Below are 57,671 nucleotides of genomic sequence, written 5' to 3' on the forward strand. Positions count from 1 at the left end.
GGCGAGGAACGGCGGGTAGGCGCCGAGATTGCCCATCGCCAGCGCGAAACTGTCGGCGACGAAATAGGCGAAGCCCAGCGCCATGCCGATCACGGCGCGGATGAACAGCGCGCCCGAACGCGCGATCCCGAACGCCGCGACCGCGCCGAGCAGCGGCATCAGCACCGAGGACAGCGGCCCCGACAATTTGTGCCACAGCACGCCTTCCAGCGCCTTGGTCGGACGCCCGGCTTCTTCCAGATCGCCAATCGCCTCGCGCAGGCCGGCGAAAGACAAGGCATCGCCGTCGACATTGGCGAGCGTGAACTGATCCGGCGTCACGCCGCGCCCGACGATCGTGGCGCCGAGCCGCGTCACCTTGCCGGAAGCGACGTCGAAGCGGCGCGTCGGCCAGATCCGCCAGCCATCGCCGTCGCGCACACCGCGCGGCGCGTTGATGAGCCCGCGCAGCCCGCCGTCCGGGTTGCGCTCATAGACCGTGACGCCGCCGAGCTGCGCGCCGGCACCACGCCCGCCGATCGCATCGGCCTGGATCAGATCGTCGCCCGCGCGAACCCAGACGTTGCTGCGGTTGCCGCGGTCGATCGGCATCGTGCCGTAATTCACCTTCTGCCACGCGCTCAGCTCGGCGGTCGCGCGGCTGACGATACGGTCGTTGAACGCGAAGGTGACCAACGCGATGCCGACGCTGGCGATCACCAATGGCGCGAGCACCTGATGCGCCGACAGGCCGGCTGCCTTTAGGGCCACCACCTCGCTGTTGGCGTTCATGGTGATGAGCGTCAGGATCGTGCCGAGCAGCACCGAGAAGGGCAGGAAGGTCGAGATCAGCTGCGGCGCGCGCAGCGAGACGTAGCGCCACACCTCCGCATCGCCGTTGCCGGCGGTGGCGAGGATACGGCCGCTTTCGCTGAGCAGGTCGAGCGTCTGGAGCACCAGCACCAGCCCGAACAGGATGCCGAAGGTGCGCGTCAGGAACAATCGCGCCATGTAGATCGCGACAGTGCGCGACGGGAAGAGCGCGGTCATGCGCGAGCCTCCTTGCGGCGGCGACCGGGGAGGTAGCGTGCCACCATCGCCCATGCCTTGCCGAAGAACCGCTCCAGCGCGCCGATCGGCTGCCCGCCGGGCACGTTGGCGATCGTGTGATACATCCACAGGATCAACACAGCGAAGATCACGAACGGCACCCACAATGCGATGGCCGGATCGACCGAGCCGCGCTCACCCAGCGAGGCGGCATATTGGTTGATCTTGTGATAGGTGACCACCATCACGATCGACAGGAACACGCCCAGCGCCGAGGTGGAGCGTTTCGGCGGCACGCCAAGCGCGACCGCGAGCAGGGGCAACAGGAACATCGACGCGACCTCGACCAGGCGGAAGTGAAATTCGGCGCGGCTGCCGTCGCGTTGCTCCTCGCTGCGTGTCGACGCGTGGCCGAGCTTCGCCAATTCGGGAAGCGTATATTCGAGGTTCTTGCCGCCGCGCGTGCGGAAGCTTTCGAAGCGCGGCAGGTTGATCGGCAGATCGTGCGCGGTGAAGGTCAGTGTGCGAGGGGTCGTGAAATCCGGGCGGTTGTGGATCAGCGTGCCGTTGGTCAGACGGAAGATGATGACGTTGGGGTCGTCGGTCGCAAGGAACTGTCCGGTCGCAGCGGTGACGCCGACCCAATCGCCCTTGGGCGATTCGGCGTGGACGAAGATGCCCGAAAGCTTGCGGCCACGATCCTGGCTGCGCTCGATCCGGAGCGTCATACGATCGCCGAGGTGCGTGAACTCGCCGACCTTGATCGACGCGCCGAGCGCGCCGGTGCGCAGCTCGAAGCGCAGTTGCTCATAGGCGTAGCGCGCCTGCGGCTGGATATAGCCGACGATCGCGATGTTGAGCGCCGCCAGCACGATCGCGTAATAATAAGGCACGCGCAGCAATCGGCCGTAGCTCATCCCTACCGCGCGCATCACGTCCAGCTCGCTCGACGTCGCGATGCGGCGGAAGGCGAGCAGCACGCCGAGCATCAGCCCGATCGGTATGCCGAGCCCGAGATATTCGGGAAGCAGATTGGCGAGCATCTTCCACACGACGCTGACCGGCCCGCCCTGCGTGGCGACGAAGTCGAAGAGGCGCCGAATCCGGTCGAGGATCAGCAGCATCGCCGAGATCAGCAACGTCGAGAACAGCGGCAGCGCGATCAGCCGGGCCATGTAGCGGTCGATCGAGGTCATGGGCGGGACGGCGCTGCCTTAATGCGAGAAGACGGGACGACCGGCTATAGGATGGGTCGGCGGGCGCGTCAGTAGCCGATTTGGATCATTCCGCGGCGAGCGGTGCCGGATCACCGCCCTGCGCCACGGCCGCGGCGACCGCCCGGTCGAGCGCGGCGAGCGTGAACGGCTTGCGGAGCACCGGATGGTCGCCGAGCGCGATGCCGCCGCTCGCCCCGCCTGCGAAGCCGGTGACGAACAGCACCGGGACGTGCGCGAAGGCGAGCGGCAGCGTCGCGATCATCTCGGGGCCGGTCAGCGACGGCATGAGCACGTCGGACAGGATCAGGTCGACGTGCGCCATTTCGTCGAGCACCGCGCCGACCTGCGTCGCGTCATCGCAGGCGACGGGATGATGGCCGAGGTCCGTCAGCGCCTCAATCGTCGCGGAGAGGACGCGTGGATCGTCCTCGACGACGAGGATCGCGCGGCCGCTGCCAAGGCTCGGTGCGGCAGGCTGGGGCGCGACGAGCGGCAGGGGCGCAGAAACCGGGCGGGTGGCTTGCTCGCCCCGCTGGTCGCGGGGCAGCAGCAAGGTGACGGTAGTGCCTTCGCCGACGCGCGACGCGATCGTCACCTCGCCGCCGATCTGACGCGCGAAGGCGAAGGTCTGGCTGAGCCCCAGGCCGGTGCCCTTGCCGAGCGGCTTGGTGGTGAAGAACGGCTCGAACACGCGGTCGAGCACCTCGGGCGCGATCCCGCAACCGGTGTCGGTGACCGCCAGCGCGAGGAAGTCGCCGCTCAGCCCGGCCGCATCGCTACCCGGCAGCGTGGCGCGCGTCGCGCGGATCGTCAGCGTGCCGCGACCCTCCATCGCATCGCGCGCATTGACCGCGAGATTGACGAGCGTGTTCTCGAGCTGGACACGATCGACGCGCACGCACCAGCCGGCGCTGTCGTCCTCCAGCACCAGCGTCATGCCATCGCCCAGTGAGCGGCTGAGCATATCGCTCAGCCCGTCGAACAAAGCCGCCGCCGCGACCGGTTCGGGGTTGATCGCGGTTTCGCGCGCGAAGGCGAGCAGGCGTGCGGTCAGCGCCGCGGCGCGGTCCGCCCCCTCCCGCGCCCCTTCGAGATGCCGGGCCGCCTCGTCCGCCCCCGCGGGCAAATGGCGCGCGGCGAGTTCGACACCGCTCAGCACCACCGCGAGCATGTTGTTGAAGTCGTGCGCGATGCCGCCGGTCAATTGCCCGACCGCCTCCATCTTCTGCACCTGTCGCAGTCGCGCCTCCTGCGCACGCAATTCCTCGGTCGCGCGCGCAACCGCCTCGGCCAGCTCGTCGGCGCGCAGCCGTTCGCTCTCGGCCTCGTCGCGGGCGATCGCGCGGTCGGCGAGCGCTTCGACCATCACCCAGCCCATCGCGATGCCGCCACCGACCAGCAGCACGCCGAACACCGCCAGCACCTTGGCGATCGTCGTCGAGCGGCGCACAGAGGCGCGCGCCTGCGTGGTGCGCATCTCCAGCAGCAGGCGTTCGTCGGTGATGATACCGTCGAGCGAGATCGTTGATGCGGGTGAGCGCATCGCTCTGCCGCGCCTGGTAGAGGCGTGAGAGCGCCTGACTGTTCTTGCCATAATTGGTGCTGAGCGCGGTCAGGGCCAGTTCGTCGCCGCGGGTGCGGAACGCCTCCTGCAAGATCGCGACATGCGTCAACTGCACGTCATTTTCGTGGACCAGCTTGGCAAGCCGCCCGATCGCCTGTTTCGCGCGCCGCCAGTCTTCGTAATAGATCTGGCCAAGTTGTTGATCGCCGGAGATGACGTAGCGACCAAGCGACGCTTCGGCATGCGCGATCGTGCCCTGCACGGTACGCGCGAGGATCATCACGTCATAGCTGTGCCGCTGCGACGCAAGCGCGCGGTCACGCTGGCCGTTCACCTCCGCCAGCGTGATGACGAGCATCGCGAGCACGACCGCGCCAGCGATCGCCATCACGCTAAGCGTGATGGTACGCCAGGCGCCGGTCAGCTGTCCCGAGATGTCGTCGCGATCGTTCACGGCCGCGATGTTAGGTTAATGAACGTTAAGTCGGCTTAAATGATGGCTCAGTTGGTCGCACCAGCGAGGCGTCCTGCCGAAGCGAACATCGTGATGACCTGGTCGATCTGTTCCGTCGTATGTTCGGCGCAGATCGAACAGCGCAGCAGGAAGGTGCCCGACGGCGTGGCGGGCGGGCGCGCGACGTTGACGTAGAGCCCGGCCTCCAGCAGCGCCTGCCACATCACCACCGCCTGCGCCTGATCCTGCAGGATCACCGCGACGATCGCCGAATCGCACGTGTCGGTGCCGAGCGCGAAGCCGAGGTCCTTCAAGCCGGCGTGCAACTGGCGCGCATTGCTCCACAGCCGCGCCCGCTTGTCGTGCGCAGTCATCAGCTTGCGCACCGAGGTGGCGGCGGTTGCGACCACCGACGGCGGCAGCGAGGCGGTGAAGATGTACGGGCGGCACGAGAAGCGCAGCCCTTCGAACTTCGGATGGTTCGAGATGCAGAAGCCGCCGACCGTGCCGACCGACTTGGAAAAGGTGCCGATCACCAGGTCGACATCCTCGCCGAGCACCAGCCCCTGCGCCTCGTAGACGCCGCGACCATGCTCGCCGAAGAAGCCCATCGAATGCGCCTCGTCGACCAGCACCATGCAACCGTGCTTCTTCGCCACCTGCACCATCTCGCGCAGCGGCGCGATGTCGCCGAGCATCGAATAGACGCCCTCCAGCACCACCAGCTTGCCCGGCTCCTTCGGCAGGCGGCCGAGGCGCTTGTCGAGATCCTCGACCGAATTGTGGCGGAAGCGGACGACCTCGGCATCGCCCATCTTGCAGCCGTCGTAGATCGAGGCGTGACTGTCGGCGTCGAGGATGACGTACTCGCCGCGCCCGACCATCGTGGAGATCGTACCGAGATTGGCCTGGTAGCCGGTGGAAAAGACGATCGCGCCGCTCGCGCCGTAGAATTCCTTGAGCGCGTCCTCCGCCTCGACGTGATCGCGGAAGGTGCCGTTGAGCATCCGGCTGCCGTTGGTGCCGCTGCCGAACTGTTCAAGCGCGCGGGTGCCGGCGGCGATCACGTCCGGGTCGAACGTCATGCCCATGTAATTGTAGGTGCCGAGCAGGATCGTTTCCTTGCCGCGGATCACCGCGGTGGTCGGCGACGTGACCTGCTCCATGACGATCCCGAACGGATCGCGCACGCCCGAACTCATCAGCGCCTCACGCTCGGCGAGCAGCGGATCGAACTTCGCGAACAAATCGCGCGCGGGCGGCACGGCAACGGGTTCGGCGGGCAGCTTCTCGCTCTGGAGTCCGGTCTCGGTCATGCGATTCAGCCCTTCAGCTTCTCGACCGCGTCGGCGAGCTGGCCGACATTCTCGATCTCGGCCTGCATGTTCATCGTGATGATGATGTCGAATTCGTCCTCGATCGCGGCGACGAAGTCCATCACGGTCAGCGAATCCCATTCCAGGTCGCCCTGGAAGCTGGTCGCTTCGGTGATTGCGACGCCCTTCTTGTTGAAGGGTTCGATCTGCGTGCGCAGCGTGTCGAGGATGGCGGTACGGTCAGTCATGCGCGTGCTCTGGCCTTGAAATGCGGCGGTTGTCTGGCCGCGCTATAGCAAGCCGTGGGCGCGATACCATCGTGCCGTTTCGGTCAGGCCCTCGGCGGCGGCGATTTGCGGGCGCCAGAGCGTCGGCGGCGGGGCCTTGGCGGGATCGGCGGTCCAGTCGGGATGGACCATATAGGCGACGCGATCGGCGGTCAGCTTCGCCTTCGTACCGCGCAGCAGCCGGTCGGCGCGCGCGGCGGTGCGCAGCAGCGCGGCGGGGAGGGGAGCGGGACGGCGCGCCGCCCGACCGCCGCGCCGATCGCGCGCGCGAAGTCGGCATAGCTGAGCGCACTGCCGTCGCTGGGCTCGTAGGTGGCGTGGTCACCCGGCGCCTCCGCGAGCGCCAGCAGCAGGCGGGCGAGATCGGCGACGTGGATGATCGACAAACGCCCGCGCGGCGGGATCGGGACGACGCCGGTGCGGCGTGCGGCGCGGAACAGGTCGCGTTGCTCCATGTCCCTGGGGCCGTAGACGCCGGGCGGGCGGACGATCGTCCAGTCGAGCGCGCTGGCGCTCACCACGTCTTCGGCACCGGCCTTCGACCAGCCGTAGTTCGACAGCGAAGGCTCGCGCGCTGCCAGCGAGGAGACGTGGACGAAGCGGCGGATGTCCCAGGTGCGCGCGGCCTCGACGACATTGCGCGTGCCGTCGACATTCGCCGCTGCGAAAGCGGCGCGGTCGGGTGCGTTGACCGCTCCCGCGACGTGGATGACGGCGTCGGCGGTCGAGACGAGGGTGGAGATCGCCTGCGCGTCGTCGAGCGCGCCCGCGATCCACGTCACGCCATCGCGGGGCGGCTGGGGGCGACGGGCGAGCGCCCGCACCCGGTGCCCGGCGGCGAGCGCCTGTTCGATCAGCGCGCCGCCGACGAAGCCGGTGCCGCCGGTCAGCGCGAGGATCACAGCAGCGCCATATGGTTGCGATGGACGAGCGCGGCGCGCGGCGCATAGCCGAGCAGTGCGGCATGTTCGTCGCTGCGTCGCCCGAGCAGTCGCGCGGCTTCCGCGGCGTCATATTCGGACAGGCCGCGCGCGATCGGCCCGGCAGGTCCGGCGATCGCGACCAGGTCGCCGCGGGCGAAGGCGCCCTCGACGCGCGTCACCCCGGCGGCGAGCAGGCTGCGGCCCTCGGTCAGCGCGCGGGCCGCGCCGGCATCGACGTGGATCGTGCCCGCGGCGGTCAGGCCGCCCGCCAGCCACGCCTTGCGCGCGGGGGCCGTCCGCTCGGCGACGAACAGGGTGTGGCGCGCCGTGGCGGACAGCGGGCGCTCGACGCGCCCGGAGGCGATCGCGAGCGCGGCCCCCGCGGCATTGGCGATCCGCGCGGCGGCGATCTTCGACACCATCCCGCCCGACCCCATGCCCGACGCGGAACCGCGATCGGCCATCGCCTCGATCGCCGCATCGATCCGTTCGACTCGCGCGATATGCTGCGCGCCGGGTTGCGCAGGGTTGCGATCGTAGAGGCCGTCGATGTCGGAGAGCAGCACGACGCCCTGCGCGCTCGCCGCCTGCGCGATCCGCGCCGCGAGCCGGTCGTTGTCGCCGAAGCGGATTTCCTCGGTCGCGACCGAGTCGTTCTCGTTGATGATCGGGACGGTGCCGAGCTGGAGCAGGCGTCCGAGCGTCGCGGCGGCGTTGAGGTAGCGGCGGCGTTCCTCGAGATCGCCGAGCGTGACCAGCATCTGCGCGGCGGTGAGCCCCTGTGCGGCGAGCACGTCGGCCCAGACGCCCGCAAGCGCGATCTGCCCGGTGGCCGCGGCAGCCTGCGCATCCTCGAGGCTGGCGCGTCCACCCTTGGCGAGCCCGAGCCGTCGCGCGCCGAGCGCGATCGCGCCCGACGACACGACCGCGACCTGCTGCCCGGCGACGGTGCGCTCGGCGATGTCGCGCGCGATCCCCTCCAGCCACGCGCGCCGCACGCCGCCTTCTGGGTCGACGAGCAACGCCGAGCCGATCTTGACGATCAATCGCGGACAGTCGGTGGGGGAAAGAGCGACATGATGGCGGCAGCGTTAGCGCCGGGGACGACGGCGTGCCACGACGATCTTCTCGACCGCCGCGCGCACCGCGTGCATGATCCCGGCAAAGACGGGGAAGGGCGCGAATGCAGCGAAGCATCTGGACGGCGATCGGGATCGTGGCGACGATCGTCGCGCCGGTGACAGCGGCGGAACCGGTGCGCGGCACGGCGCGGATCGACGGGGTCGATAGCGCCGTCGAGCTGAAGACCGACGTGGGGGCCGGGATGTTGCGCTATCGTCCGCTTGGCGGATCGTCGCCGTGGGTCGAGCTTCCGCTCGATACGCTGGCGCCGGTGGTGGCGGTGCTGGCCGACGACCGGCTGGCGTTCCTGCACGAGCCGATCACCCGCTGGGCGGGCGACGATCTGGTGCCGTTGCGCGAGGCGATGATCGCACGCACGCGGGCGGCGTGGGAGCAGGGACGCGCCGGGACACGCGCGGGGCAACCGTCGCAAGGCGCGGTGCGGACGCGGGTGCGCGCGCTGTTGCAATATGCGGTGGCGTTGCGCGAGGCGGGCCGGTGGCCGGAGGCGATCGCCGCCTTGAAACAGGAGCGCGACACCAATCCGCTGACGAGCGACTGGGACCGTGCCGAATGGTCGAGCCTGTCGAACGCCTTGGCCGGCGCGCTGGTGGAAGACGGGCGGATCGACGAGGCGGTCGCGCTGCTCGATCAAACGGCCGCGCGGCTCGGTGCATCACCTTACGCGATTAACGTCGACCTGCAGGCAGCGTCGATGCTGGCCTTTGGCGGGCGTTATGCGGAGGCGTTGCCGCGGGTCGATCGGGCGGAGCGCGGCTTCGCGGCGATGGCGGCGCGCATGTCGGTCGTACCGGGCGCCACGGCGCAATTCGATTCGGTGCGCGCCTGCGTCCTGCACGAATTGGGGCGGACGGACGAGGCGAGGGCGTCGCTCGCGCGGATCGATCAGTCGGCCAAGCCGCAGAGCCGGCGGTATGCCCCACCAGCCAATCGCGACCTCGTCGAACGCGCAGCGCTGTGCATGAAGGATCCCGACGCTTTGGCAGCGGTTTGGCGGCGCGATCTCGACCATCTGCCGCCGGGGTCGCTGATGCTCGTCACCGCGCAGCCGGAGTATCGGCAATCGCCGTATGACGCGGCGACGCTCGACCGCGCGCGCACCGCGTTCGGCGCGCCGCCGCCGCTGCGCGTGCTGCCGCCGCGTTACGCGCCGGCGTTGCGCAGCTGGCGCTGAGCCACGGTCACACCGGCGACCATTCGACTTCCTGCTCCTCGCCGTCATCGTCGACGGGACGGTCGGGGGTGGGGATCGCCTCGAGCAGACAGTCGAGCGCCCAATCGACGCCGATGCCGCTTGCGCCCGAGATCGGGATCACCTCCGCGCCGCTCGCCTCTTCCAGCTCGGCGGAGAGCGCCGCGACCAGTTCGTCGTCGAGCGTGTCGATCTTGTTGAGCGCGACCACCACCGGCTTTTCGTCGAGCCCACCGCCATAGGCGCTCAGCTCGCCGCGGACGATGCGGTAGCTTTCGGCGACGTCCTTGTCGTTGGCGTCGATCAGGTGGAGCAGCACGCGGCAACGCTCGATATGGCCGAGGAAGCGGTCGCCGATCCCGGCGCCGTCCGCTGCGCCCTCGATCAGGCCGGGGATGTCGGCGACGACGAACTCGCGCTGTTTGTGGCGCACGACGCCCAGCTGCGGGCGGGTGGTGGTGAAGGCGTAGGCGCCGACCTTGGCCTGCGCGTTCGTCACCTGGTTGATGAAGGTCGACTTGCCGGCATTGGGCAGGCCGACCAGCCCGGCGTCGGCGAGCAGCTTGAGCCGCAGCCACACCCAGGCCTCCTCATGTGGCCAGCCGGTGCCGTGCTGGCGCGGCGCGCGGTTGGTCGAGGTCTTGTAGCTGGCGTTGCCGCGCCCGCCGTCACCGCCGCGCAGGAAGGTGATTCGCTCGCCGATGCGTGTCATGTCGGCCAGCAGGGTGCGCTCCTCGTCGTCGGCGAGGATCTGTGTGCCGACGGGGACCTTGATGACCAGATCGTCGCCGCCGCCGCCGGTACGGTTGCTGCCCGAGCCGCCCATCCCGCGCGGTGCGCGGAAATGCTGGGTGTATCGGAAGTCGATCAGCGTGTTGAGACCGGCGACCGCCTCGAAGACGATGTCACCGCCCTTGCCGCCGTTACCGCCGTCGGGGCCGCCATATTCGATATATTTTTCGCGCCGGAAGCTGACGGCGCCGGGACCGCCCGAGCCGGAACGGACGAAGATTTTCGCTTGATCGAGAAAGTGCATGGCGTGCTCCGTACCGCTTTAGCGCCGCTAAAGCGATATCAGAGCGCGCGCGGCCGGCGCGGGGCCGCCCGCAACCGGCGACGCGGCTTTGGCAAAAGCGATCGATCAGTTGCGGGTAGCGAGATCGTTATTGGGTGGTGGCGATGCGCGAGTTCGCATCAGGGTGCCATTAGGCGTTTTTACCACAAGCCAAGAGCGTGACGCGATCTTTAGTCCAGTCGTAGTAGCCATACGCGATGCGAAAACGGCGGTCGTCCATCATCGGCAATGGAGGATCGATGTAGAACTTGCGGCCTTCCTTAAATTCGAATTTCCCCGCTTCGTAATATTCAAATTTGATGACAGCTTCATCCAGGTGAAAGACGGTTCCCGTTACCCACGTCTTATAGAAGTAGCGCCGTTCCCACTTGTCCGGCGAGCCCACGCAGGGTGCGGTCGCTATTCGCCGCTCCATCTTATCCATCGTCGCCTTTAGCGGAGCCTCTCTGCCCGGCGCGGGGGTGGTAGAGGGCGTTCCAAGCAACATGACAGAAAGAGCAAGGCTAACGGAAAAGATCATATTGCGCCCCGCGATTTAGACATGGCGAGTGAAGTTGGCGTCCACGACGGTATGACTAAACACCGGTTGCAGCAAGCGCGTCCGACTTCGAGATGTACTTCACACCCGATCCCGCAACAACATCGCCCGCGCGATCGCCCGCGCCCGGTCGCGCGGCAATCCCAGCGCGCGCGCCATCGGGGCGCCCAGCAGCGCGTCGCCCAGCGCCGCCAGCACCAGGTGCAGCGTCTCATCCTTGATCGGGGCGTCGGGCCGGTTCTCGTCGTGGGAGAGGTCCTCGACCAGATCGTGGACCGCGGTGAGGATCGGGTCGAGCGCGTCCTGATTGCCGTTGAGAATCATCCACGTCGCCAGCGCGCCCGCGCCGTTTGCGCCGAATGCGTCGAAGACGACGTCGACCAGCTCCGACGGGTCCTTGCGCTCGCGCGAGCGACGGGCGGCGTCGCGGATCGGGGCCACCACCAACGCGGTCATGCGGGCGATCAGCGCGCGCTGCAATCCGTCCGCTGAGCCGAAATGGTGGAGCAGATTGGCGTGGGTGCGGCCGATACGACCCGCGACCGCCTTCAGCGTCACCGCTTGTGGCCCCTCCTCGACCAGCAACGCGCGCGCCGCCTCCAGCGCCGCGTCGCGCGATGCCTCGGGGCTCAGCCGGCGACGGGGGTTGCATTGGCGGCAAGGGACAATTAACTGACACCCGTGTAAGTTAACGGATCGTGTCCGTCCTTAGTGGAGGTTTCCGTGGCGAAAGCAACCACTCCCGCCGACCTGACCATTACCCCGCGCGACCGCCGTTTCGGGCGCGGCGCCGCGATTCGGCGCTGGTGGCTGAACGACGACCCCTATGCGACCGCCTTCTACAATGCGCTGTCGGTGACGTTTCCCAAGGGCGAGGGGTTCTTCGTCGACAGCGTTCGGAAGTTCCGCGACGGCACGCCGCCGCAGCTGGAGCGCGAGATCAACGCCTTCATCAAGCAGGAGGTGCTGCATACGCGCGAGCATGTCGCCTTCAACCGCCATGTCGCGGATCAGGGGTATGATACGACCTTGCTCGACCGCGACGTCGACGCGGCGCTGGCCTTGACGAAGGGGCGGCCGCCGATCGGCAGCCTCGCCGCGACCACCGCGCTCGAACATTTCACCGCGATGCTCGCGCATGAGCTGATCGCGAACCCGCGGCATCTGGCGGGCGGCGACGAACAGGCGCGGGCCTTGTGGCTGTGGCATGCCGCCGAGGAGATCGAGCACAAGGGCGTCGCGTACGACACCTGGCTGCACGCGACGCGCGACTGGAGGCGGTTCACGCGCTGGCGGATCAAGGCGCTGGTGATGCTCATCACGACGTGGCGGTTCGTTCATGGCCGCGCGCGGGGCATGAACGAGCTGCTGCGGCAGGACGGGCTGAAGGGACCGAAAGTATGGGCGCGGATGGCGTGGTATGCGCTCGGTTATCCGGGAATGGCGCGGAAGGTGGCGGGGGTGTGGCTGGGGTACTTCCTGCCCGGCTTCCATCCGTGGAAACATGACGATCGCGCGCTGATCGGGCTGGCCGAGAGCGATTACGAGGCAGCGGTGTTGCCGCGGGTGGCAGCCTGACGAGGCAACCGGGTGGAAGTTGGCGATGGTTGCGCGCATCGCCGGAAAACGCGTCACTGACTGTGACCATGGCGACGCGGCGAGTGCGGGCGAGGGCATGGTGACCGTATAAGGTTGCGACATTGATGTAGGACAGCGGCGCCTTCGAAGTGCCTGTGCTGGCGGCTGTTGCTTTCGTCCAAAGCGGCGTCAGGCTGCAGGCTGCAGGCTGCGCTTGGGCCGTTGCAGATACGCGCCATCAGCGAAGATGGAGCAGGGGCGGGAAGGGCGTCGGTTACGCGCCGATAAGCCTCGCCGATGTTTGCGTATGGATGCTCGCCGCATCGTTTGAAGCATTGCCGACGCCGCTCGGATCTTGCCGGCGACGCGCCCGGAGCACGATGACCTCAACCTGAGCTGTCATTGCGGCCGTAGCGAAGCAATCCGGAGTCGGATCAGGACGCCCTGGATTGCTTCGCTATGCTCGCAATGACGATTGGTTCATTCGACCTCACATCATCATGAGTTAGCCGACCCAGTCGAAGACGATCGGCGCATCGATGCCGAGTGCGTTGTGCACGGGGCACGCATGTGCCGCGGCCTCGAGTTTCCGCCGTTGGCGCTCGTCGAACGCCCCGGGAACGCGCACGATCACCGACAGATGCGTGATCCGGCGCGGGGTGCCGCCCATCTCCTTGGACACCGCGGCGGTGGCTCCACTGATATCGATGTCCATCGAGCGCGCAGCGACCGCCATGATCCCGAGGATGCAGCCGCCGAGCGACAGCGAGAGCAGGTCGCTCGGCGAGAAGCTCTCACCAGTGCCGCCCAACTCCCTGGGGCCATCCATGACGAGCACCGCACCCGGTTCTGCATGTGTCGCGCGAAAGCGGAGCGGTGGTTCATAGGCGACTGTGATGTCGGTCATCGGAAAACCTTCCTTCGTCGACGGTTCTTCGTAGGTCCGATCGACAATCAACGATCAACTGCCCTCTCCCGTCATCCCGGCGACGGGAAGCGATTGTTCGGCTCAGAACCTCGACGAGGCGGCATGAAAGTCCTGAGTGTCGATCCGGACTAGGCCGCGATCGGCATCGCCGCGTCGGTACGCATCGCGTCCGCATCGAGATCAAGCGCGAAGTCGATGGCATCGACCATTCCGCCGCGGGCCAGCGACCAGCGTTGCGACCGGCCGGTTTCGACGAAGCCGAGCTTGCGCAGGACCGCCCCCGACGCCGGATTGTCGGCGTGGTGATAGGCGGTGAGCCGGCTCAGCGGGAGTGCGTGGCGCGCGATGTCGATCACGGCGCGACCGGCCTCGGTGGCATAGCCGCGGCCCCAGGCGTCGGGAGTCAGCCAATAACCGAGTTCGTGGTCGCCATTGTCGGCGCGGTGCAGCCCGATCCCGCCGATCAGCCGGTGATCGCCGCTCCGCTCGACGATGACGAAGCGCGGCTCGGTCGCGCCGCGCGGCAGCGACAGGAAGGTCTCGGCATCCTCCAGCGTATAAGGCCAAGGCGCGCGCGCGAGGCGGTTGACCACCGCTTCGTGGCCGATCGCCTGCGCAAGCGCGGGCGCGTCCTCGAACCAGCCGGGCCGTAACGTCAAACGGGGCGTCAACGCGAACATGTGCTCCATCTCCTGCGACGGGCCCGTGCCACGCGACGATGACGAGCGCGCGACACGGGAACGGTAAGGGGAGGGAGCAGCAAGAAAAAGGGAGCCGGGGCGGACCCGTCTCCCTTATCTGGCTGGGTTCCGTCGCGGAACCCCGGGTCGCCCTGGCGGGCAACCCGTGTGGTCACCCGATGTTATTCGGCCGCAGCCGCAATCATATCGACCGAGCAGAATTTGCGGCCGAGCTTGCCGTCGTGGAACACCACGCGGCCGTCGACGAGCGCAAACAGGGTATGATCCTTGCCGATGCCGACGTTGCGGCCCGGGTAGAACTTCGTCCCGCGCTGACGCACGAGAATGTTGCCGGCGATCGCTTCCTGACCGCCGAACTTCTTTACGCCAAGGCGACGGCCGGCCGAATCACGACCGTTACGCGACGAACCGCCTGCTTTCTTATGTGCCATTGTGTCTGTTCCTTTCGCGCTTTGGGGCTCAGCCGACCGAGACGATCTTCAGGATCGTGTGGTTTTGGCGATGGCCATTGCGGCGACGATAGTTGTGGCGGCGACGCTTCTTGAAAACGATCACCTTCTCACCCTTCGCCTGGGCGATGATTTCGGCGGCGACCGTCAGGCCCGCGACGTCCTTCAGTTCCGCGCCCTCGCCAGCGAGCAGCACGTCACCCAGCGTCACCGACGCGCCGGCCTCGCCCTCGATCTTCTCGACGACGATCTTGTCTCCGGCGGCGACGCGGTACTGCTTGCCGCCCGTGCGCACGACTGCGAACATGGCTACGATGTTTCCTTCAACGGGAATTGCTTCCCAAATGTCATGGACCGCGACGGGCATGCCGCACGGTTGAAGCGTGGCGGTTAGGATAGCCCTTCCGGGATGTCAACCGATTCCCCGCCCGGACGGAGGGCCCAGGGTCTGTACTCAATCGCAACAAGGTCGTGACGGAAAAGCCGCCCGCCGCTTCGCGGTCGCCTCTGGAAGGCCGCCCAGCATCGTCGCTTGCTTGCGGGTAGCGCAGCTACCCGACTGCGCTTCGCTCCTCGTGGGCGGCCTTCCAGAGGCGATCACGATCCTTGTTGCGATTGAGTACAGACCCTAGTGGCGGTGCAGCCGCTTCAATCCATACCGCCCGTCATCCAGCCGGTCGAACAGGCCGGCGATCGCGGGATGCTCGATCGGCTCGTCGCTGTCGTCATGCTCCAGGTTCTGCTGGCTGACATAGGCGACATAGCTCGATTCGAGGTTCTCGGCGAGCAGATGGTAGAAGGGCTGGTCCTTGGCGGGGCGCAGCGTCTCCGGAATGGATTGATACCATTCCTCGCTGTTGGCGAAGACCGGATCGACGTCGAAGATCACGCCGCGGAAATCGAGCATCCGGTGGCGCACGACGTCGCCGATCGAGAATCGGGCATGGGCGATCGGCGGAGCGATCGGATCGTCGGGGAGGCGGGTATCAGCCAGCGCATCGCGGGTCATGCCAGCGTATCTAGTGCAGAAATCGTGCAGCACAACACGAGATGCGCTTGCGTCGTGTGTCGCAAGCCGTTAGGGGCCGCGCCTCGACCCACCGCCGGGCGCTTTACGGAGCCGCCGGTGACCTCGCGGAGAGGTGGCAGAGTGGTCGAATGCACCGCACTCGAAATGCGGCGTGCCCTCACGGGTACCGTGGGTTCGAATCCCACCCTCTCCGCCACTTAACCGTTCCAGCCAAGCGGGATCGATCCCAGACCCCGGTTATACGAAGCCTTCGACATGCTTCATGGCCGTGGTCCTCGATCGGTCTGCGCTCGCCGAGCAGGCATCCCAGCGGCGGTTCTGACCGTCTGGTCCACCTGCGAAGTGTTCGGGAGGTGGTGGCTCTACGATCGTGAGGAGTGCTTCAGGCGGTACTTCGAGAGGGGGTGGTCGCTCGCGGAGCAGGGTGCGGTTAAGCGACTAACTTGCGTCTAGCTTTGTGCTCGATTGCGCGAAACCGCTCCTAACCTCTCGCGTCCTGATGTATGTGAGGGCCAACAAAGGGGTGGTCAGGGGGGCAGCATCAATGCCGGCGCACGATAGCAAGCAACCGAACGGCTGATGCCAGGCCTGCTGCGACAATCCCTAGTGGCGTTCGCCTTCTGCATGATCGCCGCCCTTCTGCTGGCGGCGATCTTTGGTGTGGTCGGGATCAGTACGGAGGATTTCAGCCACTTCTGAATGTTTGTCAGAAGCCCAAGCGGCGCCGCGATGGTTGCCGCAATCGGCTGGACTATCCTGCCGAAATACGCCGGTCTTTATGTTTTGGACGCTCGGTCACTGTACGCCGAAGAAGCGCCTTGCCATTGGCCTATCAAGTCGGCGTATGCGGGTCAGGGCGCCGATGACCCGCCAAGGTCGCAAAAGCGTCGAGCGCCTCAGGAAGAAGGTCTTGGCGAGGGTTTGCGAGCGACTGTGCGCGCCCGCGTGGCCAATCCGATAAACCGCGCCTTCGAAGGGAAGCGGCTCCAAAGGTGTGCCGTTTTCCGCCAATTCACGCTCGATCGTCATGTGACTACCAAGCATTCTCTTCACGTACTCGATATCTACGTCGCCTTGTTCAGGGACATTCAACAAGCTGCGCTTTACAATGTGGGATGTTCCGCAGAAGTGATTGAACCGTGGATGCCGGTAGACGTGCTTGCCGCCATCCTCCCAGACGAAGCCACTTTTGAAGAACCAGCCATTCTTATCTTGGTTGTCGCTGACAAATTTTACGAGATTGCGATCGATGAAGTCGTCATCGTCAACGACCATAACGTATTTCGACTTGCTTGCTCGGACGCCCGCCAACACGCGGCTGCCCTTGTCGAGACGCACTGACTCGTAGAAGGCGTGCAAATCCGCGCCGGCCCGCTCGTGCATGGGATTGGGTGGCAACGTTACTCGCGCAGCAGAGAAATTCGACGGCAGCGGCGGTAGATCAGCTCCCTCGTTGGCGACGATGATGCACCGCCACAGGTCACTGCTCTGACCTGATATCGACGTGATCGTTTCGCTAAGGCGCCGCTTCAGTAAGCCCCAATCCTTGGCGTTTTCCTGGTGCCGCACTGGAATGACAAAGGTCAGTAATGCTTCTTCCATCTCGTTTTCTCAATGAAAGCGCTGATTCGACGTTTGTCACCTGTCCTTGGACAAGAATATTCGGAGACAACAGTCAGCTGGCAACGCAGCGTTGATGTGGAATATTCCCGCCGAATACGCTGGCGATCTTGCTTAGGTGGCCATGCCAAGCTTCAGCACACGAAAAATGGCAAACAGACACCAGATCCGTCGTTCCGATCTTCATCGACCTGAACGACGCAGGGTGAGTCAGATTATGTCAAGCGAAGACGCGGAGCGCACAAGGCATCAACCATCGTTGCGTCACGATACGACATGCCCAATTCCCCATGCCACCCCCGGGCGGCAGCGAGGCCTTACGTAAGTGCCTGATGTAGGGCAAGATAAACCTTCGGGGCTGTTTCACCCGTTGCTCCTTGTCAAAACGGGTAAGAGCTAGGCGTGATTAGCCTAGCGTCCCGGTGACACGCCAATTACGGCTGTCACCGCATACCCGCGGAAAATCGATTGCCCGTTTTTGGCGCTTTTTGCTCAAGGCACATCGTCAAGCACGTTCGAATAGAAGCCGGGGACGGACGCATTCTTCCAAGAGACCGAAATAATCTCTGACTGTCGCTGACGCCGATCCGAGCTAGGTAATTGATCATGCATTTGCCCGGAAGAGTCTGTCACGATGTGCTTCGGGTAAGTCGTATCGCGACGGCGGCGGCTGCGTTGAGCTGTGCGACGACGGGCGTCTGACAATCGAGCAAACCCGCGGAAGTGCCGGCAGCCGGTGCAGCCGTTCCCTCCGGGGACCTATCAGAGGCTGCTGAAGATCGTCCCGATATTGTCATCGTCGGAAAGCGTGGACAGGTCGAAACCGTGATCCAGCCGTTGGCGTCGCTCGACGCGGGGGCGATCGCTGCTTCCGGGGCGACGTCGATCGGCGAACTGCTGCGAGCGATCCGCGGGGTGACGCAGTCGGGAAGCGGGCAGGATCCGATCTTCCTGCTGAACGCGCAACGTGTCTCAGGATATCAAGAGATCGGCAATCTGCCGCCAGAGGCGATCGAGAAGGTCGAGGTGTTCCCCGAACCGGTGGCTCTTCAATACGGCTATCCACCGACCCGGCGCATCGTCAACTTCATCACCAAACGCCAGTTTCGGCAGCTGGCCTTGAAGCAGGCGGTCGGCACATCGACACGCGGCGGAGCCGACAATGGCAATGCGCATCTCGACTATACGCGCCTACAGGGTAGCGGCCGGGTAACGCTGTCGCTGGATGCTCGGCATACCGACGCGCTGCTCCAGACGCGGCGCCGCGTTCTTCCCGACCCGGACGTGCCGTTCGATGCAATCGGAAATATCACCGGAACGGTGCCCGGTGGCGAGATCGATCCCCGACTTTCGGTCCTGGCCGGGCGGTTGGTGACGATCGCGCCGGTGCCGATCACGGCGGGCCCGTTCGGGCTCGATCAATTCGTGCCGGACGCCAATCGGCCGAGGCTGTTTGACCTGTCGCCGCTGCGGACGCTGACACCGTCAAACGACACCTTCCACGGCGAGGCGGTGATCGCCGACCGCATCGGGCGACGGCTGTCGGGAGCATTGACCCTGACGGCGGATCACAGTCGTGAGCGTGCGGTGTTCGGACCTGCGAGCGCGACCTTCGTCATTCCCGGTGACAATCCCTTCTCCCCTTCGGCGAGGACGTGCTGCTGCAACGCAATCTCGTCGAGGCGCCCCCACTCAGCCAGCGCACCGACACGACCACGCTTCACGCGGGGAGCGTGGTGCGCGGCGCCTGGCGGGGGTGGCAGTGGGATTGGACCGGAGCGCTGGACACGCAGAACAAGAACGGAATCGTCGCCAAGGCGATCGACATCACGGCCGCCAACGCGGCGATCGCCGCCGGTGCGGATCCGTTCAAACCGCTCGATCCTTCGTTTCTCTCCGATCGCATCGTCGATCGTACCTTCCAGTTCACTTATGGAGCGGGCACGAAATTCGTTGCGACCAACCGCCCATGGCGCGTTCCGGCCGGCCGCATTACGCTGACCGCGACGCTCGAGGCTGAGCATATCGGCACGAGCAGCAGGACGCGCGGTCTCGATCCGTCAGCGGTCGCGTTCGACCGCAGCCGGTTCGAGGGGGCCGTCGCGCTCGATGTCCCGATTGCCTCTCGAAGCGAGGACGTGTTGCCGTGGGCTGGGGACGTGTCGGTGAATGTTTCTGCGACGGCTCGCCACGTCAGCCGGTTCGGTGACCTGTCGGATTCGACGCTCGGGGCAAACTGGGCCCCGTTCACCGGCTTGCAGTTTTTGGCGCAGATCAAGCGGTCGGCCGCGGCACCGACGCTCGATCAACTCGCCGCACCGCAGATATCCGCGCCTCAAATCCCTGTCTTCGATTTCGGGACCGGTCGGTCGACGCTGGTCACGGTTTTGGTGGGGGGCAACCCAGCGCTGACCGCCGAGCGTCGCCAGACGCGTTCGATCGGCGCAACCGTCAAGCCCTTCGCCAAGAGCGAACTGCGGATCGGCGCGACGTATGAAACGACGGACATCCGCGACGGCGTCCAGACCATCTTTGCCGTGACGCCGGCCGCTCAGGCAGCCTTGCCCGAATTGTTCGTGCGCGACGACGCTAGCGCGTTGGTGTCGGTGGCGTTCCGGCCGATCAATATCTTCCATGAGCGTCAGCGAACGCTCAACATCACGCTCGCCGTCAACGGACAACTCGGCCGCCCGAAGCCACCGGCTACGCCGGACGGCCGCTCGCCTGATCGACCCAGCTTTTATGGTGGGATCGGCCCCACGGTCCGCTTCTCCGACGAAGTGGAGCTGAAGCCAGGCGCACCGACGCTCGATCTATTAAGGGGTGATACGTTGTCGGGGGGAGCACCCAGCGCCTCACCGGTTACGGCTATGGCGGGCTAAGCTATCTGGGCAATGGCGGAACGTTCGACTTCTACTGCACCGGTGCAGCCACTATTCGCAATATTATCGCGGCATCGACATTGAGATTTGCGCCCTTGTGCAAGATCAACATCACCGCGTCCATGAGCGTTCATCATTTTCTGCGCCGGCAGGAATGGAGTCGGCATCTCGGCCTGAAGCTTGAAGTTTCGAACATCACCGGCGCTCGTCAACGCGTGCGCGATGCGACTGGTGCCATTCCCTACCGTTATCAGCCGGACCTGCTCGATGCGCTCGGACGCACTGTCGTGCTTTCCCTCCGCAAGTTGTTTTGATGATCGTGATGCCTGAGGTGTTCCGCGCCATTTAAGGGAGTGAGCATCACGAAATCGTGGCGCTTGTCGGTCTGATCGGCGAGCTTCATAGCTGGCCGATGACGAGCCCCATCCATGTTGAAGAAGTGCCGCGTCATGCGGGTATCGACATCGTCCGTGTTATCATGACGATGCTGGTGATCCTGCATCATACGGCGATCACATACGGCGGATCGGGCGGATGGTTCTGGCGGGAGCAGCCGAACGCCTCCAATCCGCTGCTGGTCATGTTCAACGCGATCAATCAATCCTATTTCATGGGCGTGTTCTTCCTGCTGGCCGGTTACTACACGCCGCGATCGTTCGATCGGAAGGGCCCGGGGCACTATCTGGCGGACCGCCTCGTCCGGCTGGGTATCCCACTGCTCACCTTCTTCTTTTTGCTTTATCCGCTCACCGTCGCACTGGCCGATTCCACAACCCCGGCGGGAGTGGTCGACGGCTGGCTGCGGGGGATTGCGGATGGCCCGCACGGACCGGGGCCGCTCTGGTTCGCGATCGCCTTGCTGATCTTCGCCTTCGTTTATGCGGCGTGGCGCAGCATGTGGCCGCGCCCGCGTCCAGTTGCGCCGACGATCATGTTGCCGCCGCGTCGGATGATCCTGGTCGCGATCGTCGCCGTCGGGGCGGCAGCGTTCGCCGTGCGCCTCGTCATCCCGGTAGGGCAGGAGATCCTGTGGTTACAGCTCGGCTATTTTCCGAGCTACATCATGCTGTTCGCGGCTGGCGCTGCGGCAGCGCCGGGTCGCTTGCTCGAGCGTGTCACGTCGCAGGACGCGCGGCCGTGGCTTGTCCTAGCCGCCGTGTCGCTGGCATCACTTCCGCTGGTGGTCGTCATGCAGGGTTCTGCGGGCGGCTTCGAGGGCGGCCTGAACTTCAACGCCCTCTATTATGCGTTCTGGGAGCCTTGCGTCGCGACCGGCGTGATCCTCGGGCTGCTGGCCTGGGCAAATCGTCGTCAGCGCACCGCCGGACCGGTGACGAAGTGGCTCGCTGCCGGCGCATTCGGCGCCTTCATCTTCCACCCGCCATTGGTGGTGGCGTTGAGCGTTCTGGCTTCACCGTGGATGGCGGCGCCGTTGATCAAGTTCCTCGCGGTGGGAATGGCTGCTTGTGGCGCATCGTTCGCGGTGGCGGGGATCGCCAGAGCCTTGCCGTTGGTGCGACGTGTGATTTGATCGCCCTTATGGCTCATGGATTGATCGCGGCTTAAGCCCGGCGATCGATTTCGCGCGCCAGCGTGCGCGTGATCGAACGCGCGGGTGCGCGGGTGAGACCAAGGTCAGCTTTCGTCCCCCACAAACCCACCATTCCAATACAAAAGTGGGTTTGCAATTGGTAGCCATTTGGAATTGAAGTGCCGCCATAGTTCCGGTGTTGTGAACGTGAGTTCGGAGAAGTCGTCGTTCCCGTCGGTTCAATCCAGCCGATGACGTGAGCGGCCCGTAACCATCTTTTAGCAGGGTGAGAGGTGCGGCGAGAGGTTGACAAAACCGCCGGATCGCTCATTAAATAAAAAAGCCTTATTAAATAAAAGATGTTTTCAGGGATGAAGGGGAGGATCAATGCGTAAGATTACCGTGCGCGGCGCCATGCTGACCGCCGTGTCGCCAGTCGTGCTCACGATGGCGATGGCTGGAGGCGCCTCGGCGCAGACCGCCACCGCGGATACCGTAGCCACCTCGGCCGATCAGGTCGCTGCCCCCACGCAGACTGACGACGCCGCAGGCGACATCGTCGTCACCGGCATCCGTGCGTCGCAGGCGCGCGCGATCGAGGTGAAGCGCAACGCCGATAGCGTCGTCGAAGCGATCAGCGCGCAGGACATCGGCAAGCTGCCCGACGTCACGATCTCCGACTCGCTCCAGCGCATCGCAGGCGTGCAGATCCGCCGCGACGCGGGCGAGGGTGCGGCGATCAACATCCGCGGCCTGCCGCAGGTGACGACGCTGCTTAATGGCGAGCAGTTCCTCGGCGCCAATTCGGTGACGACCGTCCAGCCGAACTTCACCGACATTCCGTCGCAGCTTTTCTCGGGCGCGACCGTCTTCAAGTCGCCGACCGCCTCGCTGCAACAGGCGGGCCTGTCGGGCACCGTCGACCTGCTGACGCGCCGTCCGTTCGACCTGAAGCGCGGGGTGACCTTCTCGGCCGCAGCCGAGGGTCAGTATGGCGACAAGACCAAGAAGTGGAATCCGTCTGCCAATGGCCTGATCGCCTTCCATGGCGAGCGCGTCGGCCTGCTGGTGTCCGCGGCGTACAGCGATCTCACGCTCGCCAACAGCTTCCGCGGGATCCAGGATTATGGCGTCGCGCTGAACAACGAGTACGGCCGCGATGCGACGATCGGCAGCGACGGCGTTTTGTCGCCAGCGATTGCGGGGCAGTTTGCGACCGGCAACAACGGCGTCAGCCGCGGCACGCCGATCCGCAATTCGTCGGGCGCACTGGTCGGCTATGACCTGAACGGCGACGGCGATGCGAACGACACGTACATCACGCCGCAGTCGCACACCGCGTGGAACCGTGTCACGGATCGCCAGCGGTTCGGCGCCAACGCCTCGCTGCAATTCGAGATCAACGACGCGCTGCAACTGACCGCCGACGCCTTCTATACTCGCCAGACGCAATATGATCGCACCGCCGGCTTCCAGTTCCAGAACGTCGACTGGTTGTCGTCGCCTTTCGTGCCGACCAAGTCGACCGATACCGGCGCAACCTATAACCAGACTGTCAATCTGGGCGATGCCCCCAACCCGAACGGCGGCGACCGTATTCCGATTACCGCCAGTCGACCGTTCAACGTCAACACGGTCCAGCAATATACCTACGGGCTGCCGAACTTCGACAGCTATGCGGAAACCTTCCGGACCAAGAGCGAGTCGCAGAACTACAACCTGCAGCTCGACTGGAAGCCGTCGGAGACCTTCAAGGCGACCGTCCGCGGCATCTATGGCAAGGCCTATCGTAACCGCGATCAGTCCTACACGCAGTTCAGCCTGACCAACGGCAAGCAATGGGCGTATAACGGCGTCGGCAATTACCCGGGCGGCGACGTCACCTTCAACCCGACCGGCTATCAGATCTACAGCGACACCGCGACCGTCGACTATTCGAGCGGCGCGCCGGTGTTCGGCTTCTCGCCGGGCTTCCTCGCGCAGGCATCCGATCCGTCGCGCTACGGGCTGAAGACGATCTCCTCGGAGGGCAACGTCTATCAGAAGGGCGACATCTGGGCGCTGCGTGGCGATGCCGAGTGGCAGGCCAATGATCAGCTGAAGGTGGCATTCGGTGGCCGTTACGGCGAGCGTAGCGTCAATCAGTTCACCTTCGACCGCGTCTCGCCCTTCTATGCCGGCAACCGCGACAATGCGGCCAACCCGGCGGCGGGCTGCCTCGTCAAGTGGAAGGCGTTCGACGTCAACCTCAACGACAAGTCGTGCCCGGTGCTCGACGCGCAGGGCAATGCCTATACCGCCGGTCTGACGCGGCAGGCGACCGACCCGATCTTCGCGGGGCTGATCAAGCAATATGCGCTGCCCGCGAACGGCGCGCCCAACCTCTATGTTCTCGATCCCAAGGCGATGGACAATAGTGAGGCGTGGCAGAACAAGTTCTACCCGGGCAGCCAGAACCTCGTGAACCCGGCGTTGTCGTTCGACGTGCATACGCGCCAGATCTCGGGCTATGCTCAGGTGTCGGGCGAGGGCGAGCTGCTGGGGATGCCGTTCCGCGCGAACGGTGGCCTGCAGGTGGTCAACACGAAGCTCAACGTGCGCCAGAACATCGTCGGCAACCCGCAGCCATACGGCGTGTCGGGCGTGGACGCGGGTGATCTGGTCACCAAGCGCGAGTTCACCGACTTCCTGCCGTCGATCAACATCGCCTTCGACGTGACCAGCAAGCTGCGCGCTCGCGCCGCCTTCTCGAAGACGATGACGCTGCTCGACTTCCAGCAGTGGGGCGGTGGCCTGAACGTCGGTTATGCGATCAACACCACGATCAATCCGGCGCGGTTCGAGGCGCAGACCGCCACGTCGGTCGGCAACCCGAACCTCAATCCGTGGCGCGCGACCAACGTCGAAGGCAGCTTCGAATATTATACCGGCCGGTCCAGCCTGCTGGCGATCGGTGCCTTCTACATCGCGGTCGACAGCTTCATCGCGAACACGACCGAGATCCGCAACGACATCCCCGACAATGACGGCGTGATCCGCCGTCCTGTGGTCACCAACACCCTGGCGCAGGGCGAGGGCGGAACGCTGAAGGGCATCGAGGCTTCGGCGCGGCAGTCGCTGGCCGACTACGGCGTCAACGGCTTCTTCGGCGGCTTCGGCGTCGATGCGAACTACACGCTGTCGCTGGGCGATGCCGGGCTGGTCGATCTGGCGGGCAACAATCAGCCGTTCCAGGACAATTCGAAGCACCAGGTCAACGCGGCGCTGTGGTTCGAAAAGTACGGGTTGCAGGCACGCGTTGCGTATAACTATCGCTCGAAGCGTCTGGTGTCGTCGAATTACGGCGGGATCGTCGGGCTGGCGCAATATCAGGCTCCGACCAACTATCTCGACGCGTCGATTTCGTACGACGTGACGCCGTTCATCACGCTGTATGGACAGGCGTCGAACCTGACGGCGGAGACCGAGCGTTATTACCTGACCTGGACCGATCAGGTGTTCAACGAGAACATCTACGAGCGGCGCTTCATCGCCGGCGCACGCGTGCGCTTCTGATCGTGTCGATGGCCGGGTCGTCGGTGATTGACGACCCGGCCGTTTGCTGCGTCATTGCGAGCGGGGCAAAGCAATCCTGGGCCGGGGGCCTGACGCTCCGGATTGCTTCGCGCCGCTCGTAGGGACGGGCAGGGGGCGGGGACGATAATCGACATGCATGACCCGATACGATCGATCGTGATCGTCGGCGGCGGGACGGCGGGCTGGATGGCCGCGACCTTCCTCGCGCGACGGCTGGCGCATCTGCGGGTGGCGATCACCGTCGTCGAAAGCTCGGCGATCGGGACGATCGGGGTCGGCGAAGCGACGGTGCCCGCGATCCGCGACTTCTTCGCCGCGATCGAACTCGGCGAAGCGGACGTGCTCCGCGAGACCGAGGCGACGATCAAATACGGCATCCGCTTTGCCGGGTGGAAGGAAGGCGGGCACGACTTCTTCCATCCGTTCGGCCTGTACGGGGTCGGCGCGCAGGGCGTGGCATTCCACCATTATTGGCTGAAGCTGCGGGCAGCGGGCGATCAAACCTCGCTCGGCACCTATTGTCTTGCCACCCAATTGGCGGAGCGCGGGCTGTTCCTTCCGCCGGTCGATCGGCCCGCCAACGATCTGGGCGTGTTCAATTTCGCCGTCCATTTCGACGCGTCGAAATTCGCCGCGCTGCTTCGGCGGCTCGCGCTCGCCAATGGCGTGCGGCACGTCGATGCGCGGATCACCGAGGTCGCGCACGACGGTGAGGACGGGCGTGTCACCGCGGTGACGCTCGACAGCGGGCCGGACATCGCGGGCGATCTATGGATCGATTGTTCGGGGTTTCGCAGCCTGTTGCTGGGCGATGCGCTGGAGGTGCCGTTCGTCGACTGGCGGAGGTGGCTGCCGTGCGATCGTGCGGTAGCGATCCCGTGCGAAGCGGCGCAGGTGCACCGGCCGTTCACCACCGCGACCGCGACACGCGCGGGGTGGCGGTGGCACATTCCGCTGCGTCACCGGGTCGGCAACGGCCATGTCTATTGCTCGGAGTTCATCGACGATGCGGCGGCGGAAGACGATCTGCTGGGTGCGCTGGAAGGCAAGCCGCTGGCGGAGCCGAACCGTATCCGCTTCACCGCCGGGCATCGCGCGCGCTTCTGGGAGAAGAACGTCGTCGGGCTCGGACTGGCATCGGGCTTCCTCGAACCGCTTGAGTCGACGAGCATCACGCTGATCCAATCGGGGCTGGAGCGCTTGATCCCGCTGTTCCCGACCCGCGAGATCGACCCGCGGCTGGCCGCGACCTACAACCGCCAATCGGTGCTGGAATTCGAGCGCATCCGTGACTTCATTATGCTGCATTACAGCGGCAACCGCCGGATCGGCGAACCCTTCTGGGATCATGTCCGTGCGATCGAACCGAGCGACGGATTGCAGGGCAAGCTTGATGCGTGGCGGGCGGCCGGCGAGTTCGTGCGGCGCGAGTGGGACACGTTCCAGGATGCGAGCTGGCTGAGCATGTATGCAGGATTTGATGATTTGCCCGCACGTTACGCGCCAATGGCGGACCAGATGCGGGAGGCCGATCTGCGCGAGAGCCTGACGCGGATGCGCGCGGCGATCGATGCGACGTTGCGCCATGCCGAGCCGCATGCCGACTTCCTGATGCGTGTCCACGCAGGCCGGGCATGAACGTCGCCGCGCTGCTTCGCCTGACGGGAGCGAACATCGAACATGCCGGGCTCCATAATCAACGTGTCGTGCTCCACGCGATCCGTGTCGCGGGGTCGGCGACGCGGGCGGAGGTGGCGGCGGTCACGGGGCTGACCACCGCGACGGTCACCAATATTACCAACCGCTTGCTCGACGAAGGTCTGCTCGATCGCGCCGGGCAGCGGCGTGGCGGGCGCGGGCAGCCGGCGACGCGGCTGTGCGTGAAGCCGGACGGGGCGTTCGCGATCGGGGTGAACATCGACCGCGACCATTTGACGATGGTGGTGGTGGACTTCGAGGGCCGGTCGCGTGCGCGGATCAGCCGCGAGGTCGCCTACTCCAGCCCCGAGGACGTGCGCGCCTTTTATCGTGAGCATGTCCACATGCTTTTGAAACAGGGCGGGATTTTGCCTGCTGCGCTGAGCGGCATCGGGGTGGCGCGCCCCGACGATCTCGGCGCGATCGACCTGCCCGGACGGCCGCGCGATTATGATCGCTGGTCGACGCATGACGTCGCGTCGCTGTTCGAGGGGCCGCTCGACCTGCCCGTGACGGTTGAAAACGACGCCGCGGCGGCGGCGATCGGTGAGATGCAGTTCGGGCTCGGGCAGCAATATGCGAGCTTTTTCTATCTGTTGATCACCGTCGGTCTCGGCGGGGGCGTGGTCGTCAACGCGCTCTACGATCGGGGGGCGAATGGTCGAAGCGGCGAGATCGGGTTCCTGCTGGTCGAGGATGAAAATGGACGGCGCGTGCCGTTGCAGGAAGTGCTGTCGATCGCCGGACTGACGCGCGCGCTGGAGGCCAAGGGCCTGGTCGGGCAGGCAATTCACGCGCGGGATCTCGACGATCCGGCGGTGACGGCGGTGACCGACGACTGGGTGGCGCGCGCCGCCGCAGCGCTGGCGCCACCGTTGGTGGCGGTCAGTTGTCTGCTGAACCCCGGTGCGGTGCTGGTCGGGGGGCGGTTGCCGGTCGCGCTGGTCGAGCGGTTGGGGCAGGCGACGAGCGCGTTGATGCAGCGCGACGGCGGCTATGCACCTGTTTTAGCGCCGATTCGTACTGCGGCACTGGCGGAGGATTCGCCCGCGATCGGAGCCGCGTTGCTGGCGTTCGGGCATTTGCTGCTGCCCGCCGATACGCCGGGGCGTCAGCCTAGCGCGATGACTTCACGAGACAAAGGGCGGTAGGATGATGCGCGGGACGACGATGATCGCCGGAATGTTGCTGGCCGGGAGCGCGCAGGCGCAGGAAATCGGCAACGCCGGGCCGTATAATGCGCGCTTTCTTCAGGGCGGTATCGGGATCGAGCGGCCGTTGGAACGCGCGGAGGCACTGGTCGCCGCGGGGGCGCCGTACACGATCGCGACCTGGATCGACGCGGGTGCGCCGAACGACGCGTCGGGGACGCTGATCCGCCTTGGAATACCGGCCGCCGAGCGCGCCCTGTCGCTCAAAAAGGGGCGTATGGTGCTGCGCGACGGCGCGACGGTGCTGCGCGGTGCCATGGTGCCGAAGGGATGGCATCATCTTGCCGCGGTATCGGACGGCGCGCGGGTGACATTGTATCTCGACGGCCGCCGTGTCGGTGGCGGCGCGGCGCGATCCAGCGCGGTGACGCCGCAGATCGCGATCGCGCCGGCGGAGTCGGGACAGCCGCATTTCGGCGGCGAGTTGATCGATGCGCGTGTGACCGGCGGGGCGCTCGACGCGCGGCAGGTCGCGGCGATCGCGCGGGCGAAGCCCGATGCGGCGCTGGTGCAGATGACCGAGGTCGGGGTCGGCTGGCCGTTCCAGAAGCAGGCCAATATCGGACTGACGACGCAGCAGGACGCGTGGACGCTGCCGACGTCGCGCGACGACGCCTATACCGCGCCGGTCGCCAAGCCGGTGCCGAACGTCGCGGCGATGCAGCCGCTCGCCGACAATCGCTGGCAGGTGAACGGCTGGACGCTCGCCGCCGCGCCCGAGGTGAAGGGGGATGGCGCGACGCTGTCGCGGCCCGGCAACCCCGCGGGGACGTGGCGGGCGGCGACGGTGCCGGGGACGGTGCTTCAGACCCTGGTCGATCGCGGCGTCTATCCCGATCCCTATTACGGGCTGAACAACCTCAAGATCCCCGAAAGCCTCGCGCGGCAGGATTATTGGTATCGCACGCGCTTCACCGTCCCAGCCGCAGCGGCCGGCAAGCGGCTGACACTGGTGTTCGGCGGGATCAATTATGCGTCCGAGATCTGGGCGAACGGACAACGGCTGGGCGAGACGCACGGCGCGTTCGTGCGCGGGCAGTTCGATTACGTGCCGGTGGCGGGCGAGAACGTCATCGCGGTGCGCGTCTCGCCGCCGCCGCATCCGGGCATCCCGCACGAACAGTCGGTGAGCGCGGGGGTCGGCGAGAATGGCGGGCAACTCGCGATCGACGGCCCGACCTTCGTCGCGACCGAGGGCTGGGACTGGATTCCCGGCATCCGCGACCGCAACACCGGACTGTGGCGGCCGGTCGAACTGATCGCGACCGGCGCGGTGCGGATCGGCGATCCGCATGTCGTCACCGATCTGCCGTTGCCGCGCACCGATCGCGCCGACGTCTATGTCACGGTGCCGCTCGACAATGCCGGGGCGGCGACACCGGTAACGGTGCGCGTCGCGTTCGAGGGCGTGACGGTCGAGAAGCAAGTGACGGCGCCGACCGGACATAGCGAGGTCAGGTTCACGCCCGCCGAGTTCCGCCAGCTGAGCGTCGCCAATCCGAAGCTGTGGTGGCCGAACGGGTACGGCGCGCCGCATCTGTATGACGTGAGCTATCAGGTCGCGGATGCGCGAGGCGTGTCGGACCAGCGCAAGGCGCGGTTCGGCATCCGCGAGGTCAGTTACGACCTGTCGCTGTACGACGCGGGCGGCGCGCTGCGGCGCGTCAACGTCCAGACCACCGACGGCGGGCTGGCGGGCACGCCGCTGATCGACATCCGCCATGCCGCGATCAAGCAATCGCCGACCGGCTGGGCGGAATCGCTGACCCCGGCGGGCGAGACATCGCGCGGCGTGACGCCGATCACCGAGACCTTGCCCGAGCCGCACCTGACGATCCGCGTCAACGGCGTGCGGATCGCGGCGCGCGGCGGAAACTGGGGCATGGACGATGCGATGAAGCGCGTCAGCTATGACCGGCTCGCCCCCTATTTCCGCCTCCAGCGCGAGGCGCATATGAACATGATCCGCAACTGGATGGGCAACAACAACGAAGAGGAGTTCTTCGACCTCGCCGACGAGAACGGTATGATGGTCCTCAACGACTTCTGGCAGTCGACGCAGAACTTCCAGATCGAGCCTGAGGATGCGTCGCTGTTCCTCGACAATGCGCGCGACACGATCGCGCGCTATCGCAACCATCCGTCGATCATCCTGTGGTTCGGGCGCAACGAGGGCGTGCCATATCCGGTCCTCAACGAGGGACTGGCGAAGGCGGTGTTCGAACTGGACGGGACGCGCTGGTTCACCGGCAGCTCGAACGTCGTGAACCTGCAGGGATCGGGGCCGTACAATTACCGCGCGCCGGTCGGCTATTTCACCGATCTCGCGACCGGCTTCTCGGTCGAGACGGGGACGCCGTCGTTCTCGACCGCGGAGTCGATCGCCAGCTATGTGCCCGCCGGGGACCGCTGGCCGCTGGGCGACGTGCTCGCCTATCACGATTGGCATTTCGGCGGGAACGGCGACACCAAGACGTTCATGGCCGCGCTCGACCGTATGTATGGCGCAGGCACCAGCTTCGCCGATTTCGAGCGCAAGGCGCAGATGATGAACCTCGAAACGCACAAGGCGATGTACGAGGGGTTCCTGGGGCATTTGTGGACCAAGAATTCGGGGCGCCTGCTGTGGATGACGCATCCGGCGTGGCCGTCGAACGCGTGGCAGATCTATTCGTGGGATTACGACACGCAGGCTTCGTATTACGGGGCGAAGAAGGCGGTCGAGCCGCTGCACGTCCAGCTCAACCTGCCGGGCAACGAACTGATGGTGCTCAACACCACGCAGGCCGATGCCAAGGGGCTGACCGCGCGGGTGAAGGTGGTGGGCCTCGACAATCGCGAGCTGTTCGCGCGCGATACCAGGCTGGATGCGCTCGCCAATCGCGCGACCGCGCTGGCGGCGGTACCGCTCGACAGCTTGTTCGCGGCGACCCCGATGGTGCTGGTCAAGCTGTCGCTGGTCGGTGCGGACGGCGCGTCGGTGTCGGAGAACTTCTATTGGCGCGGGCGTGACGAGAGCGCGTACCGGGCGCTGGATACGCTGGTGCCGGCGGCGTTGACCGCGCGCGCGGCGGCGGCGGTGGTCGATGGCGCGGATCGCGTCGTGCGGGTGACGCTGGCGAACGACACCGCGACCCCTGCGCTCAACGCCAAGCTGACGCTGGTCGACGCGCAGGGCAAGCGTATCCTGCCCGCGTTCTACGACGACAATTACGTCTCGCTGCTGCCCGGCGAGCGGCGCGAGATCGCGATCCGTTATCCGGCAACGGTCGAGGGTGCGCCGCGCGTGACGTTGACCGGGTGGAACGTGCCCGCGGCGACGGTGCCTGCGTCATGATTGACGACGCAGCGCAAAACGCCTTCTCTGGCGGGATGGACGACGATCAGATCCCGATGGTGACGCGGCGTGCCTGCGTCGGCGGTCTGCTGGCGCTGGGCGCGCTGCCGATGCGGACGGCGCTGGCGGCACCGGCACCGGCGCCGGCCCTGTGGGTCGGGACCTATGTCGCCGAGGGCGGGGCCGGTGTGGTGCCGCTGCGCAAGGTAGGCGACGCGTGGCAAAGCGGGACGGCAGTGCCGGGCATCCGCAATGCCTCGTTCGCGGTACGTGGCGCGCATGGGCTGCGCTACGTGCTCGACGAGCAGCAGAAGGGTGCGCTGGGCGTCTATGATCGCGGATTCCGCGATCTCGCGGCGTCGTCGACGCTGGGTGCGGACCCGTGCCATGCCGCGCTGTCGCCGGACGGCGGGATGCTGGCCGCGGCCAATTATTCGAGCGGGAGCGTCGCGCTGTGGACGCTCGATCGCGCGACCGGGCTGCCGAAGGGGCCGGTGCTCGCGCTCCAGCACAAGGGCAGCGGCCCCAACAAGGCGCGGCAGGCCGGGCCGCATGCGCATTGGGTTGGCTTCACGCGTGACGGGCGGACGCTGCACTCGGTCGATCTGGGGGCGGATGCGATCTTCGCGCATCGGCTCGGGGCAAGTGGCGCCTGGGGGACTGACATCGCCTATCGCGCGGTGCCGGGATCGGGGCCGCGGCATCTGGCGCGGCATCCGCGCTTGCCGGTCGCCTATCTGGTTGCCGAGCTGGCGAACACGGTGACGGTGCTGCGCGCGCTGCCGGACGGGCGGTTCGTCGCACGCAAGGTGCTGTCGACGGTGCCGCGCGATCATCGCGGCGAGACCTATGCCGGGCACATCGCGATGAATGCGGCGGGGACGCGGCTGTATGTCTCGAATCGCGGGCACGACAGTATCGCGACCTTCGCGATCGACGCCGCCGGCGACCTGCGGCCGATCGGTCATGTCGCGAGCGGCGGGCATTGGCCGCGCTATTTCCGGTTGCTGGAGGGATCGGGCGAGCTGCTGGTCGCCAACCAGCGATCGGGCGATGTCGCGCGGTTGGCGATCGGGCGCGACGGCGTGCCGCTGCGGCCGACGCAGGCGGTGCGAGATCCCATCGGCGGTGTTCATCGGCGTGTGACGACTATCTTCGCGCGTGGGGCTTCCGCGACGCGAAATGATTGTTATCCTGTGTTTCTGTCTCAAGATGGAGAGTGGGATGTCGATCATCGTCAATGGCTTGGCGGTGGCACCGCCCGGCGATCCGCGCGTGTCGCTGCTGGATCACCTCCGCGAGAATCTGCACCTTACGGGCACCAAGAAGGGCTGCAACCAGGGCGCGTGCGGGGCGTGCACGGTGCTGGTCGACGGCGAGCGAGATCCTGTCCTGCCTCGCGCTGGCGGTACAGTATGACGGGCGTGCGATCACGACGATCGAGGGGCTGGCGGAGGGCGATGCGCTGCATCCGTTGCAGGCCGCGTTCATCGAGCATGACGGGTTCCAGTGCGGCTATTGCACGCCGGGGCAGATCTGCTCGGCGATCGGGATGGCGGCGGAGGCGAAGCGCGGTGTGCCGAGCCATGTCAGCGCCGATCTGGGCGGCACGGTGACGCTTACGCGCGAAGAGGTGCAGGAGCGGATGAGCGGCAATCTGTGCCGCTGCGGCGCGCATAACGGCATCATCGACGCGATCCTGGAGACGGTAGCATGACGCCGTTCAGCTATGCGCGCGCCGGCGATGTCGCCGAGGCGGTGCGGATGGGGAACGCGCCGGGGGCGGCGTATCTTGGCGGCGGGACCAACCTGGTCGACCTGTTGCGCGAGACGGTGGCGCAGCCGGAGCGGCTGGTCGACGTCTCTGCGCTTTCGGATGCGATCACCGAGACCGAGGGCGGCGGGCTGCTGATCGGCGCGGGGGTGCGCAACACCGCGCTCGCGGCGCATCCGGCGGTGCGGGATCGCTATCCGATGCTGTCGCGCGCGATCCTGGCGGGGGCGTCGGCGCAGATCCGCAACATGGCGACGGTCGGCGGCAATGTGATGCAGCGGACGCGGTGTACCTATTTCTACGACACCGACGGATCGCGCTGCAACAAGCGGGCGCCCGGCAGCGGGTGCGACGCGCGCGGCGGTTTCACGCGCATCCATGCGGTGCTCGGCGCGAGCGAGGCGTGTGTCGCGACGCATCCGTCCGATATGTGCGTGGCGCTCGCCGCGCTGGATGCGGTGGTGCATGTCGAGCGGGACGGCGCGACGCGGACGGTGGCGTTCGGGGACTTCCACCGCTTGCCGGGCGAGCGGCCCGATCTCGATACCGTGCTGGAGCCGGGCGAGCTGATCACCGCGGTGGAATTGCCGGCGCTGCCGATCGCGGCCCAATCGACCTATCGCAAGGTGCGCGACCGCGCGAGCTATGCCTTCGCGCTGATCTCGGTGGCGGCGGCGCTGGAGATGGACGGCGAGCGGGTCGCGGATGTGCGCGTCGCGTTCGGCGGGGTGGCGCACAAGCCGTGGCGCGCGACGCAGATCGAGGAAGCGCTGCGTGGCGCGGTGCTGACCGACGACGCGATCCAGGAGGCGGCGGGGCGCGAGTTCGCGGGGGCGCAGCCGTTGCGCGACAATGCCTTCAAGCCGGCGCTGGCGACGCGGACATTGGTCGCGGTGCTGAACGCGCTGAAGACGGGAGAGACGGCATGAGCATCGTCGACGACGCCAAGCAGATGGCGCAGGGGCTGGCGCAGAGCGCGATGCAGAAGCTGGTGCCGCTCGCGCCCGACAGCTGGATTCCGGGCGGGGTGCCCGACCCGCTGATCGCGCGCAAGCACGGGTTGATCGGGACGCCGGTGTCGCGGCTGGACGGGGCGCTGAAGGTGAAGGGCGCGGCGGCGTTCGCGGCCGAATATCGCTTCGAGCACATGACCTATGCTGCGCTGGTCTATGCGCCGATCGCGCGCGGGCGCGTCGCGGCGATCGACTCCGCGGCGGCGGAAGGCGCGCCGGGCGTGGTGCTGGTGATGACGCACCAGAACGCCCCGCGGATGAAGGACATGCCGGTGTTCGGCTCGGCGCCGAATGCGGTCGGGCCGCACAGCCTGCCGGTGCTCCAGGACGATCGCATCCACTGGAATGGGCAGCCGGTCGCGTGCGTGCTCGCCGAGACGCAGGAGCAGGCCGATCATGCCGCCGCGCTGCTGAACGTGACCTATGACGCCGAGCCTTCGACCACGACGGTGGCGGGCGCGGTGGCGAACGGGACCGAGCAGGCGATGTTCTTCGGTCAGCCGTTGCGCAACGATGTCGGCGATGCCGAGGCGCTGCTGGGCGAGGCGCCGGTCAAGGTCGACCAGACCTATCGCACGCCGCGCCACAACCACAATCCGATCGAGCCGCACGCCGCGACGATCGCATGGGTCGACGACGGGCTGGTGATCCACGACGCCAGCCAGATGGTCTCGCAACAGGCCGAATCGATCGGCGCGGTGTTCGGGCTGGCGGCGGACAAGGTGCGGCTGACCTCGCCCTATGTCGGCGGCGGGTTCGGCAGCAAGGGGTTGTGGGACCATCAGGTGATCGGCGCGGCCGCCGCCAAGCTCGCCGGGCGGCCGGTGCGGATCACATTGTCGCGCGAGGGCGTGTACCGGACGGTCGGCGGGCGGACGCTGACCGAGCAGCGCGTCGCGATCGGCGCGCAGAAGGACGGGACGTTCGACGCGATCGTCCACACCGGTATGTCGGTGATGACGCCGCACAACAACATGCCCGAGCCGTTCATCCTCGGCACGCGCTGCACCTATGCCGCGCGCAGCTTCGCGTTGAAGGTCGAGGTGGCGCGGATGAACATGCTCGCCAACACCTTCATGCGCGCGCCGGGCGAGGCGGTCGGCACCTTCGCGCTGGAGGTAGCGGTCGACGAACTGGCGACCGAGCTGGGGATCGACCCGGTCGAGCTGCGGATCATCAACGAGCCCGACAAGGATCCGCTGAGCGGAATGCCGTTCTCGTCGCGGCATATCGTCACGGCGTGGCGGCAGGGTGCGGAACGGTTCGGCTGGGCGGAGCGCGATCCGCGCGCGGGGGTGCGGCGCGAGGGCGAGTGGCTGATCGGCACCGGCTGCGCGACCGGCACCTATCCCTATTACCGGATGCCGGGCGCGGAGGCGCGAGATCACGCTGACGCGCGACGGCGATGCGGTGAAGGCGCAGGTCGATGTCGCGGCGGCGGAGATGGGGATGGGCACCTCCACCACCACGGCGATCGTCGCCGCGGAGCGACTGGGGCTGCCGATCGGACAGGTCGAGGTCGGGTACGGCGATTCCGCCATTCCGGGCGCGATCATGGCGGGCGGGTCGCAGCAGACCGCGGCGATCGGCGCGGCGGTCATTGCGGCGCATAATGCTCTGGTCGCCGAGTTGCTGAAGCTGGCGGGCAACGACTCGCCGCTGGCCGGGCTGTCGGCGGACGAGGTCGGCAGCGTCGATGGCGGGCTGGCGAGCCGTACCGATCCGGCGCGGCGCGAAAGCTATGCGTCGATCCTGTCGCGTGCGCAGCGCGGCGCGGTGTCGGTGACCAAGGCGGGGTCGATGCCGCTGGAGCTGATGCACTGGTCGATGCATTCGCACAGCGCGCTGTTCTGCGAGGTGCGCGTCAATGCGGTGACCGGCGAACTGCGGGTCAGCCGGCTGCTGGGGGCGTTCGATTGCGGGCGCATCCTCAACCCGCGCACCGCCGCCAGCCAGTTCCGCGGCGGGATGATCATGGGGCTGGGGATGGCGTTGATGGAGGAGACGCAGTTCGACGAGCGCAACGGGCGGATCATGAACCCGAGCCTCGCCGAATATCATCTGCCCGTGCATCTGGACGTGCCGGAGATCGAGGTGATGTGGACCGACATCCCCGATCCGCACACCCCGATGGGCGCGCATGGGATCGGCGAGATCGGCATCACCGGCGTTGCCGCGGCGGTCGCCAATGCGGTGTGGCACGCGACGGGCAAGCGGGTGCGGGAGTTGCCGATTACGTTGGACAAGTTGTTGTAGTTTCGTCCGTCGTCCCGGACTTGATTCGGGACCCCGCTTCTTCGCAATGATGGGGGCGGTCGCGAAGAAGGGAGAAGCGGGGCCCCGGATCAAGTCCGGGGCGACGATAGGTTGGCACCGTAAGTCATCCTCCCGCGTTCGGCGGGGATGACACAGGATGACGAACGCTGGATGCGCGAGGCGATCAAGGTCGCGCGGTCCAAGGGGAGCGACCCTTCCACCTCGCCGCTGGGATCGGTGATCGTGCGCGATGGGCGGGTGATCGCCGCGGAGCGCAACCAGACCCACGAACTGCCCGACGCCACCGCGCACGCCGAGATGATGGCGATCCGGCGCGGCTGCAAAGCGGAGGGCGCGTTGGAGTTGCGCAATGCGACGCTCTATTCGACGCTGCAACCGTGCGGGATGTGCACGATGGCGTCGATCTGGTCGAAGGTCGGGCGCGTCGTCTATGGCGCGGGGCGCGACGACGTCCATGAGATGTATTTCGAAGACAAGCATATCGATACGCTGTCGTTCATCGCCGACGCCTATCGCGACGATATCGTGATCGAGGGCGGGTGCCTGCGCGAAGAATGCGCGGCGCTTTACTATCCGCCCGACGCCGAACTGCCGAAGGAGGAGCAGGCGAACCTTTAGGGTCGATGCTCGTCACCCCGGCGAGGGCCGGGGCCCGGTTTAGATGGCCAGAGTAATGGCGCGCAGGGCATGTCATCAGCGTCTCCCAACTGGACCCCGGCCTTCGCCGGGGTGACGGGTCAGGTGCGAGGGCTGCTCCCTCAACGCCGGTAAGCAATATAAATCAGGTTTGTCCGGGATATTTCCGATTGTTGCCGGGTTGGGCGCGCGAACGGTGCAGGAGCGCGGATCATGGCGACGGTGATTGATAGGCGCGGCGGAGCGGCGCCGTCGCATGACGGTGAGCGGAAACGCGCGACACGGCCGCTGGAGGCGCTCAACTTCTTCATGGCGGACATGCAGGCGGGGATCGGCCCGTTTCTGGGCGTGTTCCTCCAGCAGCGCGGCTGGACCGCCGGGCCGATCGGATCGGTGATGACCGCCGGCGGGGTCGCCGGGATGCTGATGACCGTCCCGGCGGGCGCGTTCATCGACCACACCGAGAAGAAGCGGTTGGTGGTGATCGTCACCGGCATCTGCACCGTGATGGCATCGTTCCTGATCCTCTTGTCACAGGCCGGCTGGGTCGTGACGATCAGCCAGGTCGCGACCGCGATCGCTGGCGCGGCGATCGGTCCGGCGGTGACGGGCATGACGCTGGGGATCGTCCGCCAGAAGGGCTTCAACGCGCAGAACGGGCGCAATCAGGCATGGAACCATGCCGGCAATATGGTCGGCGCGGGGCTGTCGGGGTATCTCGGCTGGCGGTTCGGGATGCCGGCGATCTTCTATCTCGCCGCAGCCTTCGGGGTGCTGGCGATCACCAGCGTGTTGATGATCCCGGAGAAGGCGATCGACCACCGTGCGGCGCGCGGCCTGGAAAAGGGCGACGACGATGCGGCGGAGGGCGGGCAGGCCGAGGGTTTCCGCACGCTGATCCGCAACAAGCCGATGCTGGTGCTCGCCGCCGCGCTGGCGTGCTTCCATCTGGGCAATGGCGCGATGCTGCCGCTGTACGGCCTGGCGGTGATCGGTGCGGGAAAGGGCGACGCGGCGTTGTTCACCGCGACGACGGTGGTGGTGGCGCAGGCGGTGATGATCGTGGCGTCGTTGATCGCGATGCGGATGTCGGCGGGGCGCGGCTATTGGCTGGTGTTGCTGATCTCGTTCGCGGCGCTGCCGCTCCGGGGCGCGCTGGCGGGGACCTTCATCGAACATTGGGGCGTGTGGCCGGTGCAGGCGCTCGACGGAATCGGTGCGGGGTTGCAGAGCGTCGCGGTGCCGGGGCTGGTCGCGTGCCTGTTGAATGGCACCGGACGGGTCAATGTCGGGCAGGGTGCGGTGATGACGGTGCAGGGGGTCGGCGCGTCGTTGAGCCCGGCGATCGGCGGATGGCTGGCGCAGGCGCTCGGCTATCACATTGCTTTCTATATCCTCGGCAGCTTCGCTCTGGTCAGCGTCGCATTGTGGGTCGTGTTCGCGGGCGTGGTGCGCGAGGCGTGCGCGGCGGCGCAGGCGTGACGCGGACGCTGGCGGAGCGCGGAATGTTGGGGCAGGAGCGCGGCATGTCGATGCTGTCCGGCCGCTCGCGATGATCCTTGCCACCGGTGCGACCTGGGGCATCTGCGCCGCCGCGACCGCGGGGGTGATCGCGCGGCCGTTCCGCTGGCCGGAGGCGATCTGGGCGGTGGCGGGGGCGGTGGCGCTGCTGTTGTTCGGGCTGGTGACGCCGGGCGACGCGCTGGGCGCGGTGGCGAAGGGTGGCGACGTCTATCTGTTCCTGATCGGCATGATGCTGTTGAGCGAGACCGCGCGCGAGCAGGGATTGTTCGACTGGGTTGCGGCGACCGCGGTCCGCCATGCCAAAGGTGCGCCGACGCGGCTGTTCCTGCTGGTCTATGCGACCGGCGTGGTGACGACCACCTTCCTGTCGAACGACGCGACGGCGGTGGTGCTGACCCCGGCGGTCTATGCCGCGGCGCGCAAGGCCAAGGCCGAGCCGCTGCCGTTGCTGTTCGCCTGCGCGCTGATCGCCAATGCGGCGAGCTTCGTGCTGCCGATCTCGAACCCCGCCAATCTGGTGCTGTACGGGGGCCGGATGCCGCCGCTCGGCGCGTGGTTCGCATCGTTCGCCTTACCGTCGGTGGCGGCGATCGTGGTGACGTTCTTTGCCCTGCGCTACGTCGAGCGCGCGCGGCTGCACGGCACGTGCGAGGCGGCGGTGACACGCGAACCGCTGACCGTGGCCGGCAAGGCGGCGCTGGCCGGGATCGCGGCGACGGCGGTGTTGTTGCTGATCGTCTCGGTGCTCGATCGCCCGCTGGGGTTGCCGACCTGCGTCGCCGGCGTCGCGACGATGCTGGGGGTGGCGGCGCTGGTGCGGCGATCGCCGCTCGCGACGATGCGATCGGTGTCGTGGAGCGTCCTGCCGCTGGTCGCGGGGCTGTTCGTGCTGGTCGAGGCGCTCGATCGCACCGGTGTGATCGCGTGGGTGGCCGAGGGGCTCCGCGGGATGGCGGCGGACCCGGTGCGCGGCGCGGCGTGGAGCGGGACGATCCTCGCCTTCGCGTCGAACCTGATGAACAATCTGCCCGCCGGGCTTGTCGCGAGCACCGCCGTGGCGCAGGCGCAGCCGCCGCGCGTGATCGTCGATGCGCTGCTGATCGGGGTCGATCTGGGGCCAAACCTGTCGATCACCGGGAGCCTCGCGACGATCCTGTGGTTGCAGGCGATCCGGCGCGAGGGCGAGGATGTCGGGTTCTGGCGGTTCCTGAAGGTGGGGGCGGTGACGATGCCGCCGGCGCTGGTCGCGGCGCTGGGGGTGCGGTTGTTAATCGGGTAAGCAAGCTGCCGTTCGTGCTGAGCTTGTCGAAGCACGTGCGTCCGGAACACGCCCTTCGACAAGCTCAGGGCGAACGGGGAATGAGGAACTCCCCACCCCAACCCCTCCCCCGAGGGGAGGGGCTTATTGCGTCAACGATGCGCGGTGCGCAGCTTGGCGACGCCGATGCTGTCCATCATCAGCTCGTATTGCGCAGGCGAGAAACCGGCGCGGAGGAAGCGCTTCAGCTCCTCGGTGGGTATCGTGTAGCCATAGTGCCAGCCGAGCACCGCGATGCGGCGCAGTGCCTCGAGCCGTTCGTCGGCGAGCATCCGGTTGTGCGGCGGCTTGAAGAGCACCGCCAGCGCGGTTGCGATGCGGCCGGGCCGGTCGAGCGACGACACGCGATCCTTGCGCGCCAGTGCGACGATCGACCATTCGAGGGCGCTGAGCCGCGCCGGCTCGTCGGTGGGCAGCGGATCGGCGCAGGGCGTGACGATCGTGGCGGGCAGCGGGGCGGTGGTGACAACCGAGCGATCGTCGTCGAGCATCAGATAGGCCATGGGCGAACTCCTTGGAAACGGACGGGCGCAGCCGTTCCCGACGTCGCAGACGACGGGTGGAAGCGCTGGCAGGTGGCAGTGAAAGAGCAAGCGGGTCGCGCCCGTCAGGACGCGCCGGTACGTACGAAATGACGAGAAACCATGTGGCGGCTCCTGCGGTGGGGAGGAACCTGCCGGCTCCTCATTCCATACCGTGTGGTATATAAACCGTCCGAACGCCCGTCAACGGCTTTGTGTACCGATCGGTAATTTATTTTTTCTCAGGAAGTCGGCCACATCGACAGCGCAATCGTCACCACGCCGTCGAGGTCGTCGCGCGTCGCGCCGGAGGTGGCGAGCACCGCCATCCCCTGCAGGATCGCGTAGAGGTAGAAAGCGAGCCCCTGCGGATCGAGGTCGTGGGGAAGGTCGCCGTCCTGCCGCGCCTGTTCGAAGCGCGCGACCAGCGCGGCGTTCGAGGATTGTCGGCGCTCCATGATGTGCGCCTTGATCGAATCGCCTTCCGCACCGCAGGCGGTGGCGCTGATCACGCCCATGCAGCCCTTGGGATCGCACGTGCTGGTCTGTGCCGCGACCGCGCCGCGCATGAAATGCTCCGCCACCCCGCGGGCGGTCAGCTGCTTCAGCGCTTCGCGGGTATAGGCCAGCTTTTCCGCCTCGTAGCGGTCGAGCGCCTGGTGGAAGAGCTGTTCCTTGTTGCCGAACGCGGCGTAGAGGCTGGGCTTGGTGATGCCCATCGCGGCGGTCAGATCCGCCATCGACGCGCCGTCATAGCCCTTTGCCCAGAACACGCCGAGCGCCGCGGTGAGCGCGGCGTCGGGGCAGAATTCGCGCGGACGCCCACGGGTAGGAGCAGGGGCGTCGGCGGTGATGATCGATTCCATAACGCCCGGTATATAATGATCCCGACCCGCGGCGTCGAGGGGCGCTTGACCGGCCCCCGATGCTCCCCGATACCGAGCGTGTCGATTTGGGAGAGACCGGGTGACGCCCGGCGCCGAAGGAGCAACCGCCCCGGAAACTCTCAGGCAGAAGGACCAGATCGACGACGGACATCTGGAGAGAGGCGCGGGACTTTTCCTCGCGTCCGCCGACGGGATAGCGATCTCAGGCGCAACGGACAGATGGGGCATGGCGACGTCGCTGCGGCGACCGGGGAGAGCACATGCACGTCGACACGACCCACCAGCCGCTCGATCGCTGCGCGACGCGCCCGATCAGCGTGGCCGAATTGTTCACGATCGGCATCGGGCCGTCCAGCTCGCATACCGTCGGGCCGATGCGCGCGGCGTTCGACTTCGCGCAGCGCGCGATCGGGCTGGAGCAGGACGTGGTCGGCGTCCGCTGCGACCTGTACGGCTCGCTGGCGCTGACCGGGCGCGGCCATGCAACCGACACGGCGGCGATCCTCGGACTGGCGGGGTGGGAGCCCGAGCGCGTCGATCCCGATGAAGCGCCCGCGGTGCTGGAGACGATCCGCGAGACCTCGCGATTGCGGCTGGCGGGGGAGCGCACGATCCCGTTCGCGGAGGCGGCGGACCTCGTCTTCCACCCGCGCGACTTCCTGCCCGAACATCCCAACGGCATCAGCTTCACCGCGCGGCTGGCGGACGGGACCGGCTATGCCGAGACCTATTTCTCGATCGGCGGCGGCGCGATCCTGCGCAAGGGCGCGCCGGTCGCGGCGGAGAATGTCGCGGTGCGCCACCCGTTCTCGTCGAGCGCCGAGTTGCTGGCGCTAGGCGATGCGACGGGGCTGACGATCGCGCAACTGGTGCGCGCCAACGAGGAAGCGTGGCGCAGCGGCGCGGAGGCGGACGCGTTCCTCGACGCGGTGCACGCGGCGATGAACGCCTGTATCGATCGCGGGATCGCGCAGGACGGGCTGCTGCCGGGCGGGTTGAAGGTGCGACGGCGCGCGCGTGCGCTGGAGCAGGCGCTGACCGGCAACACGCCGGGTCGAAACCCGGCGGAAGTGTTCGAATGGGTCAGCCTGTGGGCGTTGGCGGTCAACGAGGAGAATGCCGCGGGCGGACGCGTCGTTACCGCACCGACCAATGGCGCCGCGGGGGTGCTGCCGGCGGTGCTGCGCTTCTACGAGACGTTGGTCGCGCAGACCAAGCCCGCGCCGGTGCGGCAGCAGGGCGTGCGCTGCTTCCTCTACACCGCGGCGGCGATCGGGATGCTCTACAAGAAGCGTGCGTCGATCTCGGCGGCCGAGATGGGGTGTCAGGGCGAGGTCGGCGTCGCCTGTTCGATGGCCGCCGGTGCACTGGCGGCGGTGCTGGGGGGCAGCAACCGCCAGATCGAGAATGCCGCCGAGATCGGGATGGAGCATAACCTGGGGCTCACCTGCGACCCGATCGGCGGGCTGGTGCAGATCCCGTGTATCGAGCGCAATACGATGGGCGCGGTCAAGGCGATCAACGCCGCCTATCTGGCGCTGCGCGGCGACGGCAGCCATGTCGTCAGCCTCGACGCGGTGATCGAAACGATGCGCCAGACCGGCGAGGACATGCGCACGCAGTATAAGGAAACCAGCCTCGGCGGACTCGCTGTGAACGTCGTCGAATGCTGATCGGTACGGAGTCGCGCGGACGTGGTTAACTGGTCGTTTACGGGTCAGTGAGTTAGGCGAAGACGGTTGTAGTCGGGGCGACTTCATGCCTAATCCGTGTTTAAGGACCCGAATGCGATCACGACCCGTGCGCGGTCCTGTTCGGGTAAGGCCACCGAACCGGACCGGAGCTGCACGTGAATCCCGACCTGCCTGCCGCCTTGCTCGATTATCTGCGCCCGTCGCGGGTCGCGCTTGCGATCGCGTCGGCGGAGGGCGACAATCATCTGCTGGCGGTCAGCGACCGGTTCTTCGCGCTGACCGGCTACGACCCCGATGAATTGATCGGGCGGAATTGCCGCTTGCTCCAGAAAACGGCCGCCAACGAGGAGCCGCGCGCGCGGTTGCGCGAGTTCCTCGGCAATCCGGCGCAGGAGAATGTCCGCACGCTGATCGTCAACTTCCGCAAGGACGGGACGCCGTTCGTCAACCTGCTGTATATGTCGAGGCTGCGCTCGATGGGCGGCAAGCCCAGCTATATCTTCGCGTCGCAATTCGACGTCAGCCGTTCGCAGCCCGATCTGCTGAGCGATTACGATCAGGAACTCGGGCAGACGCTGCGGCGGATGACCCCGATCGCGAGCGAGGCCGGGATTGTCGTCGAGGGGACGTTGCTGACGATCGCCAACAGCGCGGCGACGGTGGCGCAGGCCAAGATGATGCTGGCCGCACTGGAGTCCGAGGAAAGTGCCTAACGACGGGGCGTCCGACCGGGCGTCTCCCGAGGCCGGACAAGGCGTGCCGGTGGTCGGAATCGGCGCGTCGGCGGGCGGGCTGGAGGCGTTGCGCGAGATGCTCGCCCCCGCGCAACGTCCGACCGGGCTGGCGTTCGTGGTAGTCCAGCACCTCGACCCCAATCACGAGAGCATGTTGGCGGAATTGCTGGACCGCGCGACCAGTTTGCGCGTGTTGCAGAGCGGCGGCGGCGAGCGGATCGAGGCCGATACCGTCTATATCATCCCGCCCGGGCGCGGGCTGGCGATCCGCAACGGCGTGCTGGAACTGACCGACTTCGCGCAACCGCGCGGGATGCGGCGGCCGATCGACGATTTCTTCCAGTCGCTGGCGGGCGACCAGCAAGCGAATGCCGCGTGCGTGATCCTGTCGGGCACCGGCGCCGACGGCACCACCGGGCTGCGCGCGATCAAGGAAAACGGTGGCGTCGGTGTCGTCCAGCAGCCGGAGAGCGCCCGCTACGACGGGATGCCGCTGTCGGCGGTCGGCACCGGGCTGATCGACTTCATCAAGGCGCCGGGCGAGATCCTGAAATGCCTGCAGGCGTTCTTCCAGCGTCGCAATATCGATCCGGGCGAGATGGAGGCCGGGGTCGTCGCGGATCATGTCGACGATCTGTGCCGCGTGCTGCGCACCGCGGTGGGTCACGATTTCTCGGGCTACAAGCGCTCGACGCTGATCCGCCGTGTCGAGCGGCGGATGCACGTGCTGGGGATCAACAACGGGCGAGACTATCTGGCGCGGGTGCGCGGCGATTCAGCCGAATGCTCGGCGCTGTTCCGCGATCTGCTCATCAACGTCACGCGCTTTTTCCGTGATGCCCATGCGTTCGAGACGCTGCGCAAGCAGGTGATCGAGCCGTTGCTGATCGGGCGCACCAACCATGACGATCTGCGCGTCTGGGTGCCCGGCTGCTCGAGCGGCGAGGAAGCCTATACGATCGCGATGCTGTTCGCGGAGGCGGCGCGCAAGGCCGACGTGCCGTTGGCGGTGCAGATCTTCGCGACCGACATCGACGAGCAGATGCTGGCGATCGCGCGCGAGGGTAGCTATCCCGCGGCGGCGTTGGCTGATCTGCCCCCCGAATTGCGGGAGCGTTACACCGTTCCCCATGCCGAGCGGTTCACGATCACGGGCCAGATCCGCGACATGATCCGCTTTTCGAGCCACAGCCTGGTCAAGGACCCGCCCTTCTCGCGCGTCGATCTGGTGTCGTGCCGCAACCTGCTGATCTATTTCGACGACCGATTGCAGCAATCGGTGATGCCGCTGTTCCATTACACGCTGCGTCCCGGTGGGTTCCTGTTCCTGGGACCGTCGGAGAGCATCGGGCGGTTCGAACATCTGTTCACCGTGGTGGACCAGCACGCGCGTCTGTTCGAACGCGCGCCGGGCGCGCCGAGCTATCCGATCGACCTGCCCGGCAGTGCGCGCGCGATCGGTCCGCGGCGGGAGCGCGAGAGCCGCGGCGACTCCGCGTCGCTGACCGCGGAGAGCGTCGCGGTCCGCCGGATCGTGGATCGCTACGCACCGGCCAGCCTGATCGTCGATCAGGACGGCGGCATCATCGCCGCCTATGGCAAGCTGAGCCGCTATCTCGAGTTTCCGGTGACGCGCACCGGCGGGAGCAGCGCGATCAATCTGGCGCGTGCCGGCTTGCGCACCGTGATCGGTCCGCTGCTCCGGCAGGCGCGCGACGAGCGGCGGCGCGTGGTGGCGCGCGATGTGGACGTCGAAACCGATTACGGCATCCAGCCGGTCGAGGTGATCTGCGACCCGCTTGGCGACGGCACTTTGTTGTTCGTGTTCCGCGACAGTGGTGCGTTCCGGCCGTCCGATCAGAATGAGCTGACCGATCTTTCCGCGGGCGGCGACCATCTGGAGGCGATCGAGGACGAGTTGCGGCTGACGCGGCATCGGCTGCGCTCGGCGATCGAGGAACTGGAGACCGCGAACGAGGAGCTGAAAAGCTCCAATGAAGAAATGATGTCGATGAACGAGGAGCTTCAATCGACGAACGAGGAATTGTCGACCGTCAACGACGAGCTGAAGAGCAAGGTCGAACAATTGACGGTCGCGCTGTCCGACCTGCGCAATTTCCACCAGTCGACTGAATTGGCGGTGGTGGTGCTCGACGCCCGGCTGAACGTGCGAACCTATACCGAGGCGGCGGTGTCGATCTTCCCGCTGCAGCCCGCCGACCGCGGACGTCCGCTGAGCGACGTCGCGAGCCGGCTGCGCGGCAGCGAATATATGGAAGATGCGCGCGCGGTGGCGGCCGGCGCCCCCGCGACGCAGCGGCGCGTGACGACCAAGGACGGCGAGCGCGTGCTGTCGCTGCGCGTGCTGCCGTATCGCACCCAGACCGGCGCGGTCGATGGCACGACGCTGGTGCTGACCGACATCACCGAGGCGCTGTCGCTCGAACGGCAGCTCGCCGCGGAACGCGAGCGGCTCGACCTCGCGATCAAGGCGGCCGGGATCGGCGTGTGGGAATATTGCCTCGAAACCGGAGAGGCGGTGCTCGACGCGGTCGAGCGGCAATTGTTCGGTGTCGCCGGCGCGGACGCGGAGCGCGTCGACCCATTGCTCGACCGGATCCACCCCGACGACCGTGGCGCGGTAGAAACCGCGCTGCGGCAAGCCGTCGAGCGCAACGGCGACTATGAGGCGACGTTCCGGCTGCGCCCGACCGATGGCGAGACGCGCTGGGTGAAGGGGTTCGGCCGCGTGATCGCGGGCAGCAACCCGCCGCGGCTGCTGGGCGTGTCGATCGACGTCACGCCGGATTACGCGCTGGCGGAAACGCGCGAGCTGATGCTGCGCGAGATGAACCATCGCGTGAAGAACCTGTTCGCGGTGATCGCGGGGATGATCACGGTCGCGGCGCGCAACCATGACGAGGTACGCTCCTTCTCGAGCGATCTTCGGCATCGCATCGCGGCGCTGGGCGCGGCGCATTCGCTCGCCTCGCCCGCCGGGCAGCCGCAGGCGATCGGGCTGCACGAACTGGTCGAGGCGACGCTCGCGCCGTATCGCGACCATTCGCACATCGTGGTCGAGGGGCCGACCGTCACCCTCAACCGCCAATGCCTGTCGTCGCTGGCGCTGATCCTCCACGAATGGGCGACCAATTCGGTGAAATATGGCGCGCTGTGCTGGCAGGGCGGTGAAGAGGGCAGCACCGGCCTCGCCGTGCGCTGGCGGCTGACCGATCCCGGACTGGCGGTCGACTGGGACGAAATGGGACGCGGCGATCAGGAAGCGAGCGGGGCCCAACGCGGGTTCGGCTCGTTACTGGTCGAGACGAGTGTGCGCCAATTGTCGGGCGAAGTATGGAGCGAGGTAATGGGACGATCGTTTCGACTGCGAATGAAACTACCGGCGAGCGTGCTGGCGCGTGACTGACTTCGCCAGCGGTTACGTCCTGCTGGTCGAGGACGAGTTGTTCATCGCGCTCGATCTTCAGGAGACGATCGAGGAGGCCGGCTTCCGCGTAGTGGGGCCGTGCGCGACCGTGCGGGACGCGGAAGCGGCGATCGAGGCGCATACGGCGGGCTTCGCGGCGGCGGTGCTCGACGTCCGGCTGGCGGACGGGCCGGTGTTCCCGGCGGCGGACCGGCTGAGTGCGGCGGGGGTGCCGCTGCTGTTCCATTCGGGCCATGCCGACGATGTCGCGCTTCGGCAGCGGTATCCCGGTTCGGTGGTGTGTCCGAAACCGAGCGCGCCGAGTGCGCTGGCGGCCGCGCTACTGGGTTGCGCGGCGGGGCGTCGGGCGGCGTAGCACCGGATGGTGCGCGTGACGAAGACCCGGGACTTCGGTGGAGGTTCTGGCAGACGGAAGGAGGGAAGCTGGCTCCCCTCCTTGCCGCGATTTACTTCCCGCGCAGCGTGTTGAGCAGCGCGAGGCCGATCACACCGCCGACGGCGGCGGCGGCGAAGGGACGCTCGTTCATGAAACGGCGCGCCTGATCGATCAGCGGGCGGACGCTGTCCTTGGCTTCACCATAGGTCTTCTGGACGGTGCCCTCGGCGCGGTCGGCCGAGCCCTCGGCGCGCAGCTTGTCGTCGCCGAATGCCTTGCCGAGGCCTTCCTTGAGCTTGCCGCCCAGATCGGTGGTCGTGCCGGTCAGCGTGTCGCTGTTCATCGAACGTCTCCTTGTTGGGTTCGCGGGGCATAACCGGGATCAAGGGCGGTTCGTTCCGTGCGCGACCTACGCCGTCGCGAGCTTTGCCTCCGCCGCTTCGCGGAGATGCGCCTCCAGTTCGGCGGCGCGGTGGTGCGCGGTGTGTGCGGCGAGCACGCGGGCACGCCCGGCGGCGCCGATCGCGTCGAGATCGGGGCGGGCGAGCGCCGCCTCGACATCGTCGCTGGTGTCGGCCAGCAGGATTTCGCGGTCGGGCGTCAGCAATTCGTCGATGCCCGGCCAGCGATCCGAGACGATCGGCGTGCCGCAGGCGGTCGCCTCGAACAGCCGCACCGAGGGCGACCAGCCCGCGGCGATCATGTCGGCGCGGGTGACGTTGAGCGTCGCGCGGCTCGCCGAGTAGAAATCGGCGTGGTCGGCAGGCGCGAGATGCTCGATCCGCGCGACATTGGCTGGCCAGTCGATCGTCTCGGGATATTGCGGGCCCGCGACGACGAAGCTTTTGTCCGGATGCCGACGCGCGGGCTCGATCAGCAGCCGTTCGAGCGTCGGCTGGCGATCGTCGCTGTAGGTGCCGAGATACGACAGGTCCCAGCGTTTGTCGGCGCCGGTCGGCTGGTAACGATCGGCGTCGACCGAGCAATAGAGCGCGCGCGCGGCGGGGCTCTTGTAGCGTTCCTCGATCGACCGCAGCGTCGGGCCGCCGGTGAACGAGCAATAGATGTCATAGCCGGGGATCACCTCGGGCGAGACGTAATCGCACGCGCCGCGCGCCAGCTTGGCGAGCGTGACCGGCGTGTCGATGTCGTAGAAGGTCGTCACGCCGCGCGCCCATTGCTGGACCAGACGGCCGACCTCGATCCCGTCGGGGACGTATGAGCCGACCATCACCGCATCGGCCTGCTCGATCGCGGTGCGCCAGTCCGCCATCGCGGCGAGGCCGTCGTAGAGTTCGAGCCGGCAATAATCGGGCGCGGGTTCGTCGCGGTGCGCGGCATACCAGGGCATGTCGCGTTCGAGGAACAGCACGTCGTGACCGCGCGCGGCGAAGGCGCGGAGCAGGGCGCGGAAGGTGGTGGCGTGGCCGTTGCCCCAGCTGGAGCTGAGCGAGAGGCCGAGGACGACGAGCTTCATCACGCGGCCTCGCGCTGGCGGGCGGCGTGCGCCTTGAAGAGCGTATCGACCTGCGCCCCGCGCAGATCATAGGTGTGCTCGGCGAGGACCCGCTTGAGCGCGGCCTGACCGATCGCCTGCGCGCGCTCGGTGGTGAGTGCGGCAAGATGGTCGGCGACGTCCTGTCCGTCACGCGCGACCAGCACTTCGCGATCGGGGATGAGGAACAGCTCGATCCCCTCCCACGCATCGGTGATGAGACAGGCGGCGGCGCCTGCGGCCTCGAACACGCGGGTGGCGGGCGAGAAACCGATGTGCGCCATCGAATCGCGCGCGACGTTGAGGATCGCGCGCGGCGTGCAGTTGAAGGCGTTATGCTCGGCGGTGAAGACATGGCCGCGGTGGCGGACGTTGCCGGGCATCGCCTTCGTATCCCAGCCATTGCCACCGATCAGGAAGCTCTGCTTCGGGAGCAGGGCGGCGGGGCGGAGGAAGAATTCCTCGACGCGCGCCTCGCGATCCGGAAGGCGATTGCCGAGGAAGGCGAGGTCGCACGCGAAGCGCTCGTCGGCTGGCACCGGGTGGTGGGTCTGCGGATCGAGCGCATTGTAGACAGGGATACATTCCGCCGCGCCGAAGCCGCGATAGGCGTTCACGACCGGATCGCCGCCGCCATAGGTGAGTACCATGTCGAGATGCGGCAGCGCGGCGGTGACCGGATGATCGGGGTCGGCGCGCATCTCGTCGAGTGTCGCGGCGGCATCGACGTCCCAGAAGATCTTGAGCGCGTCGGGGCGGGCGTGCGCGATGATGCCTTCGAGCAATTCGCGATCGAAGACCCCGACGCCGTTCGCCTTGACGACGATATCGGCGTGCGCGGCTTCGGCCAGCACCTCGCGGAGCGCATCGTGCGTCGCGGGATAGACGACGACCTTGGCATAGGCGGGCGGGTCGATGTCGCGATGCTGTTGCCGCTCGAAGGCGTCGGGTTCGTAGAAGGTGATGTCATAGCCGCGCTCGCCGAGCGCGCGCAGGATGCCGCGATAATAGGTCGCGGCGCCGTTCCAATAGGAGGACAGCAGGCTGGACCCGTAGAAGGCGATCTTCACGCTGGGATGCTCCGTGACAGCGAGGGGGCGTCGAGGCCGGCGAGGATCGCCAGCAATTCGTCGACGCGGTGCGCGCAGGTGTGGCGCGCGCGGATGGTTTCGAGCCCGGCGGCGGCGAGCGAGGCCCGCAGGTCGGCATCGTCGCGCAGGTCGCGGAGGATGTGCGTCATCTCGTCGGGCGTTTGCGCGAACAGGAAGTCGGTGCCGGGGCGGAAGAGGTGTTCGGCGTCGTCCCACGGCGCGCTGGCGAGCGGCAGGCCGCACGCCAATGCCTCGAAGACGCGGATCGTCGGGATGCCGGGCAGGATCGTCGTGTAATAGCGCCGCGGCACATGGACGGTCGCGAGCGCACGCGCGAACAGTGCGGGCGCGGCGGCGTTGGGCGCCCAGCCGTGATAGCGCGCGCCATATGCCGCGAGCATCGCCTTGCCCGCGTCGGGATAGCGGACCCCATAGATGTCGAGCGGCAGCCCGGCGTCGCGCGCCGGGGCGAGCAGATAATTCTCGATCTCGGCGGTGCGCTCGCCGTCGCCCCAATTGCCGATCCAGACGATGCCGTCGCGATCCTCGCCTTCAACGGGGAAGAAGCGGCGCGTGTCGGCGGCTTCGTGCCACGTCCACACACGATCGCCCCAGCCCCACTCGCGATAGACGCGCGACAGCGCCTCGCCGAACGCGAGCACGCCGTCATAGCTGTCGAGATCATAGGCGCGCATCTCCTCGGGCGCGCTGACCGCGCGGTGATGCGTGTCGTGGAACAGCAGGGTGAAGTGCGCGCCGCCGCGGCGCAGTTTGCCGAGTGCGGCGACCAGATCGTGCGCGTTCCATTCGTGGACGATCACCACGTCGGCCTTGTCGACCAGTTCGGCGAGGTCGGCGTCGGGCGCGAAGGTCTGCGACGACAGTTCGGGATAGGCGGTGCGATACGCGTCGAGCCCGGCCTCGCCGTTGTCGGCGAGCAGGTTCTCGAGGCTCCATGCACCGGCGGGTTCGTAGACGCGCACGTCATGGCCGCGGGCGATCAGCTCCGAAAGCACGCCGCGCAGGAAATGCGCGTTGCCGTGGTTCCAGCACGAGGCGAGGCTGTGGGTGAAATAGACCAGCTTCATGCCGCGACCCGCTCGCCGGTGGCGGTCGCGTGGTCGAGAAGCGCGGCCATCGTGCGCGCGGTCTGTTCGGGCGTGTAGTCGAGCGCGCGGGCGCGGGCGAGCGCGCCACGCGAGACGCGCAGGTCGGTGTCGGCGGCGAGGTCGGCGATCGCGCGAGAAAAGCCCTCGGCATCGTCGGCGGCGACGAAGGTCGCGACCCCGTCCCACAATTCGCGGAAGGTCGGGATGTCGGACAGGACCAGCGCGCAGCCGGTCAGCGCCGCCTCGAGCACCGCGAGCCCGAACGGCTCGTAATGAGCGGCGGAGGCGAAGATCGGGCGGGTCGACAGCGCGGCGGCGATCGCGGCGTCGCTGATCCGGCCGAGCGGTTCGAGATGGTGGAACTTGTGATGCTCGCCATGCGGCCCGCGCGCCGGACCCGCGGCGCGGAACGGCAACGGCAGCAGGGCGGCGGCGCAATCGAGCGTCGCGATGTTCTTGCCGCGATCCCACAGCCGACCGGCGGTGAACGCGCCTGCGAAAAGCGCACCGGTCGCGGCCGGCAGCGTGCGGCCGTTGTGGATCGCGCGCGGCGCGACCGGGAGCGCGTAGAGCCGCTGGATGGTCGCGGCGAAGGCGCGGGTCGGGCAGACGATCGCGTCGGCACGCGCCAGACCGCGCGCGACCAGCTCGGTCTGCCAAACCAGGTCGGCGGGGAGCGGGCCGTGCTCGACCGCCTCCCACCAGCTCGCGACGCAGCTATGGACGACCGCGACGACCGGCATCGCGAAATCGGCGATCGCGAGCGCGGGCTGGTTGAGCTGGACGACGTCGACCGCGCGTGCAGCGGCGAGCGCGGCGATCGCATCGGCGGCCACCGCCACCGCCTGCGCATCCTCGGCGAGCCAATCGAGCGGGAGGCGCGTGTCGATCAGCGAGACGCCCGCCGCTTCGGCCTGCGCCTGATGCGCGGTCGAGGGCGCGGGGCCGAGTGTGGCGAGATCGACCGACCAGCCGGCGCGGACCAGATCGGCGGAAAGCTGGATCGCATATTGCCAGACGCCACCGACCGCGTCGGCGGTCATCAACAGCCGTTCCGTCACGCAGCGACCTCGATCGCCGGTGCATCGGTCGTCATCGGAGCGACGGCATGTTCGCGCTGCAGCCAGTCGGCGAGCGCACCGACGCCCTCGCGCCAGTCGCGGCGTTCGGGCAAGGCCAGCGTCGCGGCGGCGGCGCGCGCGTCGGCAACGAAATAGCGCTGGTCGCCCGCACGCCAGCCCGAATATCGCACGTCGACCGGGCGGCCGGTCAGCGTCGCGATATGCGCGAGCAACTGGCGGAGACTGACTGCGTTTTCGGGGCCGCCGCCGAGGTTGAAGGCGCGCCCGGCGACATCGTCGATCCGCTGCCACGCGGCGAGATAGGCGTTCACCGCATCGCGGACATCGAGAACGTCGCGGACCTGATGCCCGTCACCGTACAGGGTGATCGGCTCGCCGCCGAGCGCGCGGATCAGGAAATGCGCGACCCAGCCCTGGTCTTCGGTGCCCATCTGGCGCTGGCCGTAGATGCAGCTCATCCGGAAGACGCAGGTCTTCAACCCGAAGCTGCGCGCATAATCGAGGACATATTGGTCGGCTGCCCCCTTCGACACACCGTACGGCGTGTGGAAGTCGAGCGGTCGCGCCTCGCCAATCCCATGCGCGCGGACGTGCGGGTCGACGGGATGATAGGCGTCGTCCTCCAGCACGAAATCGAGATCAGCGAGGTCGCCATATACTTTGTTCGTGGAGGCGAAGATCAGCGGCACGTCGGGCGCGCGGGTGCGGATCGCTTCGAGCAACTGGAAGGTGGCGGTGATGTTGGTGGTGAAATCGTCGGCGGGATCGTCGAGGCTGGTGGTCACCGCCACCTGCGCGGCGAAGTGGAACACCGCCGCCGCGCCCGCGACCTCATCGGCGAGCCGCGCGGTGTCGCGGACATCGGCATGGACGAAGCGGATGCGGTCGCCGTGGCGTTCGCGCAGCCACGCCAGATTGCGCTCGACCCCGGCACGGGCGAGCGCGTCGTAGACGACTACGTCATGTCCTTCGCCGGCAAGCCGATCGGCGAGGTTCGAGCCGATGAAGCCGGCGCCGCCGGTAACCAGCACCGGCCCCCTCATGCGACCAGCCCGCGGCGCTCGAGCTCGGCGCGCATCGTCGCGACCTTGTCCTCGGCGGTCTGTTCGGCGACCCACTCGGCCAGTTCGGCGAGCCCGGCGGTGAAATCCTGGGTCGCGCGGAAGTCGAGCCGTTCCTGCGCCAGCGTCGTGTCGCAGAAGCAATGGCGGATGTCCCCGATCCGCGCCTTGCCGACGATCTCGGGCGCCAGATCGTTCTTGCCCATCGCCTTGGCCAGCTCGGTCGCGACTTCGGTCACCGAGCGGTCATGCCCCGACCCGATGTTGAACGTGCCACCGACCGCCTGCGGGAGGAACAAGGCGTCGGCGAAGCCGCGCGCCACGTCGCTGACATGGACGAAGTCGCGGCGCTGTTCGCCGTCCTCGAAGATCATCGGCTTTTGCCCGTTGAGCAACCGCGACGCGAAGATCGCGAGCACGCCGGTGTACGGGTTGGAGAGCGCCTGGCCGGGGCCGTAGACGTTGAAGAGCCGCAGGCACACGCCCTCGATCCCATAAGGCGCGGCCATGATGTGCGTGGTGCGTTCCTGCACATATTTGTTGAGCGCATAGATCGAGGCGAGGTTCGGCTGCTTCCATTCGGGCGTTGCGACCGGGGTCAGCGGGCGGCCTTGCGCGTCGACCGGTTCCCAATTGGTCAGCCCGTCGCGCAGCCCCTTGCGCTCCGCGTCCTGCACCATGTTGCCGTCGGCGTCGCGGTACAGCCCTTCGCCATAGATCGACATCGACGAGGCGGTGACGACGCGACGGACCGGCTTGTCGATCAGTTTCTCGAAGAGAACGGCGGTGCCGACGTCGTTGGTCGAAGTATAGCGTTCGACTTCGTACATCGACTGGCCGACGCCGACTTCGGCGGCGAGGTGGATGACGCTGTCGACGCCGTCGAGCGCCTTGCTGACGACATCGCCGTTGCGCACGTCGCCGCGGATCAGCTCGACCGCGTCGTTGAGGAGCGGCGGGCGCTCGCAATCGCCGTGGACCTGCTCGATCAGGCTGTCGAGGACCCGCACTTCATGGCCGCGTGCCAGCAGTTCATCGGCAACGAAACGTCCGATGAAGCCGGCCCCGCCGGTGATGAGAATGGTTTCCACGAATATTCCTCCCGCCCCGCAATTGATCTCAATCAATGACACGCACGCGCATTGCTGGTTGATTGCGGGAGAAGAACATCTTCTACTTAGCTTGGTTCCCTAAGTTATTGCGGTAGCGTAATTTTCATAGACTTTGCGACTGAATTGATTCAAATCAATCCGGTATGGCCAGAAGTGTTTTGCTTGCCCGGCATGGGCATCATGAAGAAGTCGGCCGCGTGCTGAGCGGTCGTTCCAATATTTCGCTCGATCGCCAAGGGCGGGCGGAGGCCGGAGCGCTCGCACGACTGGTCGCGCCGCGCGGCGTGACGCGGATCGTCAGCAGCCCGTGCGCACGAACCCGCGAGACGGCGGCGGTGGCGGCGGAAGCGCTGGGATTGCCGGTGGCGGTCGAGACGGCGCTGGACGAGGTGGATTTCGGCGACTTCACCGGGCGCGCGTTCGCAACGCTGGACGGTGATCCGGAGTGGCAGCGGTGGAATGCCGAACGCGGCTCGGCGCGCTGCCCCGGGGCGAGACGATGGGCGAAGCGGTGGCGCGCGCGGTCGGCTTCGTCGCGGGGTGCGGGGAGGGCGTGACGTTATGCGTCTCGCACTGCGACATCATCCGCGGGGTGGTGGCGCATTATCTCGGACTGCCGCTGGAGCGGATCTTCTCGCTGGGGTGCGATCCGGGGTCGGTCACGACCTTGGCGCTGGAGGGCGAGGGGGCGATGGTGGTGGCGTTGAACGAGCGGGGACGCTGATACGTCAGCGGTGTGGCCGGGGCGGGCCCAGAGATCGACCGGTGCCTCAATTCAACGCCGCGTAGCTCTTTTCTTCGATCAGGTCCGATTCCAGCGCGACGTTGATCGCGCGTTTCAGCGCCGCGCGCTCGTCGTTCTTGACGTAGACTGCGCGCGCCAGCCGGATGAACTCGCCGCCGAAGCTGCGCGCGGCTTCCTCGCGGCGGATCGCGTCCTCGATCTCCCACAGATCCTCGTTGACCGACTTCAGCCGCGCATAGAGCGGCGCAACACCGTCCTGACCCAACACGCCCGCACCGATCCGCGACAGCAGCGAATGTTCGTGCGCGACATTGGCGCGCGCATCGGCGCGATCGATGCGGTGCTGCTTGATTTCGAGGATCGTGATCTTGTCGAGCAACTCACCCCAGGACACGGGCACGGACGGGCTGGGAAGGCTGGCCATGGTCTTCTCCTTGAATCATGTCGAGATCGCGCGCGATCGTGGCGAGGGGCGTGTGCCAGTCGCCGGCGGTCGGCTGCGCGTAGAGGCGAGTGTGCGGATACCAGGCGCTGTCGCGACGTGCGGGGTCCCAGCGCCAGTCGGGCGTGGCCTTGAGCAGCAGCCAGGTCGGCCGCCCGAGCGCGCCAGCGAGATGCGCGATCATCGTGTCGACCGTGATGACCAACGCGCAGCCCGCGACCAGCGCGGCAGTCGCGGCCAGATCGAACGGGCAGCCTTCCGGGTTGATGACGGCGAGGGTGGTCGGCGCGCTCACCAGCGACAAGCACCGATGCCGCGACGCGATCGGTTCGAGCAGGGCGGGCGGCACCCAACGTTCGGTGTCCCAGTCGCCCGCCTGCCAGCATAGCCCAACCGTGTCCTCGGGAAGCGCGGCGGGCGTGGTGCTCAGATACGGCGCGGGGCCGTCACGCGGCGTGCAGCGGAGTGCCGCGCAAAGCTCGGTAATCTCGATATCGCACTCCGCCGGCGGCAGCGGGCGCGCATCGTCGAAGGCAGCGAGCGATACGTTGGGGAAGCGCAGCAAAACGTGGAGCCGCGTGGGTGCCTCGACCGTCACCGAGCGTGCGCGCTGCGCCAGCACCGGGAGGAAGCGCGCGAATTGGAGTGTGTCGCCGAGACCGTGATAGCAGCGCACCAGCACATCGCGATCGTCGATCGCGCGACCATCCCACACCCAGCGTCGATGATAGGGGAGCGACGGATCGTCGCGGGTCGAGGGGTCGCGCCCCGCGAGCACTGCCCGTTCGATCGCCCAGGCGTCTTCGTAGCGCTCCTCGCGCATCGCCCGGGGCCAGCCGTGATCGCTCATGCCGCCGCAAACGCGGCAAGCCCCCGCGACGGTTCCGAACTATTAAATTGAGCCAGATCAATCAGGTGGAACGCGCCATCGCAAGGATAGTTGATGCTGTCGAAGGGTGTCGGGGGATTGATGACCGAAGATTTGCGCGCGCGGGTCGCTGAACTCGCCCCATGGTTTCACAACATTCATCTGCCCGGCGGCGTGCAAACCGCGCCCGATCACTTTCTGCTCGACTATCCGGGTAACAAGTTCGCCGAATTCGGCGTCTGTCTGCCGGAAGATCTGACCGACAAGACCGTCCTGGATATCGGCTGCAACGCCGGCTTCTATTCGATCGAGATGAAACGCCGCGGTGCCGCGCGAGTGGTCGGGATCGATTCCGACGACCGCTATCTGGCGCAGGCGCGGCTGGCCAGCGAGGCGCTGGGGTTCGCCGACAGCGTCGAGTTCCGCAACCTCTCGGTCTATGACGTCGCGCAGCTCGGCGAGCGGTTCGACCTCGTGATCTTCATGGGCGTGCTGTACCATTTGCGGCATCCGCTGCTGGCGCTCGACCTGATCCGCGAGCATGTCGCGGGCGACCTGATGCTCTTCCAGACGATGCAGCAGGGCTCCAAGGCCGAGGCGCAGGTGCCCGAGGATCATCCCTTCTACGTACCCGGCACCTGGACGCCGCCCGACTATTTCGACGATCGCGACTATCCGAAGCTGCACTTCATCGAGCGCAAGTTCGCGGGCGACTGGACCAATTGGTGGGCGCCGAACCGCGCCTGTTCCGAGGCGATGCTGCGCGCCGCCGGCTTCACGGTGACCGCGCATCCGCAGGACGACGTCTATCTCTGCCGCATCAGCGACGTGCCCTTCGCGGAGCATGGGCCGGCGGCAGTCTATCCAAGCAAGCGGGGAGTGCGCGCGTGATCGAAGCCGCGATGATCTGGAACGAGCCGAACAACAAGTCGCACTGGGACCCGGAGGTCGACCCCGACTGGTCGCTGTTCGCCGACACCGTCAAGCGCGCCGGCGCGTCGATCGCGGCGGTCAACCCGGCGGTGACGCGCGTGCTGGGCGGCATGTCGCCGATCGACCCGTTGTGGGTGAAGCGGCTGGAGGGGCACGGTTGTCTCGGCGCGGTCGACGTGATCGCGGTGCACGGCTTTCCGCTCGACTGGAACCTGTGGTCGATCCACGACTGGCCCGCCAAGATCGCCGAGA

46 protein-coding genes, 1 tRNA gene, 6 pseudogenes and 1 riboswitch (2 of these 54 cut by a window edge) are annotated in these 57,671 nt (G+C 67.0%); of the genes and pseudogenes, 24 read left to right on the top strand and 29 right to left on the bottom strand.

The window, feature by feature from the left end:
• From lptG to proB, 8 genes and pseudogenes are all read right to left on the bottom strand, one after another.
• Positions 1–1,029 carry the 5' portion of an LPS export ABC transporter permease LptG gene (gene lptG / locus QP166_RS02480; RefSeq protein ID WP_333914474.1) on the bottom strand. 66 nt of this gene lie to the left of the window's left edge, so only the first 1,029 of its 1,095 coding nucleotides appear in the window; the start codon lies at positions 1,027–1,029; its stop codon lies off the left edge, out of view.
• The gene (gene lptF, locus QP166_RS02485; RefSeq protein WP_333914475.1) at positions 1,026–2,225 is read right to left on the bottom strand and encodes an LPS export ABC transporter permease LptF; all 1,200 of its coding nucleotides are present in this window, start codon (positions 2,223–2,225) and stop codon (positions 1,026–1,028) included. The genes lptG and lptF overlap by 4 nt, the downstream gene beginning before the upstream one ends.
• An 85-nt stretch (positions 2,226–2,310) precedes the next feature.
• The gene (locus tag QP166_RS02490) at positions 2,311–3,789 is read right to left on the bottom strand and encodes an ATP-binding protein (protein ID WP_333914476.1); all 1,479 of its coding nucleotides are present in this window, start codon (positions 3,787–3,789) and stop codon (positions 2,311–2,313) included.
• A gap of 28 nt (positions 3,790–3,817) precedes the next feature.
• A pseudogene (locus QP166_RS02495) lies at positions 3,818–4,198 on the bottom strand (CHASE3 domain-containing protein); the annotation flags it as partial.
• 113 nt (positions 4,199–4,311) lie between these two features.
• Positions 4,312–5,580 carry a serine palmitoyltransferase gene (gene spt, locus QP166_RS02500; RefSeq protein WP_333914477.1) on the bottom strand — a complete coding sequence of 423 codons (1,269 nt, stop codon included), beginning with the start codon at positions 5,578–5,580 and terminating at the stop codon, positions 4,312–4,314.
• A gap of 5 nt (positions 5,581–5,585) precedes the next feature.
• Positions 5,586–5,828: an acyl carrier protein gene (locus tag QP166_RS02505; RefSeq protein WP_333914478.1), complete on the bottom strand. Its 243-nt coding sequence runs from the start codon at positions 5,826–5,828 to the stop codon at positions 5,586–5,588.
• Positions 5,829–5,870: 42 nt separating this feature from the next.
• Positions 5,871–6,769: pseudogene (locus QP166_RS02510) on the bottom strand (NAD-dependent epimerase/dehydratase family protein).
• Positions 6,766–7,836 (bottom strand): glutamate 5-kinase, encoded by a 1,071-nt coding sequence (gene proB / locus QP166_RS02515; protein WP_333914479.1) that lies wholly within the window; start codon positions 7,834–7,836, stop codon positions 6,766–6,768. The pseudogene QP166_RS02510 and the gene proB overlap by 4 nt, the downstream one beginning before the upstream one ends.
• A gap of 137 nt (positions 7,837–7,973) precedes the next feature.
• Between proB and QP166_RS02520 the strand changes: the two genes are divergently transcribed.
• Positions 7,974–9,107 carry a tetratricopeptide repeat protein gene (locus QP166_RS02520; protein WP_333914480.1) on the top strand — a complete coding sequence of 378 codons (1,134 nt, stop codon included), beginning with the start codon at positions 7,974–7,976 and terminating at the stop codon, positions 9,105–9,107.
• A gap of 7 nt (positions 9,108–9,114) precedes the next feature.
• On the opposite strand, the gene obgE is transcribed toward QP166_RS02520, so the two are convergent.
• The 3 genes from obgE to QP166_RS02535 all read right to left on the bottom strand — a co-directional run bounded on the left by obgE (position 9,115) and on the right by QP166_RS02535 (position 11,407).
• Positions 9,115–10,161 (bottom strand): GTPase ObgE, encoded by a 1,047-nt coding sequence (obgE, locus tag QP166_RS02525; protein ID WP_333914481.1) that lies wholly within the window; start codon positions 10,159–10,161, stop codon positions 9,115–9,117.
• A 169-nt stretch (positions 10,162–10,330) separates the two neighbouring features.
• Positions 10,331–10,720 (bottom strand): hypothetical protein, encoded by a 390-nt coding sequence (locus QP166_RS02530; RefSeq protein WP_333914482.1) that lies wholly within the window; start codon positions 10,718–10,720, stop codon positions 10,331–10,333.
• A 99-nt stretch (positions 10,721–10,819) separates the two neighbouring features.
• The gene (locus QP166_RS02535) at positions 10,820–11,407 is read right to left on the bottom strand and encodes a TetR/AcrR family transcriptional regulator (protein WP_333917237.1); all 588 of its coding nucleotides are present in this window, start codon (positions 11,405–11,407) and stop codon (positions 10,820–10,822) included.
• Positions 11,408–11,461: 54 nt separating this feature from the next.
• Here QP166_RS02535 and QP166_RS02540 point away from each other — a divergent pair, with 54 nt between their 5' ends.
• Positions 11,462–12,316, top strand: a complete 855-nt coding sequence (locus tag QP166_RS02540; RefSeq protein ID WP_333914483.1) for a metal-dependent hydrolase — start codon at positions 11,462–11,464, stop codon at positions 12,314–12,316.
• Positions 12,317–12,821: 505 nt separating this feature from the next.
• Here QP166_RS02540 and QP166_RS02545 read toward each other — a convergent pair.
• The 5 genes from QP166_RS02545 to hspQ all read right to left on the bottom strand — a co-directional run bounded on the left by QP166_RS02545 (position 12,822) and on the right by hspQ (position 15,403).
• A complete protein-coding gene (locus QP166_RS02545; protein ID WP_333914484.1) occupies positions 12,822–13,223 on the bottom strand; it encodes an OsmC family protein in 402 nt (133 codons plus the stop codon).
• 149 nt (positions 13,224–13,372) lie between these two features.
• Positions 13,373–13,924, bottom strand: a complete 552-nt coding sequence (locus QP166_RS02550; RefSeq protein WP_333914485.1) for a GNAT family N-acetyltransferase — start codon at positions 13,922–13,924, stop codon at positions 13,373–13,375.
• A 182-nt stretch (positions 13,925–14,106) separates the two neighbouring features.
• Positions 14,107–14,376 (bottom strand): 50S ribosomal protein L27, encoded by a 270-nt coding sequence (rpmA, locus tag QP166_RS02555; protein ID WP_022687450.1) that lies wholly within the window; start codon positions 14,374–14,376, stop codon positions 14,107–14,109.
• A 28-nt stretch (positions 14,377–14,404) separates the two neighbouring features.
• A complete protein-coding gene (gene rplU / locus QP166_RS02560; RefSeq protein WP_022687449.1) occupies positions 14,405–14,701 on the bottom strand; it encodes a 50S ribosomal protein L21 in 297 nt (98 codons plus the stop codon).
• A 321-nt stretch (positions 14,702–15,022) separates the two neighbouring features.
• Complete coding sequence (gene hspQ / locus QP166_RS02565) at positions 15,023–15,403, bottom strand: heat shock protein HspQ (RefSeq protein WP_333914486.1); 381 nt, start codon at positions 15,401–15,403, stop codon at positions 15,023–15,025.
• A gap of 127 nt (positions 15,404–15,530) precedes the next feature.
• Between hspQ and QP166_RS02570 the strand changes: the two genes are divergently transcribed.
• Positions 15,531–15,620: transfer RNA gene (locus tag QP166_RS02570), tRNA-Ser, on the top strand.
• Positions 15,621–16,219: 599 nt separating this feature from the next.
• On the opposite strand, the gene QP166_RS02575 is transcribed toward QP166_RS02570, so the two are convergent.
• Together QP166_RS02575 and QP166_RS02580 are read right to left on the bottom strand one after the other, a co-directional pair.
• Entirely contained in the window at positions 16,220–17,026 is an 807-nt protein-coding gene (locus QP166_RS02575; RefSeq protein WP_333914487.1) for a hypothetical protein, read from the bottom strand.
• 990 nt (positions 17,027–18,016) lie between these two features.
• On the bottom strand, positions 18,017–18,220 hold the full coding sequence (locus tag QP166_RS02580; protein ID WP_333914488.1) for a hypothetical protein: 204 nt from the start codon (positions 18,218–18,220) through the stop codon (positions 18,017–18,019).
• Between the two features lie 479 nt (positions 18,221–18,699).
• On the opposite strand from QP166_RS02580, the gene QP166_RS02585 reads away from it, so the two are divergent.
• The 14 genes and pseudogenes from QP166_RS02585 to QP166_RS02650 all read left to right on the top strand — a co-directional run bounded on the left by QP166_RS02585 (position 18,700) and on the right by QP166_RS02650 (position 39,782).
• Positions 18,700–19,926 carry a TonB-dependent receptor gene (locus QP166_RS02585; RefSeq protein ID WP_333914489.1) on the top strand — a complete coding sequence of 409 codons (1,227 nt, stop codon included), beginning with the start codon at positions 18,700–18,702 and terminating at the stop codon, positions 19,924–19,926.
• A 95-nt stretch (positions 19,927–20,021) separates the two neighbouring features.
• Positions 20,022–20,240: a hypothetical protein gene (locus QP166_RS02590; RefSeq protein WP_333914490.1), complete on the top strand. Its 219-nt coding sequence runs from the start codon at positions 20,022–20,024 to the stop codon at positions 20,238–20,240.
• Between the two features lie 98 nt (positions 20,241–20,338).
• Complete coding sequence (locus QP166_RS02595) at positions 20,339–21,457, top strand: acyltransferase family protein (protein ID WP_333914491.1); 1,119 nt, start codon at positions 20,339–20,341, stop codon at positions 21,455–21,457.
• Positions 21,458–21,844: 387 nt separating this feature from the next.
• Entirely contained in the window at positions 21,845–25,012 is a 3,168-nt protein-coding gene (locus QP166_RS02600) for a TonB-dependent receptor (protein ID WP_333914492.1), read from the top strand.
• A gap of 153 nt (positions 25,013–25,165) precedes the next feature.
• Positions 25,166–26,671, top strand: a complete 1,506-nt coding sequence (locus QP166_RS02605; protein ID WP_333914493.1) for a tryptophan halogenase family protein — start codon at positions 25,166–25,168, stop codon at positions 26,669–26,671.
• Positions 26,668–27,882: an ROK family transcriptional regulator gene (locus QP166_RS02610; RefSeq protein WP_333914494.1), complete on the top strand. Its 1,215-nt coding sequence runs from the start codon at positions 26,668–26,670 to the stop codon at positions 27,880–27,882. Before QP166_RS02605 ends, QP166_RS02610 begins: the two co-directional genes overlap by 4 nt.
• 4 nt (positions 27,883–27,886) lie before the next feature.
• Positions 27,887–31,279 carry a glycosyl hydrolase 2 galactose-binding domain-containing protein gene (locus QP166_RS02615; RefSeq protein ID WP_333914495.1) on the top strand — a complete coding sequence of 1,131 codons (3,393 nt, stop codon included), beginning with the start codon at positions 27,887–27,889 and terminating at the stop codon, positions 31,277–31,279.
• 110 nt (positions 31,280–31,389) lie between these two features.
• Positions 31,390–32,373, top strand: a pseudogene (locus QP166_RS02620) (lactonase family protein); the annotation flags it as partial.
• Between the two features lie 130 nt (positions 32,374–32,503).
• A pseudogene (locus tag QP166_RS02625) lies at positions 32,504–32,996 on the top strand (2Fe-2S iron-sulfur cluster-binding protein).
• Positions 32,993–33,982: an FAD binding domain-containing protein gene (locus QP166_RS02630; protein ID WP_333914496.1), complete on the top strand. Its 990-nt coding sequence runs from the start codon at positions 32,993–32,995 to the stop codon at positions 33,980–33,982. Before QP166_RS02625 ends, QP166_RS02630 begins: the two are co-directional and overlap by 4 nt.
• Positions 33,979–36,322 (top strand): annotated as a pseudogene (locus QP166_RS02635) (xanthine dehydrogenase family protein molybdopterin-binding subunit). The gene QP166_RS02630 and the pseudogene QP166_RS02635 overlap by 4 nt, the downstream one beginning before the upstream one ends.
• Before the next feature lie 147 nt (positions 36,323–36,469).
• Positions 36,470–36,961: a nucleoside deaminase gene (locus QP166_RS02640; protein WP_333914497.1), complete on the top strand. Its 492-nt coding sequence runs from the start codon at positions 36,470–36,472 to the stop codon at positions 36,959–36,961.
• Between the two features lie 231 nt (positions 36,962–37,192).
• Entirely contained in the window at positions 37,193–38,461 is a 1,269-nt protein-coding gene (locus QP166_RS02645; RefSeq protein ID WP_333914498.1) for an MFS transporter, read from the top strand.
• A 70-nt stretch (positions 38,462–38,531) separates the two neighbouring features.
• Complete coding sequence (locus QP166_RS02650; RefSeq protein ID WP_333914499.1) at positions 38,532–39,782, top strand: arsenic transporter; 1,251 nt, start codon at positions 38,532–38,534, stop codon at positions 39,780–39,782.
• Between the two features lie 131 nt (positions 39,783–39,913).
• Here the strand turns inward: QP166_RS02650 and QP166_RS02655 are convergent, their stop codons facing one another.
• Positions 39,914–40,324, bottom strand: a complete 411-nt coding sequence (locus tag QP166_RS02655; protein ID WP_333914500.1) for a hypothetical protein — start codon at positions 40,322–40,324, stop codon at positions 39,914–39,916.
• Between the two features lie 260 nt (positions 40,325–40,584).
• Positions 40,585–41,208 (bottom strand): TetR/AcrR family transcriptional regulator, encoded by a 624-nt coding sequence (locus QP166_RS02660; protein ID WP_333914501.1) that lies wholly within the window; start codon positions 41,206–41,208, stop codon positions 40,585–40,587.
• A 77-nt stretch (positions 41,209–41,285) separates the two neighbouring features.
• Positions 41,286–41,374, top strand: a riboswitch (glycine riboswitch).
• Between the two features lie 115 nt (positions 41,375–41,489).
• Between QP166_RS02660 and QP166_RS02665 the strand changes: the two genes are divergently transcribed.
• The 4 genes from QP166_RS02665 (at position 41,490) to QP166_RS02680 (ending at position 47,460) form a co-directional block, all read left to right on the top strand.
• Complete coding sequence (locus tag QP166_RS02665) at positions 41,490–42,902, top strand: L-serine ammonia-lyase (RefSeq protein ID WP_333914502.1); 1,413 nt, start codon at positions 41,490–41,492, stop codon at positions 42,900–42,902.
• Between the two features lie 176 nt (positions 42,903–43,078).
• Complete coding sequence (locus QP166_RS02670; protein ID WP_333914503.1) at positions 43,079–43,636, top strand: PAS domain-containing protein; 558 nt, start codon at positions 43,079–43,081, stop codon at positions 43,634–43,636.
• Complete coding sequence (locus QP166_RS02675; protein ID WP_333914504.1) at positions 43,629–47,084, top strand: CheR family methyltransferase; 3,456 nt, start codon at positions 43,629–43,631, stop codon at positions 47,082–47,084. Before QP166_RS02670 ends, QP166_RS02675 begins: the two co-directional genes overlap by 8 nt.
• A complete protein-coding gene (locus QP166_RS02680) occupies positions 47,077–47,460 on the top strand; it encodes a response regulator (RefSeq protein ID WP_333914505.1) in 384 nt (127 codons plus the stop codon). Before QP166_RS02675 ends, QP166_RS02680 begins: the two co-directional genes overlap by 8 nt.
• Positions 47,461–47,551: 91 nt before the next feature.
• Here the strand turns inward: QP166_RS02680 and QP166_RS02685 are convergent, their stop codons facing one another.
• The 7 genes from QP166_RS02685 to QP166_RS02715 form a co-directional block, all read right to left on the bottom strand.
• Positions 47,552–47,824, bottom strand: coding sequence for a CsbD family protein (locus tag QP166_RS02685; protein WP_184033366.1), 273 nt, complete (start codon positions 47,822–47,824; stop codon positions 47,552–47,554).
• Between the two features lie 66 nt (positions 47,825–47,890).
• The gene (locus tag QP166_RS02690; protein WP_333914506.1) at positions 47,891–48,958 is read right to left on the bottom strand and encodes a CgeB family protein; all 1,068 of its coding nucleotides are present in this window, start codon (positions 48,956–48,958) and stop codon (positions 47,891–47,893) included.
• The gene (locus QP166_RS02695) at positions 48,958–50,046 is read right to left on the bottom strand and encodes a CgeB family protein (protein WP_333914507.1); all 1,089 of its coding nucleotides are present in this window, start codon (positions 50,044–50,046) and stop codon (positions 48,958–48,960) included. Before QP166_RS02695 ends, QP166_RS02690 begins: the two co-directional genes overlap by 1 nt.
• The gene (locus QP166_RS02700) at positions 50,043–51,155 is read right to left on the bottom strand and encodes a CgeB family protein (protein WP_333914508.1); all 1,113 of its coding nucleotides are present in this window, start codon (positions 51,153–51,155) and stop codon (positions 50,043–50,045) included. Before QP166_RS02700 ends, QP166_RS02695 begins: the two co-directional genes overlap by 4 nt.
• The gene (locus tag QP166_RS02705; protein WP_333914509.1) at positions 51,152–52,237 is read right to left on the bottom strand and encodes a glycosyltransferase family 4 protein; all 1,086 of its coding nucleotides are present in this window, start codon (positions 52,235–52,237) and stop codon (positions 51,152–51,154) included. The genes QP166_RS02700 and QP166_RS02705 overlap by 4 nt, the downstream gene beginning before the upstream one ends.
• On the bottom strand, positions 52,234–53,301 hold the full coding sequence (locus QP166_RS02710; RefSeq protein WP_333914510.1) for an SDR family NAD(P)-dependent oxidoreductase: 1,068 nt from the start codon (positions 53,299–53,301) through the stop codon (positions 52,234–52,236). The genes QP166_RS02705 and QP166_RS02710 overlap by 4 nt, the downstream gene beginning before the upstream one ends.
• Positions 53,298–54,410: an NAD-dependent epimerase/dehydratase family protein gene (locus QP166_RS02715; protein WP_333914511.1), complete on the bottom strand. Its 1,113-nt coding sequence runs from the start codon at positions 54,408–54,410 to the stop codon at positions 53,298–53,300. The genes QP166_RS02710 and QP166_RS02715 overlap by 4 nt, the downstream gene beginning before the upstream one ends.
• Positions 54,411–54,574: 164 nt before the next feature.
• Between QP166_RS02715 and QP166_RS02720 the strand changes: the two are divergent.
• A pseudogene (locus QP166_RS02720) lies at positions 54,575–55,155 on the top strand (histidine phosphatase family protein).
• A 46-nt stretch (positions 55,156–55,201) separates the two neighbouring features.
• Here QP166_RS02720 and QP166_RS02725 read toward each other — a convergent pair.
• Both QP166_RS02725 and QP166_RS02730 read right to left on the bottom strand, forming a co-directional pair.
• Positions 55,202–55,600 (bottom strand): DUF6165 family protein, encoded by a 399-nt coding sequence (locus tag QP166_RS02725; protein WP_333914512.1) that lies wholly within the window; start codon positions 55,598–55,600, stop codon positions 55,202–55,204.
• The gene (locus QP166_RS02730; RefSeq protein WP_333914513.1) at positions 55,557–56,468 is read right to left on the bottom strand and encodes a glycosyltransferase family 9 protein; all 912 of its coding nucleotides are present in this window, start codon (positions 56,466–56,468) and stop codon (positions 55,557–55,559) included. The genes QP166_RS02725 and QP166_RS02730 overlap by 44 nt, the downstream gene beginning before the upstream one ends.
• A gap of 120 nt (positions 56,469–56,588) precedes the next feature.
• Here QP166_RS02730 and QP166_RS02735 point away from each other — a divergent pair, with 120 nt between their 5' ends.
• Together QP166_RS02735 and QP166_RS02740 are read left to right on the top strand one after the other, a co-directional pair.
• On the top strand, positions 56,589–57,377 hold the full coding sequence (locus QP166_RS02735) for a TIGR04290 family methyltransferase (protein ID WP_333914514.1): 789 nt from the start codon (positions 56,589–56,591) through the stop codon (positions 57,375–57,377).
• On the top strand, positions 57,374–57,671 hold the start of the coding sequence (locus QP166_RS02740) for a glycosyl hydrolase (protein WP_333914515.1). The gene runs 620 nt beyond the window's last position; the window shows 298 of its 918 coding nt (coding positions 1–298); the start codon lies at positions 57,374–57,376; the stop codon falls past the right edge of the window. The genes QP166_RS02735 and QP166_RS02740 overlap by 4 nt, the downstream gene beginning before the upstream one ends.

This window comes from Sphingomonas sp. LR60 (genome assembly GCF_036855935.1).
Lineage (GTDB): Bacteria > Pseudomonadota > Alphaproteobacteria > Sphingomonadales > Sphingomonadaceae > Sphingomonas.

What these genes read in the sequence shown, in the direction of transcription:
- lptF (WP_333914475.1), bottom strand. Translation starts at nt 2,225, where the DNA reads ATGACCTCGATCGACCGCTACATGGCCCGGCTGATCGCGCTGCCGCTG.
- QP166_RS02490 (WP_333914476.1), bottom strand. Translation starts at nt 3,789, where the DNA reads ATGCGCTCACCCGCATCAACGATCTCGCTCGACGGTATCATCACCGAC.
- spt (WP_333914477.1), bottom strand. Translation starts at nt 5,580, where the DNA reads ATGACCGAGACCGGACTCCAGAGCGAGAAGCTGCCCGCCGAACCCGTT.
- QP166_RS02505 (WP_333914478.1), bottom strand. Translation starts at nt 5,828, where the DNA reads ATGACTGACCGTACCGCCATCCTCGACACGCTGCGCACGCAGATCGAA.
- QP166_RS02520 (WP_333914480.1), top strand. Translation starts at nt 7,974, where the DNA reads ATGCAGCGAAGCATCTGGACGGCGATCGGGATCGTGGCGACGATCGTC.
- obgE (WP_333914481.1), bottom strand. Translation starts at nt 10,161, where the DNA reads ATGCACTTTCTCGATCAAGCGAAAATCTTCGTCCGTTCCGGCTCGGGC.
- QP166_RS02530 (WP_333914482.1), bottom strand. Translation starts at nt 10,720, where the DNA reads ATGATCTTTTCCGTTAGCCTTGCTCTTTCTGTCATGTTGCTTGGAACG.
- QP166_RS02545 (WP_333914484.1), bottom strand. Translation starts at nt 13,223, where the DNA reads ATGACCGACATCACAGTCGCCTATGAACCACCGCTCCGCTTTCGCGCG.
- QP166_RS02550 (WP_333914485.1), bottom strand. Translation starts at nt 13,924, where the DNA reads ATGTTCGCGTTGACGCCCCGTTTGACGTTACGGCCCGGCTGGTTCGAG.
- rpmA (WP_022687450.1), bottom strand. Translation starts at nt 14,376, where the DNA reads ATGGCACATAAGAAAGCAGGCGGTTCGTCGCGTAACGGTCGTGATTCG.
- rplU (WP_022687449.1), bottom strand. Translation starts at nt 14,701, where the DNA reads ATGTTCGCAGTCGTGCGCACGGGCGGCAAGCAGTACCGCGTCGCCGCC.
- hspQ (WP_333914486.1), bottom strand. Translation starts at nt 15,403, where the DNA reads ATGACCCGCGATGCGCTGGCTGATACCCGCCTCCCCGACGATCCGATC.
- QP166_RS02575 (WP_333914487.1), bottom strand. Translation starts at nt 17,026, where the DNA reads ATGGAAGAAGCATTACTGACCTTTGTCATTCCAGTGCGGCACCAGGAA.
- QP166_RS02580 (WP_333914488.1), bottom strand. Translation starts at nt 18,220, where the DNA reads ATGCGCATTGCCATTGTCGGCTCCGCCGCGTGTCGATGTGCCGACCGC.
- QP166_RS02595 (WP_333914491.1), top strand. Translation starts at nt 20,339, where the DNA reads ATGACGAGCCCCATCCATGTTGAAGAAGTGCCGCGTCATGCGGGTATC.
- QP166_RS02600 (WP_333914492.1), top strand. Translation starts at nt 21,845, where the DNA reads ATGCGTAAGATTACCGTGCGCGGCGCCATGCTGACCGCCGTGTCGCCA.
- QP166_RS02605 (WP_333914493.1), top strand. Translation starts at nt 25,166, where the DNA reads ATGCATGACCCGATACGATCGATCGTGATCGTCGGCGGCGGGACGGCG.
- QP166_RS02610 (WP_333914494.1), top strand. Translation starts at nt 26,668, where the DNA reads ATGAACGTCGCCGCGCTGCTTCGCCTGACGGGAGCGAACATCGAACAT.
- QP166_RS02615 (WP_333914495.1), top strand. Translation starts at nt 27,887, where the DNA reads ATGCGCGGGACGACGATGATCGCCGGAATGTTGCTGGCCGGGAGCGCG.
- QP166_RS02630 (WP_333914496.1), top strand. Translation starts at nt 32,993, where the DNA reads ATGACGCCGTTCAGCTATGCGCGCGCCGGCGATGTCGCCGAGGCGGTG.
- QP166_RS02640 (WP_333914497.1), top strand. Translation starts at nt 36,470, where the DNA reads ATGACACAGGATGACGAACGCTGGATGCGCGAGGCGATCAAGGTCGCG.
- QP166_RS02645 (WP_333914498.1), top strand. Translation starts at nt 37,193, where the DNA reads ATGGCGACGGTGATTGATAGGCGCGGCGGAGCGGCGCCGTCGCATGAC.
- QP166_RS02650 (WP_333914499.1), top strand. Translation starts at nt 38,532, where the DNA reads ATGATCCTTGCCACCGGTGCGACCTGGGGCATCTGCGCCGCCGCGACC.
- QP166_RS02655 (WP_333914500.1), bottom strand. Translation starts at nt 40,324, where the DNA reads ATGGCCTATCTGATGCTCGACGACGATCGCTCGGTTGTCACCACCGCC.
- QP166_RS02660 (WP_333914501.1), bottom strand. Translation starts at nt 41,208, where the DNA reads ATGGAATCGATCATCACCGCCGACGCCCCTGCTCCTACCCGTGGGCGT.
- QP166_RS02665 (WP_333914502.1), top strand. Translation starts at nt 41,490, where the DNA reads ATGCACGTCGACACGACCCACCAGCCGCTCGATCGCTGCGCGACGCGC.
- QP166_RS02685 (WP_184033366.1), bottom strand. Translation starts at nt 47,824, where the DNA reads ATGAACAGCGACACGCTGACCGGCACGACCACCGATCTGGGCGGCAAG.
- QP166_RS02690 (WP_333914506.1), bottom strand. Translation starts at nt 48,958, where the DNA reads ATGAAGCTCGTCGTCCTCGGCCTCTCGCTCAGCTCCAGCTGGGGCAAC.
- QP166_RS02700 (WP_333914508.1), bottom strand. Translation starts at nt 51,155, where the DNA reads ATGAAGCTGGTCTATTTCACCCACAGCCTCGCCTCGTGCTGGAACCAC.
- QP166_RS02710 (WP_333914510.1), bottom strand. Translation starts at nt 53,301, where the DNA reads ATGAGGGGGCCGGTGCTGGTTACCGGCGGCGCCGGCTTCATCGGCTCG.
- QP166_RS02725 (WP_333914512.1), bottom strand. Translation starts at nt 55,600, where the DNA reads ATGGCCAGCCTTCCCAGCCCGTCCGTGCCCGTGTCCTGGGGTGAGTTG.
- QP166_RS02730 (WP_333914513.1), bottom strand. Translation starts at nt 56,468, where the DNA reads ATGAGCGATCACGGCTGGCCCCGGGCGATGCGCGAGGAGCGCTACGAA.
- QP166_RS02735 (WP_333914514.1), top strand. Translation starts at nt 56,589, where the DNA reads ATGACCGAAGATTTGCGCGCGCGGGTCGCTGAACTCGCCCCATGGTTT.